We start from the raw sequence: 57,671 nt of genomic DNA, 5'->3' as shown, positions 1-57,671 counted from the left end.
GCTATACTCCATCTTCCAATTCAGAAAACAAATACAATTACGGACAATGGTTCCCATCTGCTTATGTTTCGTACAAAGAAGATAAAAATGTATTCAGCTTTTCCTATTCCAGAAGAATCAACCGCCCGAGTATGGGTAATCTTAACCCGTTTCGCTGGTACTCCAATCCCTATTCTTATTCATCAGGAAATCCTTTACTGACACCGGCTTACATCAATAACTGGGAATTGGGATATACCTTCAATAATAAATTCTCAACCAGTGTTTATTATTTGAGAATGAAAAATGCATTCGGTCAAATTTCTGCCATTGACGATATTTCACAGATTTCAACCTACCTTAACTATTATAACAATAATTTCTGGGGTCTTAATGCCTCTTATACGGATACTTTCTTCAAGTTCTGGGAAAGCAGCATCTCGATGAATGCATCGCTTCAGAATTCGTCGGTATTCAATGTGGATGCGGAAACCCAGAAAGGAAGTTCTTTCAGCTATTCCATCAACAATACATTTACTTTAAACAAAAATAAGACGCTTGTATTCTTTCTGAACTACAGCCACAGTTTGGCTTACAAAAATGTGAACTCTTATTTCCAGGCTTTTCCGGAACTGACTTCAGGATTAAAAGTTTCACTCATGGAAAAGAAACTTCAGATCAATGCGACGGTAACCAATATTTTTGCTCAGAGATACCGTGGAGAATTGTATTTCTCCGATAATACCCAGTACATGAATAACTATTGGGACGGTAGAAGCTTCCGTTTAAGTGTTAATTATACTTTTGGAAGCAACAAGAAGAAACTCAGTAAGAAGAATATCAATTTTGAGGAAAAAGAAAGAGCACAGTAATTGTTTTTGTTGCCTCAATTTCAAAACTTTAGGAGTAAGATAAATGCAATCAAACCTTATAGGTTTTAAAAACCTATAAGGTTTCGTTGTCTAAAATATACATTTTGATTTTCTAAAACTACAAAAGAGTCTTTATAATGATAGATCTGTCAGATGGAACAGATTCTTATTTCATGTTTTTCTAAACATTAAGATCAATGAAGGAGGTAAGGTCAGTTAAGAAAAAATCAAATGATTTTTTAAAGTTGTAGGTCTTAAAGCAAAGCTAAAAACTTAATATCCTTAAAAGCTTAACAGAATCTTAATGGTTTGAATTTTTTCTCTCCCTGATGAACGAGCAAAAGTAAAAATCTGCATCATCTGATTAATCTGCGTGAAATTTTAAAATAATGTGATCTCTATCCATTCCCAAGTTTTGCTATTGATCATTTTTGCTATTCACTTAAACAAAAAAAACAGAGAATGGTTCCCTGTTTTTTGCTTTTATCTTTATCTGTTTTTAAAATTTAAATTCTACTCTCGCGAAAACAAAACGTCCACCTATCCCGTATTGCGAAACCTGTCTGGAATACACAAACTGGTTATCCGCCGTCAATGAATTGATATTTGGACTTTTGGAAGGCATTACATTAAATATATTATTACTTCCCACCGTTGCTGAAATGTTTTTATTGAAATCATAGCCTACGGAAAGGTCTGTCACAAAGCGGTCATTTAAAATGAAATGTTCTCTGCTTTCGGTAACGCCGTCGAAATTGGCATCCAGGACATCCGCATCCGTCACTTTTCCAAAGTAGGAGTTTCTGAGAGCAACCGTAAGCGCTGAGAATTTCAGGGTATTGGCCAACGTCGCTTTGATGCGGGGAACAGCTTCTTCAAAATAGACTCTATTGGGCTCAGAAAAATAATTATTGATTTGGCTCACCAGTTTCGGTGAAGCATGAATCTCTCCCACTCTTCTGGTCTGATTCAGGTTAAGTCCTAAATTGTTTTCCAAAGCTATTCCCTCCGAAATTCTCGTGTTCTGGGAAACCGTAATATCCAGTCCTTTGGTTTGGGAATCTACTGCATTGGCAAAGAAATTCGCGGCACTGGCTCTCGCAAGATCAAAGGCTCCCTGAAGAACCGCCTGATCTGATCCCGGGGTAAAGCTTCCGGACGGACGGAAAAACAGATCCGTAAGAACCACTCTATCCTTAATCTTTATCAGATAAGCATCCGCTGTAAATACTAAACTTAAAGAAGGAATCTTCCAGGTAATTCCTGTACTGTAAGACTGTGAAGTTTCCTGTTTCAGTTTTGGGATTCCTAAGGCCTGAGCTGCTTCGGAATTGTTTCTGAAAGTTCCCACCTGCGTAGTTTGTCCCTGTTGGATTAGTGTAGAGGTAGAACTGTAGTAGATCTGTGCTAAAGAAGGCGCTCTGAATCCTGTGGAAACCGCTCCTCTCCAATTGAAATTTTTAGCCAGTTTGACATTGGTAGCCAATTTATAATTAAAGGTAGAACCGAAATCTGAATAATTTTCAAAACGTACCGCTCCTTCCAATAACCACCAATCCGTTGGTTCAATCTCAACGTCGGCATAGGCTGCTAAACTGTTCCGGCTTCCTGAAACGGCATTATCCGGGCTGAAACCTGGAAATACCTGAGAACCTGCGGGTCTTGTAGCTCCAAAGAAGTCGGTTACCTTTTCATTGTCAGGGGTAGCAGCAGTCACTACACGGCCAAAAATATCATAGGAGACGTAGGAGTTTTCATTTCCTGCATTCACTTTATAGTTTTCATAGCGGTATTCTCCTCCGAAAGCTACATTTAAGCCATGAAGCACATCATATTTTTTTGAGAAATCCAGATTCAGGGTATTTTGTGAAAACTCAGATCCTCCTGCTTTAAAAGTTCTTGGTGAATTGTCACCCAGAGAGGCATTAAATGTATTGACCACCCCAAAGTTAAAAGCATTCTTTCCGAAAGTATTACTCAAATCTACATTCCAGCCGTTCCATTTTCCTTTGATACCTCCGGCTAAGGAATAATCATTCACATTAGCTTCAATTTGAGGTAAATATCCATTGGGCGTAACGGCATTGATGTTTCTTTCTGTATTCGGCAGACGGAAAAATCCTCCGGCATTTCCCAAACGGTAGCTGTAACCTCCAAAAGAATATACTTTCCAGTCTTCATTCACAGGAATTTCAGAGTTGAAAAAAAGCTGTCCCGACTGAAGTTTTGACTGTCCCGCTCTCAGACTGTAATCTTTTCTTTCCAGACCTCTGTAGTTAAGTTCCTGATCTGTAAAATCTTTTCCTAATAAGCCCTGCAATGCGGTAATACTGTTGGCTTCCGATATTTGATTTTTAAAATCCTGTGAAAAATAATCAACCTGCGATGCATACTGCTTAACCGTATTGATAATTTGCTGGCTGTTGGACGTATTGGTAATATTTTTATACAGTCCGTCGATATTGACTCCGCTCTGCAATGCCCTGTAATTAATCGCATTATAGGCATTAAAAATATCCCCCTGACGTACACCCGCCCTTGAATACGGATCGCGGTATTGTACAGAACCTGTTACATTAATAAAGCCTTTCTCCCCAATTTTTGCTCCATAGTTCAGATCTGCAGAAATGGTCTGTCCATCTATCCCTCCGGAAAAATTTTTGGCAACGGATGAAGCGTATCCTCCCAGGAAAACCTGTCCTGATAGTCCTAATCTTTTTTTAAGTCCTAAATTCACAACTCCTGCAATAGCATCAGAACCATATTGAGCAGAAGCTCCATCCCTTAAAACTTCAATTTTTTCCAGTGCAAATGCTGGAATTGCATTAAGATCTGTTCCCACTGAACCTCTTCCGGGAGTTAGCGTAACATTGATAAGAGAAGACTGGTATCTCCTTTTTCCGTTAAGCAGGACCAGAACCTGATCCGGGCCAAGTCCTCTGAGAAGGGCCGGATCTACAAAATCGGTTCCGTCGTTTACCGTATGTGAAGTGGATGAGAATGAAGGCACCACATAGTTGAGGGCCTGACTGATACTGTTAACAGGACTTTGTCTTAGGATCTTTGAGATATTGATGATATCTACAGGTACCGGAGTATCTGTAAGAGATCTTCCTGATCCTCTTGATCCCAGGATCACTACGTCATCGATCTTTTTGGATGAGGTAGAATCCGACTGTCCAAAGTAAAATGCTGATATAAATGCTGCCGAAGCTATGATTGTTTTTTTCTCGAAATTGCGCATGTGTTTTCTATTTTTTTATTACTGATTGTTGATTTGATTTCAGCCCATAGTTTTCCTGCAACCCGTATTTCAGGTCGCTTTATAAAGCCTAAATATTTAAATTATTTTTTAGAGAAGTCTGGGATCATATGCAAAACTTGGGAAGAGAAAATGATTTTTAACGCAAAGCTTCATCTTGTTAACGTTTAGTTTTGAGGAAGGCAAAGAATTGTGACTGCGTCACTGATGAAGCTATCAGTTTACAACATTCGCTTAATCGAATCAATGAAATTGATTCCGCCTTTGCTTCCCTTTATCAATACAATAATTAATTTCTTTGTGTCAAAAAAAGCTTATCTCTTACACAGGTTTTGAAGTTGATCCAAAGTCTAGAAACAACAACACATACGCATGTGGAAATGGCATGAAAAGAGGTCAGAATAACGAAGCGGCACTTCATGATCTGAGAAACGAAAATTTAAATTGGTCTTGTGGTTTCCCTTGTCTTTAAACATTGATTTTAATTTTAAAACAAAAATGTCAAGATGGGGAGAAAATAGAGAATAAACATTTTTTCCGGGCATACCGGCTTATCTATTTTAGCACCTTGCTTGTTTTTGCAGGTTGCTATCCCATCTATGAGATTCTTGATAATTACCTGGCAAAGATATAATTATTTCGGAAATAAAAAAATAATTGCTTAAAAATTTAACTTTTCGCAAATTTTGCCGTAACAAATGAATCTTTTTTACGTCTAACTGGAGAGTAGAAAAAAAACATTATGAAAAAAACTATATTAACTTTATCTCTGTTGGGATCTTTTTTCGCCTATTCACAGGAGAAACCCAACAGCGGTACGGAGAAGGAGAAGCAAATTGAAGGTGTAGTAATCACCAAAACTAAAAAAGCCGTTGAACAGAAAGCAGACCGTACTATTTTTGATTTTTCTGAGCAGCCACAGCTGAATAACGGTAACGTTCTGGAAGGAATTAAAAAACTTCCTGGATTGGTGTCTACCGATATTGCTGGAATGATGTATCAGGGGAAAATCCTGGATGTATACCTGAACGGAAGACCTTTAAATATCACGTCCAATGAATTAAATTCTTTCCTTGAAGGAATGCCGGCCAACTCGGTAGACAGAATTGAAGTGATCACGCAACCGGGTGCTGAATATCCGGCCACTTCGGGAGGTGCCATCATGAATATCATTACGAATAAGAATGCCAATAAATATTTAACGGCAACGTATTCCGGAAACTACTCTTTTACGAATTACGATAAATTCAGAAGCAGAACCACCCATTCCCTGAACCTGAATGCCAGAAATAAACTGTTCGGATGGCAGCTGAATGTAGGCCAGAATTACCGTGAAAGCATGCTGAACACCATGCAGGATGTATTGTTGAACAGTAATACAGACCGAATCGGCCGCGGATATTTTGCCAAATCAGGAATGACTTTTGACCTTGGAAACGACAGGTTATTGCTAAACTACGATATCTATCACAATAATAATGACAATTATACTGCGAGTAATGGTCTTGCAGAAATTTTTGATAAAGAAAAAGATAAATACAGAGAAGCGGATTTTAACGCTTTTGATGCTGCCAGAACCAATAATCTAAGACAGGAAGCTGTTGCTACCTATCAAAAACGTTTTAGCGATAAGTCTCAAAAACTGGATTTCCAGTTTGGCTATACAAAGTCTGACAGTAAGTTTGCCCAGGATAATTTCTTCCAAAGAGGCAATTTCACAGATGATGGTCAAACGTTCAATAATCCTGGTGCCAATGATATCCTTAATAATAAATCGGATATGAGGGTGGCCAATTTCAAGATAGATTATTCACAGCCCATTAAACTTCTGGACGGCGGAAAAGTAAGTGCCGGCGGATTGTACGAAAGACAGGATTTTGAAACAGAAAGCAAAGGACTTAAAAACCTTGAATATCAAAGACAGACTGCTTCTACCTATCTTGAGCTTCAGGCTAAACTGAAAAAGTTTGATTTCACCTTAGGGGCACGTGCTGAAAATTATGATATTTCCGGAATAGCCAGAAAGGACAGTGCCGGTCTTGTAGTACAGAAAGATCTGAGAACGTTCAATAAGTTCAAAATTTTCCCTAATGCAAGTGTACAGTATAATCTGATGAATCAGGTATATATTGCCGCAAACTATAACAAAAAGATCAGCTTACCAAGCATCTCTGCCCTGAATCCAAATAACGTAACGTTTTCGGGTCCTAACACGCAAATAAACGGTAACCCCAATCTTCAGCCGACCATTTTTGACAATTACGAGTTAAAAATCTCTGCTTTTGATTATGCTTTCATCGGATACAGTGTAAGTTCTGCGAAGGATCAGGTAGCACAGATCATTATGAAGGATGGTAAAAATCTTTACAATCAACAGGTGAATATTTCCAATATGAGAATTCACAACTTCAATGTTGGACTTCCGGTTCCGTTTATGATCTTCAGCAAACCGATCAGTGAAATTATGAAGTTTGATTTCAATCCGGACAAAATTAACTTTATGTATCTGTATGCAGGCTATCAGAAGCATGAAATTGACAACCTCAACAATAAAGGTTTCTGGATTTTTAATGTAATGGCTCAGTTAATCCTTCCCAAAGGCATAAAAATGACGGCCAATTACAGTTATCTAACTCCTAAAGCCGGTTATTTCTATTTTACAGCAGAAAAGCCATTCAACAACAATGTCGATATCACTTTAACGAAGAAATTCCTGAACAACAAACTGACTCTTTCTGTTTTCGCTAATGATATCTTCAACGGACAAGTGATGCAGGTACGTTCTAACCCTCCAGCAGGCGATGCCGTAATATTGAGAAGTAAATATGATACAAGAAATTTCGGACTGTCTATTAACTACAAAATTCCGACAAAAAATAAACTGGCAAAAGAAGATGCCAGTATTTTAAACAGTACTAAAAAAGAAGATTCGGGTGTCATGCAGGCTCCCCAGTAACTTATCCAAATAAAATGAGGCAGTAAAATTTCTTTACTGCCTCATTTATTTAAAAACAATATAATTTAAAAATCTATAGTCTGGAATCTCCAGTGCAAAGTATCAACAAGGGTAAGCTGATCCGGATGTACGGGAAGTTCTGTGATGATCTTTAAAACCTGCATAGCCATCATACTTCCAATAATCCCCGGCAACGCTCCCAAAACTCCGAGACTGTCACAATCCGGGATATCTTCATCAAAAGGTGGCTCCGGAAAGAGATCTCTGAGATTTTTACTCCCTTTGTAGTTGAACAAAGCAGTCTGTCCTGTAAAACCCAGAATACTTCCGTAGACCAAAGGTTTCTCCAGTTTTACACAGGTATCATTGATCAGATATCTGGCAGTAAAATTATCGGACCCGTCTACAATAATATCGTACTGAGAAATGATTTCTTCTGCATTTGAACTGTCAATTTTCTTATTGATTCCTGTAAATTGTACCTGATGATTCAGTTTACTGACAAAGGCTTCCGCACTTTTGACCTTTGAAACCCCAACTTTATTTTCATTGTGAATGATCTGGCGGTTCAGGTTGTGAAGTTCCACACAATCAAAATCTGCAACCCCTAAAGTTCCGACTCCGGCCGCGGCCAGATACTGAATAACGGGACTTCCCAAGCCTCCTGCTCCAATGACAAGGACTTTGGACAACCTTATTTTCTTCTGTCCCTCCAGCCCGATTTCTTCTATGAATATCTGCCGGCTGTATCTCGCAAAAATATCTTCGCTTTTCATTCTAAATTATATACTTTGAACCATTAAGTTTTTTTAAGAGATTAAGAATTATTAAGATAAGCTCTGCTTTAAGATTTAAAATCTATTTGATTTTTTCTTAATTAAACTTAATGACTTCAATCTTCTTAATGGTTTAATTTTTTAAATCCACTGTATGCAGGATCCCAGTCTTTCATCACCGGATCATAGCCTGCTTTTCTGATGCTGGCTTTCACTTCTTCCATGCTTCTTTCATCGCTGGTTTCAAACTGTTCCAGAGATTCCACATCTACAGCATAACCTCCGGGATTTGTTTTAGAAGCGGCGCTCATGGCTGTTGCTCCTAGTGAGATGATATTATTTCTGAATTTCTCATTTTCTCTGGTAGATATGGAGATTTCAAGATCTTCATTCCATATTCTGTACGCACATATCAGTTGCAGCAGGTCTTTATCTTCCATGATAAAATTGGGTTCAATGATTCCTTCTGCCGGTCTGAGTCTTGGAAAGGAAACTGAAAAACGGCTCTTCCAGTATTGTTTTTGCAGATAATCAATGTGAAGGGCATTAAAGAAACTGTCTACACGCCAGTCCTCAAGTCCAAGCAGAACACCAAGCCCTATTTTATGGATTCCGGCTCTTCCTATTCTGTCAGGAGTGTCTAAGCGGAAATGAAAATTGGATTTTTTCCCTTTGGGATGGTATTCTTTATACACTTCCTGATGATAGGTTTCCTGATACACCAACACCGAATAAACGCCTTCCTGATGCAACTGCAGATATTCATTCTCTGATAAAGGCTGCACCTCAATCGAGATATTGGCAAAATGAGGTCTCATCAGACGAACTGCATTCAAAAAGTAGGAAATCCCAACTGTTTTATTGGCTTCTCCACTGACTAACAAAACGTGATTAACACCCATAGATTTCAGAACAGAAGCTTCTATCATCACTTCCGTATCAGAAAGAGTTTTCCTCCTGACATCATTATCCAGACTAAAACCGCAATACGTACAGATATTCTGACATTCATTGCTGAGGTACATCGGTGCATACAGCTGAATGGTTTTCCCAAAGCGTTTCTGGGTAAGCTGACGGGTCATTTTGGCCATCAGTTCCAGTTCCTGTGCGGCGACAGGAGAAAGCAGGTTGAGAAAATCATCCAATGTTTTGTTTTTCTTCTGAAGGCTGTTCAGTACATCCGAATGGGTTACTTTTCCGAGTCTGGCTTTTACCTCATCCCACTGATAGCGTTCAAAAACATCTTTAAAGCTGTTCATTATGTATCCGCTGTATTATTCAAATAAAAACGAGGTTAAAGGACTTGAAGCTTCAGCGTGATCTGCTATAGCTCCCAGCCCCGATTCAAAAGCTCTTCTCCCGGCAATAACGCCTTCCTTAAAGGCTAAAGCCATATTGACAGGATTTCTTGCCACGGCAATAGCCGTATTCACAAGAACTGCATCAGCTCCCATTTCCATTGCTTTTGCTGCGTCTGAAGGCGCCCCGATTCCGGCATCTACCACCACAGGAACATTGCTCTGACTGATGATGATCTCCAGGAAATCTAATGTTCTCAATCCTTTATTAGTCCCGATTGGAGCACCCAAAGGCATTACCACAGCGGTTCCGGCATCTTCCAGACGTTTACACAGAACAGGATCCGCATGAATGTAAGGCATCACGATAAATCCAAGCTTGGCCAGTTCTTCAGTGGCATATAGGGTTTCAATAGGATCCGGAAGAAGGTATTTCGGATCAGGATGGATTTCCAGTTTTACCCAGTTGGTTTCCAGGGCTTCTCTTGCAAGCTGGGCTGCCAGTACAGCTTCTTTCGCGGTTCTGGCTCCCGAAGTGTTGGGAAGAAGGTGAACATGGGTTTCTTTTAATGAATCCAGCAGGCCGTCTTCTGCCGCACCGGAATCTATTCTTTTCAGGGCCATAGTGACCATATCTGTTCCTGACGCGATAACGGAAGTTGCCATTTCATCGAGGTTTCCGAACTTTCCGGTTCCGAGGAACAGTCTTGACTCGAATATTCTGTCTGCTATTATTAATTTTTGATTATTCATATCATTGCTTTTTTAAATTCATTGATGGCAGCCGGCTGGTTGGTGATCTGTCCCGACACCGCCACTCCATAGATTCCGATCTGCTGCAAAAGTTCTATATCTTCAAACGTAACTCCTCCAATCGCAAAGATCCTCGGAATAGTGATTGATTTTTCTTTTAAACTGTTGATCATATGCTGATAACCTTCAAACCCCAAAATTGGGCTGAGCTTTTCTTTTGTAGCAGTAAATCTCAAGGGTCCGAGACCGATATAATCACACTGCTCTTCTATTCTTTGAATCACATCCGATACTGTGTTGGCCGTCCCTCCGATGATCTTATGAGCTCCTAAAACAGTTCTTGCCGTCTCGATTGATACATCATTTAAGCCTAAATGAACACCATTTGCATCAATTTCTTTTGCGATCTGAACATGATCATTGATGATACAGACCGCCTGATATTCTGAGCAGAGCTGTTTTGATATGGTGCAGAGTTCGGTTAATTCTTTCTCTGAAGCATTTTTCCAGCGAACCTGAACCCATTTTATACCATTGTCCAGCGCAGTACGGATATTGAGTTCCTGCTCCTGCCTTGTCTGTCCCTGTGATATGTATTGTAATTTTTCCATGATTAATTAAACTGAATGATCTATGATTTTCTCTCTGCACTTTTTGAATGAATGTACAGGTTCTCCACTTTCCCATATTCCTCCTAAAATCGCTGCTCCGTCTGCTCCGTTTTCAAAGACCTTACTGATATTATTTTCATTAATTCCTCCCAAAGCAATCAGTTTGACATCATGATTTGTCCTGTGTTTCAGGTCTTCCATCACAGCAGATTGCTCACCATATCCCTTTTTCGAAATACTTGGAAAAACCGGACTTGCAAATGCATATTCCCATTCTTTTCCCAGAGCATTAAAAGTCTCAATATCATGCACCGAGGTTGAAATAATATATTCGTTTGCATAAGATTTAAAACCTCCGGCCAAACGGTCTGCTTCCCTGAAATGAAACCTGGTGATAGGATATTCTTTTCCCATATCATAAAATCCATGCAATACCAATTGAGCATAAAATTTCTCATCAATATGATCCAGGAAGCTTTTCATTTCTTCCCGGATGAACATAGGTTTCCTGATATGCAGCAGATCCAATCCTTCCTGAAACAGCTGATTGATTATTTCAGCCTCATTTTGAAAAGAAACTTCAGGAGTGATGACAAGGATCATATATAGATTTCTTTTCCTTTTTCAATAAATTCCTGAGACTTGTCCAACATTCCTTTTTCTGCGGAATCCCGAATCTCCTGAGTAATTTTCATAGAACAGAATTTTGGACCACACATAGAACAGAAGTGGGCAATTTTAGCGCCTTCTGCCGGTAATGTTTCGTCATGATAAGCTCTTGCCGTATCCGGATCTAATGAAAGATTGAACTGATCTTCCCATCTGAATTCAAACCGGGCTTTACTTAATGCATTGTCTCTGTACTGAGCACCCGGATGACCTTTTGCCAGATCTGCAGCATGGGCCGCAAGCTTGTAAGTAATCACTCCCACCTTCACATCTTCTTTGTTGGGAAGGCCTAAATGTTCTTTCGGCGTTACATAGCACAGCATCGCACAACCAAACCAACCGATCATGGCAGCCCCGATTCCAGAAGTGATGTGATCATATCCCGGAGCAATATCCGTTGTCAATGGACCTAAAGTATAGAACGGAGCTTCCTGACAAACTTCCAGTTGCTTCTCCATATTTTCTTTGATCATATGCATCGGAACGTGACCTGGCCCTTCAATCATCACCTGCACGTTATGCTTCCATGCGATTTTGGTCAGTTCACCTAAAGTTTCCAGTTCTGCAAACTGGGCTGCATCATTCGCATCTGCGATAGACCCCGGACGCAGACCATCTCCCAGTGAGAAAGCCACATCATATTTCTTCATGATCTCGCAGATCTCTTCGAAATGGGTATACAAAAAGTTTTCTTTATGATGGTAAAGACACCATTTGGCCATAATAGAGCCACCTCTGGACACAATTCCCGTTACTCTTTTTGCGGTCAGATGAATATATCTCAATAAAACGCCGGCATGAATCGTAAAATAAGAAACTCCCTGTTCTGCCTGCTCGATCAAAGTGTCTTTAAAAACTTCCCAAGTCAGATCTTCAGGAACTCCTTTTACTTTTTCCAGCGCCTGATAAATGGGAACCGTCCCGATAGGAACCGGACTGTTTCTAATAATCCATTCTCTTGTTTCGTGGATGTTTTTTCCCGTGGAAAGATCCATAATGGTATCTGCTCCCCAACGACAGGCCCAAACAGCCTTTTCTACTTCCTCATCTATACTGGATGAAACGGCACTGTTTCCTATATTGGCATTAATTTTAACCAGGAAATTACGCCCGATGATCATCGGTTCACTTTCCGGATGGTTGATATTATTCGGGATGATTGCTCTTCCGGCTGCAATTTCGTCTCTTACAAATTCGGGAGTAATTTTGCTTTTTGGTGTATTTGCTCCAAAACTGTTTCCCGGATGCTGAAATGCCATTTCTTTGGAAACACTATCCAGCTGTTCAATTCGCTGGTTTTCCCTGATCGCTACATATTCCATTTCAGGAGTGATGATTCCCTGTTTTGCGTAGTAAAGCTGCGTAAGCTCCATTCCATCTTTGGCTACTTTTGGTTTGTGGTCGTACGCAAAACGCAATTCATCGAGACACGTGTCTGCTAAACGTGCTTTTCCATATTCTGAGGTGATCCCGTTCAGGATATCTACATCCTTTCTGTCCAGAATCCACTGTTCACGGATTCTTGGAAGTCCTTTCATAATATCGATGGATGCATTTTCGTCCGTATAAGGTCCCGAGGTATCATAAATGGTAACCGGGGGATTTTCTTCCAGACTGCCGTTCGTAAGCCTGGTAGGACTGAGATGAATTTCACGCATTGCCACGCTGATAGGATGTATTTTTCCTTCAACATAAATTTTCTTGGCGTTCGGAAATGGCGAACATGTGATTGAATGAGCCATAAATTTTTGTTTTATTAAATGAGAATTATCCGCCCTGAGTGGCAGTAATGATTAACACTGAATCTTTGTCTTTAAGGAGGGTTTCTGCCCAGGCGGACAGTGGAATAATACGGTTATTGACAGCTACAGCGATCCCTTTTTTCTTTCCGGGTATTTCCATAGCCATAAGCGCTTCCAGAGTATCGGGAAGTACTTCAAATGTTTTCGTTGTGTGGTTGATTGTAAGTTCCATTCCTAATTATTTTATATATACTTTAGGAATGGCCATTATTGTACAGCAGAATGTACAGCAAAAGTCATTTACTTTTCCCTACGCTGGTATCATCCAGATCAGGTTCAAAGGGTAAAGTCTCAGTCTGTATGTCTACAGACACCCCTAAAGTTGCAACGAAGGTAGGTATTTTTTCAGAACGTGCAAAATTTTGTTTTTTTGAAACAAAAAAGACCATCTCAAAATTGAAATGGTCTTATATTGATGTTAGTCTGATCATTTATTCTTCACAGGCTCTCCATATCGCATCATTCTGCGGTACAGGAGCAATAATTTCTACTTTTTCCTTGGTGACGGGATGAATAAACTCCAGCTTTCTCGCATGAAGATTGATTCCACCATCCGGATTCGAGCGGGGTGCTCCGTATTTTAAGTCTCCTTTAATAGGAATTCCTGTTTTAGAGAGCTGAGCACGGATCTGGTGATGCCTTCCGGTTTCCAGATCGATTTCCAGAAGCATATAATTATCTAATGTTTTAATCACATGATAAGTCAGGATAGCTTCTTTTGCACCTTCGGTTATCTTTGGAAAAACGCTCGCCTTATTATTCTTTTCATTTTTCTTTAAGTAGTGAACCAATCTCTGGCTCTGAGGAATCATTTCTTTTCCTACGACAGCCCAGTAGGTTTTCTTTACTTCCCTGTTTTTCACCATCTGGGTAAGACGGGTAAGTGCTTTGGAAGTTTTAGCATAAATAACCAGACCCGAAGTCGGGCGGTCTATACGATGAACCAAACCGAGAAAAACATTTCCCGGCTTGTCATCTCTTTTTTTTATAAAATGTTTGATGGACTCCAGCAAAGATTCATCGCCGGTTTTATCGCCCTGAACAAGCTGTCCTACTTTTTTGTTCACCACCAGAAGATGGTTGTCCTCATATGCAATCTGCTCTTCCATAATCCACTATTGACGTCTGCTGGATATCGAAAGTATAACACCTCCCAGAAGACCGATGGTTTTAAGTACCGAAAGTTGTGAATCTGACGGCAGAAAAGCTCCCAATACGCAAGCCCCAGCCGCCGCATACATACCGTACATGAAATTTTTATTAGTCAAGGTAGGAGCCTGAATAAAGAAACTTGCTCCTATCAATATATAAAATACTTTTCCTGAAAGCAGATGATTAACTTCAGGTGAAAACAGATTAAACCAGCCAATGGCCATACAGACCAGTGCTGCAATTGATAAAATTCCCTGGATAGATCTTTGTTGTTGGTCTCTCATCAATTAATAGCTTTCATTTTCGTTAGGAAACTCTACACTTTTCACGTCTTTCACGTACTGAGCTACGGCTCTGGTGATTTCTGTGTACAGGTCAAGGTATCTTCTTAAAAACTTCGGACTGAAACCTTTGTTCATTCCAACCATATCGTGGTATACAAGAACCTGTCCGTCGCAATCAGAACCTGCTCCGATTCCGATGGTAGGAATTGAAATGGCTTCAGTTACTTTTTTAGCCAAATCAGCAGGGATTTTCTCCAAAACAATGGCGAAACATCCCAGTTCTTCTAAAAGTTGTGCATCAGCAATTAATTTCTCCGCTTCTGCTTCATCTTTTGCTCTTACCTTATAGGTTCCGAATTTATAAATCGACTGTGGGGTCAATCCTAAATGTCCCATGACAGGAATTCCTGCATTGATGATTTTTTTGATAGATTTTGAGATCTCTTTTCCTCCTTCAATTTTTACGGCATGAGCACCTCCTTCTTTCATCATTCTTACTGCAGACTCCAATGCTTTCTCAGGATTACTCTGATAGGTTCCGAAAGGAAGATCCGCTACCACAAGAGCTCTGTCAGTTCCTCTTACTACACTTTGAGCATGATAGATCATCTGATCCAATGTGATAGGAAGGGTTGTTTCAAATCCTGCCATTACATTGGCTGCAGAATCTCCGATCAAAACTGCATCAACTCCTCCTGCGTCTACCATCTTAGCTGTGGTAAAATCGTAGGCGGTAAGCATTGTTATTTTTTCCTTGTCGAATTTCATTTTTCGCAAGGTTTCAGTCGTAACTTTTTTAATTTCAGAGTGAACAGACATAATTTATCTATTTTTTAAAAGTTAAAAAGTCGGCTTTCGCCGACTTAAGTTTTTGTATGATGGTTATAAAACTACGTGACCTAGTTTCATCAGTTTGTCGTGGTTGAGAATTTTGATATTTCTTCCGTCTACTTCTATGAGACTGTCCTGTTTGAATTCAGAGATCAAACGGATGGCACTTTCAGTAGCAGTACCAATGATGTTGGCAATTTCTTCTCTCGTAAGTGAGATCTTGATAAACCCTTCAGGATCTACCCCCAGTTTCTGTTCCAGAAGGATCAGAATTTCTGCCAGTCTTTCTCTTACTGTTTTCTGAGCAAGGAACGTGATGGTGTTGGATGATTCTCCTAATTCGTAAGAGATCTTCTGAAGCATTGCAAAAGAAAGCTGCGGATCTACTTCCAGAAGGTACATAAAGATATCTGCGGGAAGGAAAATGCATTCAATGTCTGTCATAGCCTCTGCCTTTGCCTGGAAATTTTCCCCGCAAAGCAATGAACGATAGCCGATGATGTCGCCCTCTTTGATAAATCTTAGGATCTGGTCTTTTCCAAACGCTCCCGATTTTGACAGCTTAGCTGCCCCTTTTTCTAAAACGAACACTCCTTTTGGTGTTTCTCCGTCCTCGAAAATGGTATCGTGCTTCTGAAAACTCAATCTTTTCTTGCCGTTAATATATTTTTCAAAATCAGCGCTAGAAAGTCTTTCCTTAAATGATTTATCATTAAAAACTCTGGCGAACCTCTCTTCAATTGCAATCTGTTGTTCCTGCGACATTTTATATGACATTTATCACAAAAATAGAACTTTTTAACACGATAAACAAAAAAAATTGTTATAATTTTGTCGTTCAATATATTATGTGGTGAGCGAGAACTGTTTTCATTGTGGTCAAGGTATAGAAAAAGAGAGAATTTTGTTTGATGAAAAGACTTTCTGTTGCAACGGATGTAAGTCTGTGTATGAAATTCTGAATATCAATAATTTAACTAATTTCTACGAGCTTAATAAAAGAGCCGGAATCCGTCCCAGCGATGAGAGCTCTTCGCAGTTCGAATATCTTGATACACCGGAGATCTTCGAAAAGGTCACCGATTTCTCAGAAGGAAAGACCAGTCTCGTCACTTTTAAAATACCTGTAATACACTGTTCTTCATGCATCTGGCTACTCGAAAGCCTTCATACTCTGCATGAACATATCAATTACTCTCAGGTGAATTTCACCAGAAAGACCTTACAGATTTCATTCAACCATAACGACCTCAAATTAAGCGAACTAGCCAATTTCTTAACTAATCTTGGTTACAAGCCTGTTATCAGCCTTGAAACTGCCGATAAAAATGTAGATCATCTTGACAAATCTCTTCTTATAAAATTTGCGATTGCAGGTTTTGCATTCGGAAACGGAATGTTCCTGGCTTTCCCGGAATATGTAGGAGGTGAAGATTTCTGGATGGAGCATTATAAAGGTCTTTTCAGAACACTGATGTTCTTACTGGCATGTCCGGTCGTATTTTATTCCGCTTCGGATTATTATAAATCGGCATGGTACGGGTTAAAAAATAAGATCGTGAATATTGATGTTCCGATCGTACTGGGGATATTTGTTCTTTTCGGACGAAGCATTTATGAAGTGGTTACCGATTACGGTCCCGGATACTTTGACACCCTGTGCGGATTGCTGTTCTTTATGCTAATGGGGAAAATCTTCCAGAAAAGAACGTACAGCGCATTATCTTACGACAGAGATTATAAATCATTCTACCCTATCGCCGTTACCAAAGTAGATTTCGAAGGTAAACAGGACAACATTCTTCTTTCTGAAATCAAAGTGGGCGACAGAATTCTGGTTAGAAACCAGGAAATCATTCCGGTGGATGCCATTCTAATCAACGGGGAAGGAAATATAGACAACAGTTTCATTACCGGAGAAAGCGAAAGCATCAGCAAGCAGCCTGGTGATAAAATCTTTGCCGGTGGAAAACAGATAGGATCTTCACTTGAGCTTGAGGTAATCAAAGATGTTGACCAGAGTTATTTGACACAGCTTTGGAATAAAGAAGCGTTCAAGAAACATGAAACAGGCCTTGACACACTGACCAACAACGTCAGCAAATATTTCACATTCATTATTTTAGGCATTGCAGTCGTTTCGGGAACTTACTGGGCGTTTATTGACCTGAATGTTATGTTCCAGGTAATTTCAGCCATTCTGATTATTGCATGTCCATGTGCACTGGCATTGTCTGCACCGTTTACTTTCGGGCACATAATGAGAATTTTGGGACGTAATAAATTTTACGTAAAAGATACCCTGACGATTGAAAAAATCGCCAAACTGGATACCATTGTTTTTGACAAAACTGGAACCATTACCCACAGAAAAAAATCAAACATCAGATATGAAGGTATTGAAATCAATGATTTTGACCAACTGAATATCAAAACGTTATTAAAGAATTCCAATCACCCGCTTTCCAAGTCATTATACGAATTCATTGAGGTGAATGACGACTATTATCCTGTTGAAAAATTCCAGGAAATTTCAGGAAAAGGATATGAAGCCAGCGTAAGGGGAAGCCTTTACAAGATTGGTTCTGCCCGTTACAACAACCAGGAACCTAAGAATCTGGAGACAGCGGTTTACATGAGCAAAAACGGTGAATTTGTAGGTAAATTCATTTTCAAAAACGAATACCGTCCGAAATTAAAAGAGCTGTTTACGAAGTTAAGCACCTACAAAATATTCATCCTGAGCGGTGATAATTCTTCTGAGGAAAATCAACTTAAAGAACTGATCCCGAACTACAAAGGAATGGCTTTCAACCAAAGCCCTGAAGACAAACTGAACTACATCAAAAACCTTCAGGACCAGCAGATGAAAGTAGCGATGCTGGGAGACGGACTGAATGACGCAGGAGCTCTTAAGCAGAGTAACGTAGGAATTGCTATTGCGGATGACACGAACAGCTTCACACCATCGTCTGATGTCATCATGAATGGGGATAAAGTAGTGACTCTGGACAAATACCTGAGTGTCTGCAAAGGCTCGATCACTATTGTAAAAATGACATTCATAATCAGTTTCTTGTACAATATTGTCGGTTTAAGTTACGCAGTTACAGGCCATATGCATCCGCTCTTCGCAGCAATCATCATGCCAATCAGTTCGATCACGGTGGTCACATTCACTACTCTTTCGACCTGGATTTTGGGCAGAAAACATTTCAAAAAGCAGGCGTAGAAGCCCTTATTTAGACTGATTTTAAATTAGCTGAAATCGGCATTTCGTGATGAATGTCATTATTTTTCACTAAATTTGAACCCCGAAAATAGGTTAATTTTGTTGTCCAATGGATATTCTATATTTAATGATCCTCTGCAGTGTTTCTTTGGCTGCGATTTTCTTGGTCGTATTTATAGTGTATGCCCGAAAAGGACAGTTTGAAGATGACGAATCTCCGGCTGTCAGAATCCTTTTTGATAGTGGAGAAATCAAGGAAAAGGACGAGGGCAACAAAGATAAAGACGAGAAAAAAATAGGAGAGAATAATAAAATTGAAGAAAAAAGTGAATAGTTGATATGGAAACACAAAAGTTTAGTTATGACAACAGTATTGTCCGTGCGTTCCTTTATGCGACCTTAGTTTTCGGTCTTATAGGATTTACGTTCGGGCTTACGGCGGCATTAATGCTTTTCTACCCTGAATTACCGGAATTTGTATTCGGTACTGATGATACAACCATCAAGAGTCTTGCATCAGGCAATATTCAAGGGTTAATAAACACTCATGGTGCATTTGGTTTTGGTAGAATTAGAATGCTTCATACCAATACCGTGATCTTTGCATTTGTATGTAATATCGTTTATACCGGTATTTATTACTCGTTACAGAGATTATTAAAAACAAGAATGTACAGTGATACATTATCCTGGTTACATTTCTGGACTTGGCAGTTTATGATCGTTGCTACGTTCGTTACCTTCTTTATGGGGATCAACACCTCAAAAGAATACGCTGAACACGAGTGGCCGATCGACATATTGATTGCGTTCTCATGGATCATCTTCGGGATCAACATGTTCCTGACGATTGCAAAAAGAAGAGTAAGACACCTTTATGTAGCCATCTGGTTCTATATCGGTACCTGGATTGCAGTAGCAATGCTTCACATCTTCAACAACCTTGAGGTTCCATTATCTTTCACAGGCTGGAAATCTTATTCAGCATATGCAGGGGTAAAAGATGCTATTGTACAGTGGTGGTACGGTCACAATGCGGTTGCATTCGTACTAACGACTCCGGTTCTTGGTCTAATGTATTACTTCCTTCCGAAGGCAGCAGACAGACCGGTTTTCTCTTATAAACTGTCTATTATTCACTTCTGGTCATTAATTTTCGTATATATCTGGGCTGGTCCTCACCACCTTCAGTATACAGCTCTTCCTGCATGGGCGCAGGCTGTGGGAACTGGTTTCTCTATCATGCTTATCGCACCGTCTTGGGGAGGAATGCTAAATGGACTTCTTACACTGAGAGGAGCATGGGATAAAGTAAGGGAAAACCCTATCCTAAAGTTCTTCGTAGTGGCTGTTACATGCTACGGTATGGCAACATTTGAAGGTCCGCTTTTAGCCACTAAAAACATTAACAAAATTGGTCACTTTACAGACTGGGTTATCGGTCACGTACACTTAGGAGCTCTTGGATGGAATGGTTTCATGGCGTTCGGGGTTATCTATTACCTGGTACCGATTATGTGGAGAACAAAAATGTGGTCTGTAAAATTAGCTAACTGGCATTTCTGGTTAGGGACATTAGGAATTATTTTCTATGCAGTACCTATGTATATTTCAGGATTTACACAGGGGTTAATGTGGAAGCAGTTCAACCCGGACGGAACTCTATTATGGAAAAACTGGTTGGATACAGTAACTGCTATCATTCCATATTTCAAAATGAGATTCGTAGGAGGTTTATTCTATATTTCAGGAATGATCTTAATGATTGTGAACGTAGTTGCTACGGTAAGACAAGGTTCATTCCAGAAAGAAGTTCCTGCTGAAGCACCTGCGCTGGCTAACATCGGAAACAAACGTAAAGAAGGTGAAGGAACTCACTTATGGCTTGAAAGAATGCCTGTATTATTAGGTATTCTATCTTTCATCACCATTTCAATAGGTAGTTCAATTGAAATCATCCCTACACTATCTTTAAAGAAAAGTGTACCTACGATTTCAGCTGTAAAACCATATTCACCGCTTGAATTAGAAGGTAGAGATCTTTATATCCGTGAAGGATGTAATGCTTGTCACTCTCAGATGATCAGACCGTTCAGGGATGAGATTACGAGATTCAACGGTAAGAACGGACAGTATTCCAAAGCGGGAGAATTCGTTTATGACAGACCATTCTTATGGGGTTCTAAAAGAACAGGACCGGATTTACATAGAGAAGGAGGGAAAAACCCAAGTTCTTGGCACTACAAACACATGTATAACCCAAGATCTACATCTGCCGGTTCTATCATGCCTCGTTACCCTTGGTTAATTGCTACCAACTTAGACAGATCTAAAATGGTAGACAAAATGAAGCTTATGAAGAATGCATTTGACGTTCCTTATACAAAAGCTCAGATAGATTCTGCCAACGCATGGGCAGACAACCAGGCAACGAAGATTGTAAAAGATATCTTCTCTGAAGCAAACGACCTTAAAGTGGCCTATGCTAAGAGACCTCAGGGAGAACTGGAGAAAAAAGAGATTGTAGCTCTAATCTCTTACCTTCAGAGATTAGGTACAGATATCAAGACAACAGAAATTAAAACAGCAAGTACTAACTAAACATTAAAAGGTTCACATGATTCCTCAGAACTTTAAAGATATATTATCCAATACAGAAAACGCTGGTCTATACCAGACGCTGGCTCTGATTTTCTTTATGCTATTCTTCGTAGCTCTGGTAATCTATGTTTTTAGCAGGCCTAAAAAATATTACAGAGAAGAAGAGCAAGCACCGCTTGGGGATGATGAGGATGACGATTTTAATTTAAAAAATTAAACTATTTATTATGAAACAAAGAACACCTGTTGTTGTAAACATCTTAATAATAACCGGACTTCTAATAGTTTTTTATTATTTGTTTGTACAAAGCTACTCGTTCCTAGCTTCACCTTATTTCTGGGGAACTGTGGTGATCAGTGCTATTTTGGCATACATCCACAGCTCTATCGGGGATTTGATTGAAAACAATAAATTCAAAAAATTATCTCCGGAAGAAAAGGCAGCTTATTTGGCAGAAAAGAAAGTGCCTTTCCTGAGAAGAATGTACGATGCTGCATTCAAGAAGCAATCTGAAACGGAAGAAAAGGATATCCTTATCGACCACGGTTTCGACGGGATTATGGAATTGGATAATCAGCTTCCGAAATGGTGGGTAGGATTATTCTATTTTGGGACTGCTTTTTGTATTGTATATATCGCAGCGTATTCTTTCACAGATTTCGCACACCCATTGAGCGAATATGAGCAGGAATATAAAGAGCAGATGGCCAGTATTGCAGAATACGAAAAATCTCAGCCTCCTGTAACGATAGAAACAGCAAAATACTCTGCTGATAATATCGCAGACGGAAAAGAACTGTTCAAAACCAACTGTGCATCTTGTCACAAAGAAGACGGTAGTGGTGGTATTGGTCCAAACCTTACGGATAACTATTGGATCAACCAGCCTGAGAAGACTTTATTTAAAACAGTTTTCCACATGGACTGGAATGGTTCCCCTACTAACCCTGCGATGAGAGCCTTCGGTAAAAACGGAGAGGTTTCCGGAGCAGAAATTGAGAAGATTGCAGCGTATGTATATCACATCAATCAGGAACAACCACCAGTGACACAGGCTCAGGGAGGAGCAGCTCCTCAGGGAACTGAAGCGCATTGGGAAAAAGAATAATTTTAAAAAATTAGAAACATATGAAAAAAACATAATTTGTTATTAACTAAAAATAGTAACGAATTATGTTTTTTCTTTTTTAAACCTATTACGAAATGTCAGATATAGAAGAAATAGAAGTACGCGGCGGACAGGGACAGGTTCTGGACCCTGAGACTTACAGAGATTCTATCGGGACAATGGAGCAATCCGGTAAGAGAAGATGGGTGTTCCCCCGAAAACCAAAAGGGAAATACACCAACTACAGAAACCTTGTAAGCTATGCTTTATTAATCATTTATTTTACGGTGCCATTCCTCAAGATCAATGGTAACCCTTTCTTTTTATTCAATGTTATCGATAGAGAGTTTTTCATTCTTGGACAGCCTTTCTATCCACAGGACTTTTTTATCCTTACTTTAGGTGCTATCGCGTCTTTAATTTTTATTATCATTTTTACGATTGCATTCGGAAGAATTTTCTGCGGGTGGATATGCCCTCAGACAATTTTTATGGAATCTATCTTCCGTAAAATTGAATATCTTATTGAAGGTGACCGAAACAAGCAAATGAAGCTGGACAGACAGGAGTGGAACAGCGAAAAGATCTGGAAAAGAAGCTTGAAATGGACGGTTTACATTATTATTTCCTTGATCATCACCCACTTTATGCTGATGTATATTGTAGGCTATGAGGAAATTTTAAGAATCATCTCAGAAGGACCGTTTGCCCATCCTACCAATTTTATCGTTATGGTGCTCTTCACCTCTGCATTCTACTTTGTATTTGCTTGGTTCAGAGAGCAGGTGTGTACACTGGTTTGCCCATACGGAAGATTACAGGGTGTTTTGATTGATAAAGATACCATCAACGTTTTCTACGATTTTAAAAGAGGAGAAAACAGATCAAAATGGAGAAAAGGGGAAGACCGTAAAGCTGCAGGAAAAGGAGACTGTATCGACTGTCACCAGTGTGTGGTGGTTTGTCCTACAGGAATTGATATCAGAGACGGCCAGCAGCTTGAATGTGTTAACTGTACTGCATGTATTGATGCCTGCGACGAGGTGATGGAAAAAGTAGGTCTTCCGAAAGGCCTGGTAAGATATGCTTCCGAGAATGAAATTGAGAATCAGACTCAGTTTAAATTTACAGGAAGAATGAAAGGTTTCGCGGTGGTTCTTGTGTTATTGGTAGGATTCTTAGGATTCCTTCTTTACAGCAGAGGTGAAATGGAAGCTAAATTCATTAAACCTGCAGGAAGTACCTTCTTTGTAAGAGATGGTAAAATCACCAACACGTACAACTATACGTTCCTGAACAAGACCAATGACAAGAAAATCGTTACGATAAAAGTATTGGAACCGGCTCATGGTGAGATCACATACAGTGCATCCAGCAAGATCCAGGTAGAAAGAGACAAAATCTCGAAAGGAACCATCAATATCAGCTTCCCTGAAGACGATATGAAACTTTCAAAACAAAATATAACCATCGGAGTCTATGATATGAAGGGCAAACTTGTCGATTCTTACCAGACGTACTTCGAGGGACCATTCAAACTGCAATTCTAATCATAAGGAGTCTTCAGGATGTAAAAATCGTGAGGCTCCTTATGACCATAAAAAATAAAAAATCCGGAAGAAATGAAAAACTTTAGTTGGGGACACGGTGTGGTAATCGCATTATTTGCATTCATTGTTTTTATATTATCCATGATGTTTCTTTTCCCGAACGGGCAGAAGAATTCTGAAATGGTAACCGATAATTATTACGAAGAGGAACTTAAGTATCAGGATGTGATTGATGCTAAAAAAAGAGCGGATGATTTACAGGAAAAGCCTGTATACAGCCAGGAAAAAAACGGAATCAAAATTGTTTTTCCAAAAGACTATAACAATAGCAATACTACGGTAAAATTTGTTTTAAACAGAACCGACGATCAGAATTTGGATATCAAAAAACCTGTTCAGCTTGATGCCGCACAGTCTTTCATGATCCCTGCACAGGTATTAAAAGTAGGAAACTACACGCTAAGACTGATGTGGACAAAAGACAAAGCAGACTACAGAATGGATTATGATGTGATATGGAAATAGGACTCATTTTATCGGCCATTGCATTAGGATTCGCTTCCGGTTTTCACTGTATCGGAATGTGCGGACCTATTGCTTTATCGATGGGATTGACGAAAAAACAAGCCACCAATTTTTATCTTCAAAATCTGACCTATCAGTTCGGCAGAATCTTCACCTATTCATTATTGGGAGCGATTCTTGGAATTATAGGCGAAGGTTTTGAAATGGCGGGATTTCAGCAGTATCTTACGATCGGTGCAGGAATTCTTCTGATCATCATGGCTCTGTTTTCGTTTGGCGGAAAAGATTTCGCCTCTAAAATTCCTTTTCTTTCCAAGTTCCTGTATTCTGTAAAACTGAATTTAGGAAAATTACTTCAGAAGGCAGATTACCGCTCAAGATTTTCAACAGGTGTTCTGAACGGCTTTCTTCCATGCGGAATGGTTTATATGGCTCTTACGGCAAGTCTTGCAAGCGGAGGAATATGGCAGGGAGCCTCATACATGGCTTTATTTGGCCTGGGAACCCTTCCATTCATGTTTGCGGTAGTTTTAGCCGGAAACCTCATGAATCAGGCTTTCAGAGTAAAGGTTTTAAAAGCGGTTCCGGTGATTATGATTATTCTGGGAGGATTATTTATTCTCAGAGGTCTTGAACTGGGAATCCCTTACATTTCTCCAAGATCTGAAGCCATGACGATTTCCAAAGATCATAATGGCGCTAACTGTCATATTGAGGGACACGACCACAGTTCGACGAACTGTCATTAATACAACTAACTAATTCCATGAAAAAAATACTCTTTTTATTCACGGCAGCACTTTTTGTGTTGCAGTCGTGTACCATCAATTCTGAAATTGTATACCACAAGGATGCCGCATCTACTTCGGTGACAGATATCGATATGAGACAGTTTATATCCGAAATGAAGGCTATGACCCCCGATTCTCTGAAACAGCAGAAGGAATTCGGAGATTTCGATAAGCTTCCAACGGTCTGGACAAGTTTTCTGGATATACAGCAGAAGGAAGGAAAACTGAAAACAAAAGACCCGGATTCTATCAGGATCATGAAAAAGATTTTCATGAAGACCAATAAAGAAAACAATGAACCGGCTGGTTTTTCTTTAAAAATGGATCACTTTACGCAAGCTGATTATCAATTGCTGAGCAACTATAACAAAAAGGAAAAACTTCCGCTGGATCAGAATATTTTCAACCACTGGGACGGAAAAACGCTGACGATCAGTACAGAAAATTTCAATCTTAAAAACATTGAAGAAACCCTTAAGAGCAAAACCTCAAAAGAGGAAGCCGAAAAAGTAGAAGGAATGATCTCTATGTTTTTCAAAAGCATCGGAACCACCCTGAAATTTGAAAACAAAATAAAATCCATCACCGGAAAACATGACTGGGTAAAGCAAATCGATAAGTATACCGTAAAAATAGAGTATGATCTTAAGGCGATGTATGACCCGGAAGCTCAATTAAAAAACGCAGACAAAAAAATCATTATTGTCACAGAATAACAATAAAAAACGGCTGAATATCAGCCGTTTTTTATTTATGTTTAAACCCATTCTTCATAACAGATTAACAAATTTTAGTTTTTGCTTAAAAATATTATCTTTGAATCTTAATTTATAAATAACCATGAGAAAATTTTTACTATCTCTTAGTGTAATTTCAGCACTCAGTGTACATGCGCAAAGCATTAATTCTGAAACGGTTGATTTTCGTGTTTTAAAAGCACCACAAACTTCCATTAGCGAAAACTCCCGAACTTATAATATTACAGTCAATTCTCCTTATAACCTGACTAAGGAAGATGTAATAAAACAAGCTAAAAAGGAACATCAAGAAGCTGTTGCCAACTTCAGCAATACCATTGCAGAAAGTCAAAGCGATTATCAGCAGTCTCTTAAAGACTACAATGAAGAAATTATAAAAGCAAAGGAGAAATTTGCGTTAGAATCGGCAGAATTTAAAAAGATGAGCCTTCTGGAGCGTCTGACTTTACAGGAAAAAGGACTAAAGCCACAGCTTCAGCTTCCTTCCAAGCCTGTTTATTCAAAGCCGTCTCCTCCTGTATACAGAGAGCCGAATCTGAATGACTATTTCATCGTAGACAATAATGTTCTGGCTTCTCAAATTGCCATTGACGGTTATAAAAAAGGAAATCCGAATGTAGATGTTTACGTAACGATGGAAAAAGTAAACTTTCAGGATAATGCGGGACAGACTTATGCCAACCAGCCTACAAAAATCGTTGTAAAAGAAAACGGAACTGAGAAGATCAACACAACCATTTCTCAGGATTTCACTTTTGTATCTTCCCAACCTTCTGATAACATTAACAAACCTACAGAAGAAAAGAAATATCTTGGAAACAACATTAAGGCGATCAATACTTTTCTGAATGATAATTACGGATACAAGACCCTTAACAAACAGGTAAAACTGGAATTTGTGAAAAACAAAGGGGAGTTTGATGATTTAGAAAAAGCACATATCTACGTAACCACTAATTTAAGAAAGCTTCAGGCCAATTCTGATCAGACCAACAATAATATTGCTTTTGCCAATATGAAAAAAGGAACGGATATCTGGGAGCAAACCCTTAAGAAAGTCAATTATAAAGACAAAAAAGCTCCTTACAACGCTAAAATTGGTAAATACATCAATTTCAATTTAATAAGACTGAATGTAGCCCTTGAAAACAAAAAGGATGCGGAAAAGTATCTTAATGAGATGCAGGAAAAACTTGTAGATCTGGATTTGTCATACAACGAGAAAGCAGAATTAAAACAATTGGAAAACCAGATTTATAAATAACCGATGAAACTAAAAACATTTACAGCATTAGCGATCTGCCTCTCTTCTATCACATGGGCGCAGAGCAATTATAAGTACGGAAATAAGTTTGATTTTGATGTTACTCAGGAAAAAGATGTAAAACTGATTGCCGGAGGAGCTGACACGTATTATATGCAAAGCAGCATTAACGAAAACAGTATTCGCAACAACAATAAAATACTCGTAAGGAAGTTTGATAATTCCAATAACCTGAAGCAGACTTATTCTTACGAGATGCCTCAAATAGAAAAATACGCCCCTATTAATTATCTGGGAAGCTTTGAATCTGGAAATAAAATTGTTTTTATCACAGAAACGTATGCAGGAAAGGTAAAAAAGAAGGACATCTATAAAATTATTTTCGATAAAACTACAGCCACATTTACCAGTGAACTGCTGGCTTCCTACCCTATCGAATCTACGATGAAATCGGGAACTGCTTATTTCGAGAAATCTGAAAACGGCAGATATGGGGCAGTGGTCTTCTATCAGCACGCTCCGAGAAAGGAACCTGTAAAAATAAGCATCAATGTGATTGACACCGGAAGCCTGAAATCTGCCTGGACCAAAGAAGTTACCGGAGAAGCAGGAAGTTCTGATACCGATTTTTTTGTGACCAATTCAGGAAATATCGGACTATTAAGATCGGCCAATCAAAATGCATCGCTTCTTTTTGTAACGCCTTCAGGGCAGGAAGAGAAATTCTTTACAGAGAAGATGAAGGTCATCAGTGAAACAGCTGTATCTATCGGTGATAAAGATTATTTAGTTGCCTTTAACAGTACACCTAAAACGGTAAAATTTAATGCCAGCAATTTCGAAAATTTAATGTTGTATGATATTAAAGAAGGAAAAATTATTGCAAACGAAGTGGTTAAAGAATACAATGACGGCAGTAAAATAACAGATGTATTTATTCCTTATTCTTATGTAAGCGGAGATAAAATCTATATTTTCACAGAAAGTAAACTTGATGCGGGAACAAAACAGGTAAAATCTCCAATGGGAACCATGATGATTAGTGAAACGTCTTATAAAACAGGTGACCCAAGGATTGTAGCAATAAACACCGCTACAGGTAAAATTGACGCCATAACAAAGCTAAACAGTGACAGACTTTCTGATCTGGAAATTCACTCTTTCGGACTTGTGAATATAAAAGGGAATTATATTTTTAAAGCCGGATCATTATTAAGTCTGTCGGCTATTAATTTTGACAGCAACAGTGGTAAAATGATTCCTTCACTTCCTAAAACATCGGGTAAAGACCCTTATTTTGGAGGTGGCGAGGCATACAGTCAGGCTTTACTTTACAGACCGGAGGTAAAGACATTAGCTTATCCCAGAGCAATGGACAATCAGGCCAGTATTATTTCAATAGAAAACTTTGAAGGGAAGTAGAGTTATGGGGTGCGTGTTTGAGAGTTGGAGTGTTTGAGAGTAAATGGGTTGGGGATTGTTCCAGCCCAGTCTGATGTCTGACTTCTTATATCTATCATCTCTTAACCTGATTAAAAATAACAAAACCACTGAAAAATTTCAGTGGTTTTTTATTGAGATTAAAGTCTGATAGCTCTTAGTTGATCAGATCGAATCTTGCATATTCAGCAATCTTCTTAGGAATTCTGATGCCTTCTTCTGTCTGGTTGTTTTCAAGCAATGCCGCCATAATTCTTGGAAGAGCCATTGCAGAACCATTTAAGGTATGTACCAGCTGAGATTTTCCGTCTGTTTTGAAACGGCATTTCAGACGGTTAGACTGGAACGTTTCAAAATTGGACACAGAACTTACTTCCAGCCACATTTCCTGAGCCGCACTCCATACTTCAAAGTCATAAGTCATTGCAGCTGCAAAACCTGTATCACCACCGCAAAGTCTCAATACTCTGAACGGAAGTTCAAGGTCGGTAAGAATTTCCTTAATGTGCTCTACCATTTCTTCTAAAGCAGCATAAGAGTTTTCAGGCTTTTCAAGTCTTACGATCTCTACCTTTTCAAACTGGTGAAGACGGTTCAGACCTCTTACATGTGCTCCGTAGCTTCCCGCTTCTCTTCTGTAACACTGAGAGAAAGCCGTATTTTTGATCGGAAGTTCTTTTTCTTCCAGCAATACATCACGGTAAAGGTTCGTTACCGGAACTTCTGCTGTAGGAATAAGGTATAAATCATCCAGACCAATGTGGTACATCTGCCCTTCTTTATCAGGAAGCTGTCCTGTTCCGTATCCTGAAGCTTCATTCACAACGTGAGGAGGATTCACCTCCATATAGCCTTTGTCAATGTTTTTATCCAGGAAATACTGAACCAATGCTCTCTGAAGTCTTGCTCCTTTACCCAGATAAACAGGGAAACCGGCACCGGCAATTTTCACGCCCAGTTCAAAATCAATCAGGTTATATTTTTTCGCAAGCTCCCAGTGAGGAATAGCACCTTCTCCAAGGCCCTCCACATCGTGAGACTGGTAAATGTTTTCGTTGTCTTCCGCAGAAACTCCGCTTTTTACCAGTTGGTAAGGAACGTTTGGAATCTGGTATAAAATATCCAGTAATTTTTTTTCCGTTACATCTAACTGGGACTGCAGTTCTTTACTCGATTCTTTGTACTGAAGTGTTTTAGATTTTGCAGATTCCGCTTCTTCTTTTTTACCTTCTTTCATCAAAAGCCCAATCTCTTTGGAGATTTTGTTCATTTCTGAAAGTTGGGAATCTAATTCAAACTGAATTCTTTTTCTTTCGTCGTCAGCAGCAACAGCGTCGTCTACCAACCCAAGATTCTTGAATTGTCTTTTTTTAAGACCTTCTAAAACGCGTTCTTTATCGTCGCGTAAAAAATTGACTTGTAACATTTTATTTAGATGTTAAATATTAGATGATTAACTTACATATTAAGCTAACCGTTTTACAAATTTAAATTATTTTGTGATAATAAAGGTATTAATCGCATTGGGTGCATCCACAGCCTTTGAAAATACCTCTTTATTATTGTAGAGTACCTGAGAAACTTGAAATACGGTCGGTGTCCAGCGGTAACGGATTTCCATCTGATCAGTAACACTAACCGTCTGATTATTTACAATTTTGCTCAGTGTAAAAGTCAGATTCGATTTGTAGGTTCTGTTTTCAGGGCTGATAGAATCCAGAGTAATCCTTTTGGCTCCTTTAATGTACTCAAAATAATATAAGGAATCTGTCGTCATTCTCAGGGAAATGGATACCGGTGCTACAGCCGTAGTTCCGTTAAAGTCATTCACAGAATAACTGGTGAATGAACCTGCCTTTTTAGGGTTCATCAGATCCTGTCCTGCCGCACTTTTGATGGAGAAATTCATGATCTGATCAATTCTCTGTAAAGAATCTTCATCACTTCCGCATGAAACCGTTAAAAAAAGGACGGCTATAAGTTTAAGTATGAAAATATGATTTAGCTTAGATTTCATCTTCCTTTAATTTTCAATAATCTTTTTTATGCAAATGTATAATTATATATTTGTTCTCGTAATATTTTACCATGTTTTTAAACAAACTCAAAAGATTAAACGGCAGCCACATCTCCACCATCTTTAAGGGGAACTTTATTTCCAAGTTTGTTCTGGTCATGGGCGGGCTTCTGCTTGCTAAATATTACGGCTCCTCAGAATACGGGATTTTCAGCATCTACCTCAGTATCATGAGTATATTTACGGTAGTGCTCAGTCTTGCTCAGGAACATCTGATCATGCTGGAAGGTGATGAAGTAGAAGTGAATAATAATTTCAGTACGGCAGGTATTATTTCAGCAGCTGTAATGATTCTGGCTTTTCTGCTGGTCTTCATTCCTTTTGGCATTCCTAAAAACATCATATTTCTTGGGATCTTTTCAGGGTTTCTATATTTATTCACCAATAATGCAAAGTTTCTTTTAGCCAAAAAGAAAATGTTCAAGCTGGTTTCAGTGCTTACGATTGTAGATTCTGTGGTGAGCTTTCTGTTTCAGGTGATATTTGTGTTTATTAAGATCGAAAACGGACTTGTGATCGGGAGTCTGATCGGGTATATTGCTGCTTTTCTCGCCGCTATTTATTGTGCCAGAACATATTTTGTAAAACCGGATTTGAAAAAATACATTGCCAATGCGAAAAAAAGGCCGGAACTTTTTAGATATTCCTATCCTTCTACGCTGATCAATGCTTTAGGGAATAATATTATGCCGATCCTGATTTCTCTTTATTTTGCTGATTCGCTGCTGGGAGAATATTCTTTAACCGTAAAAATCATGTCTGTCCCGCTTCTTCTGATCTCCTCTTCCATCGCTACGGTGTATTATCCTAGAGCTGCCGAGCTTGGCAACAGAGGCCGGAGCAAAAGTGAACTGTTTGCGTACACCAAAAAGATGAGCTTAATGAATTTTTACATTATTCTCGCTTTATACATCCTGGTGAATGTAGCCGGAATCCCTCTTCTGGAAGTGTTTTTCAATAAAAACTGGGAACATCTTGGACTGTTTATTTTCCTGATGTCTTTCGGATATCTTACCCGAAGTCTTATCAATCCTATTGCAGATATTCTTACCATCTTAAAGAGAAACAATGTAGCGCTGATTTTTAATATCTATTTATTCCTGGCCAATATTGCAGCGATCTTCATCGGAAAAGAGAAAGGAATCACTTATCTGGTGGGTATTTTTTCCCTGTTTTTATTTATAGGCTATGGATTTTTGTATTTTTACATCATGTTTATTCTGAAGAAAAATGAATCCGCTTAAAAAATTTATTGAATACCAGATTTTCCATAGAATTAATAACTTCTTCTATCCGGAATACTATCGACAAAAGTACGAGTATATGCTTCCTCATATTCTTTTTTTCCATTATCTGGTTCCTCAAAAAATACTGAGAATTAACGGGCAGGTTCCATGGCCGGTACATTTTACATCAGAAGTAAGAAATCACACGAAAATTAAGAAGGGAATTCTATGTGATCCGGGGGATAATCCTAATATTTATATTCAGGCGAACAACGGCATCATTATCGGGCACAATGTAGGTTTCGGAGCAGGAACGTCTTTAATTTCTGCCAACCATAACCATAATGACCACAGCATCCATGATGAGTGTGGCCCTATTGTCATCGGAAATAATGTTTTTGTGGGAACCAATTCTGTCATCCTTCCGGGCGTGCAGATTGGGGATAATGTAGTGATCGGTGCGGGTTCTATTGTTGCCAAAGACATTCCTTCCAACTCTATTGCTGTGGGAAATCCCTGCAAGGTCATCAAACAAAAAGAACCTTACATTGAAGACTTCACGAAGACTGTTTTTAACAGAAAACTTCCTGAAGGCGTCAATCTAAAGTTCTAATAGATTGTATTTTATATAGGATTAAACGATCCCGGCAGCCCAGCTTTTCTCCAAAGGCAGAACAAAGTGGCTTAAAAAGTCTAAGTATGTATTTTTAGAAAAATCAAATACCTGAATATCTTTCGGTAATTCTCCGCTTCTCACTTGAGCCTTAAATTCCTGAAGTTTCAGGGTCTTTACTTCTCCATTATGCACAAAGCTGGCTTTCATTCTGTCGAACAAACCAAGCTGGTACTGTTCGTCGATCTCGCGCATGATCTTCCCTAAGGCATCAATGCTGCATCCTGAAGCCATTTCTTTCTCTTCGTCTACACATACCACGATAAACTGATTTTTCTCGATTTTAAAGGATGAATCAAGCGGTTTTCCGTGTGCTGCCCAAGTTGCAAGGAAATCAAACAGTTTTTCTGTGATTGCTTTTGCTTCCTTTGTTTCAAAAGGTCTTGATGCAGGGTATATAATGACTCTGTAGTCGTTGGTTTCTACTATACTGGATTCTTCAATTTTCATTGTGATACAATTAAAAGATTTAAAAATTAAGAGATTTAAAGATTCTCAGCGTTGAATTTCTAAATTCTTAGTTTTCTTAATTCAAATTTTACAAATCGTCTGCTTCCGCAAGAAGTTCTACAATATCTTTTACGGCTACTTCTTCGTTTTTGTTGAAGTGCTTTACACCGTCTGTCATCATCGTGTTACAGAACGGACATCCTGTAGCAATGACTTTAGGCTCGAAAGACAATGCTTCTTCCGTTCTTTCAATATTAATGTCTTTGTTCCCTTTCTCCGGTTCCTTAAACATCTGTGCGCCTCCTGCTCCACAGCATAAACCGTTGGTTTTGCAACGTTTCATTTCTACAAGCTCGGCATCCAGTTTTTCAAGAAGAATTCTTGGCGCTTCGTACTCGTTATTGGCTCTTCCCAGATAACAAGGATCATGGAAAGTGATTTTTTTTCCTTTAAAGGCTCCTCCCTCTATCTTCAGTCTTCCTTCTTCCATTAAGGTTTTCAGAAACTGAGTGTGGTGAACTACTTCATAATGTCCTCCCAGACTCGGGTATTCATTTTTAAGCGTGTTGAAACAGTGAGGGCATGCGGTAACGATCTTTTTCACTTCGTACGCATTCAGGACCTCAATATTGGTAAGAGCCATCATCTGAAAAACGAATTCGTTTCCGGCTCTTTTTGCAGGATCTCCGGTACAACTTTCTTCCTGTCCCAGAACTGCAAATTCAACTTTTATCTTGTTTAATATCTTGCAAAATGCTTTCGTAATTTTTTTGGCGCGGTCGTCAAAACTTCCTGCACATCCCACCCAAAATAAAACTTCCGGGGATTTTCCTTCGGCAGCATATTCTGCCATTGTTTTTATATTGAAATCCATTTTTTCAAATTTACCAATATGTCAATGTACCAGTTTACCAATGATTGCTACATTGCTACATTATTTTACATTGTTACACTAATTAATCATTTGCCCAGTTCAAACGGTCTGCCTGGTTATACTGCCAAGGAGCGGCATTGTTTTCTACATTCGTCATCATCAGATTCAGTTCCTGAGGCGCAGCGGACTGTTCCATCACGAGGAATCTTCTCATTTCGAAAATAATAGAAAGCGGATCCAGCAATACCGGACAGGCTTCTGTACATGCATTACAGGTAGTACATGCCCAAAGCTCTTCTTTGGTAATATAATCATTCAGAAGCTTCTTACCATCGTCTTCGAATTTTCCGTTCTTGTCGATATTTCGGCCTACTTCTTCCAATCTGTCTCTTGTTTTCATCAGGATCAGTCTCGGAGAAAGTTTTTTCCCGGTAATGTTGGCAGGACATACCGAAGTACATCTACCACATTCTGTACAGGAATAGGCATTAAGCAACTGTACCTGATTCAGGTCAAAGATGTCTTCAGCTCCAAATTTAGACGGAACATCTGCAGCATCTCCTTCAGCCGGTGCGGCATACGGGTCAGCATTAGGATCCATCATGAGCTTAATCTCTTTGGTTACAGAATCAAGGTTATTGAATTTTCCTTTTTTATCAAGATTCGCAAACCAAGTGCTTGGAAACGCCAAAATGATATGAAGATGTTTTGAGTAATAAAGATAATTCATGAAGAAAAGAATCCCCACAAAGTGGAACCACCAGGCTCCTTTTTCTACAAACATCAGAAATCCGTTATCAAAACTGAAAATCTCTAAAAACGGAACCAATGTCATTTCACTGATCGGAAAGCTTCCATGTTCCGCAAGAACACCTCTCATCTGGAGAACGTAATCTGCAGAATTCATGCTAAAGAACGCCATCATCAAGGCAAATTCAATAATAAGGATCCAGTTGGCATCGTTTTTCGGCCATCCGAAAAGTTCTTTCATGGTGAGTCTTTTAACGCCATAAAAGTTTCTTCTGATGAAAAATACCACTACTCCGATTACTACAAGCAACGCCAGAACTTCTAAAGTCGCTGTAAAGAAATTGTAGAAACCGTGTCCGAAAACTGAAGCTAAGAATCTGTGGGTTCCAAAGATTCCATCAACGATAATTTCGATCAATTCGATATTGATAATCACAAAACCTACGTATACAAAAAGGTGGAGAATACCAGCTACAGGACGTTTTACCATTTTGCTCTGTCCCATCGCCACCCGTGCCATGGTTTCCCAGCGCTCAGATTTCCTGTCGCTTCTGTTGATTTCTCGTCCCAGCTTGATATTTCTGTAAATCTTGAGCAGGCTTTTTGCAAACAGCCCAAATCCAGCAACTAATAAGATCAGAAAAATAATGTTATCGATGTACTGCATAAGGTGATTAGTCTTTATTGTTCTTACCGAAAACTGAGAAATTAATATATCTCTTAGGATTGGCTTTCATATCTTCAATCAATGAATTCAGGTTTGTGGAGGCAGAATTCAGATTATTGTAAAGCTGCTCATCCTTCATTAGCTTACCTAAGCTTCCCTGTCCGTTATCAACTCCAGCGATTACCTGATTCAGTTTTCCTACGGTAGCATCTAAATTGGAGATGGCTGCATTCAATTTTTTAGTATCAATGCTTTCTGCAAGGTTACCATATTTATCCAATGTCACCTTTCCGCTCTGCATCGTCACTGCTGCATCATCAAGAACCTTCTGAAGTTTAGGATCGTTATGTCCTACAAGGCTGTTTACACTTCCTGCAGTAGTCTGCAAAGCACCTACAGTCTTGTTAAGGTTGGAAAGTAAAGCTTTGATCTCTGCTCTGTTCTGTCCGTCTACCAGTAGATTTGCATTAGCCATCAAAGAGTCTACACGATGTAAAACCGTCTGCAGCTGATCTTTCACCGGACCTACCTGAGAAGAAAGACTTCCCAAAGTTCCCAGTTTGAAAGCTCCCTGAAGCGTATCTCCATCTTTTGCAGTCTGACCGCCGTACATAAGGTTAACTCTCATCTCTTTTCCGGACATAAGACCCGGTTCAAAGATTTCAAGGGTTGAGTTTTTCGAAAACTCGAATTTGTCATCTACCGTAACTTTTACGATAAAACTGATCTTTCCGTCTTTTGCTGTTTTGGGGATAATCTTATCGACCTGCCCTACTTTCAGACCATTGATGGAAACCGCAGACGACTGTGCCAGTCCTTCTACGTTATCGTATTTTGCGTAAAATATATTATCGGTAGTAAAAAGGCTTCTGCCTTTCATGAATTGAAACAACACTACAAAACCTACAATAGCTAAAAGTGCGATCACACCAGCTTTTAATTCTTTACTGAACTTCACTTGCTAATTTTTTTCTAATAAGCAAATATAACACATTTTAAATTAATCTTTTTCTTTATTGTTCTGCGTTAAATACAAAAAAGCGGCAGAAAATTCTGCCGCTTTTATATCTGTAAAAATTAATTTCTTACTGTTGTTGGTTTCCGATCTTGTTCCAGATCTCGATTCTATAATCTTCGATGTCTGCATTATCCTGAAGGCTCTTCATCCAAGCCTGTCCGAACATTCCTGCACTTCTCTGGGTAATAGACTCAGTAAACTGCTTAAGGTCACCCGGCTGCTTGTTTACGGTTTCAGATTTTTTGATCAGAACATAAACTCCTGTTCCACCTTCGATAGGGTTAGAAAGTTTTCCTTTCGCCACACCGAATGCTGCACCGGCAACTTTAGGCTCCATAGAACCTGCTACTGAAGGGTTAAGCATATTAACCTGAGCAGCCTGTTTTGTAGAAGCAAATAATTTAGCGATCTGATCCAAGTTAGAAGCCTTAGCTCCTGCAATTTTATCAGAGATTTGTTTTGCTGCCAATTTATTTTTAACAATTACTTCGATCTGATCTCTTACTGACTCAGGATCTGCAAGACCTGCCTCCTGTTTTCCGTTAAGATATACTACAATCTTGTCTCCTGTACCTTCTACCGTAAAGAATTCTGTGTCTCCTTTTGTTCTTTTCTTATCGAAAGCCCAAGCTAAGATCTCTCCGTCTTTATCTGTACCAAGACCCTGAAGCTGGCCATCAAATCTTTTGGCTGCTTTAGGATTGGAGAACTGATAGTTTCCTTTTTTAGCAATATTCACGAAATCGTTGAAAGATTTCCCCTGAACCTGCTGAATGAATCTTCTCGCTTTTTTATCAGATTCTGCTTCTGTAGCATCTGAAGGCTTCACTTCTTTCACAAGGTTAGCTACTTTATAGCTCATAGACCCTGCTTTTTTATCTTCAATATTGATGATGTGATATCCGAACTGTGTTTCTACAACACCTGTAGCACCTTTAGGGTTATTAGCCAAATAAGTAAGGAACTCTGGAACAAAAGGTGTTTCCGGAGTAGTCCATCCTAAACTACCTGCCTGAGCTGCTGAACTTGGGTCGTTAGAAAGTTTCAGGAACTCTGTAAATCTAGCCGGAGATGCTTTAACAATAGCTCCGATAGAGTCTGCCAATTTCTTAGCCTGCTCTTTGGATCTTGTTACTCCTTCTCCTGCCGGGCTTCCTTTGAAAGCAATAAGGATGTGTCTTGACAATGTAGAATCAGAAGTCTTTTTATCCAAAAGTTTTGAAACTACATAGAAGTTCTGCTCCTTGTATGGTCCGAAAGTCTGTCCGATAGCTGCCGTAGCAATCTGTCCCTGGATGCTTTGAGGCAGCTGGTTTGGTTTTGCATACTGGTTATTATAAGGCATATCAGAATTCGCCATTACAAACATAGAGTCATTCTTCGTGTTCTGGAAGTTTTCTGCTCCACCGCTTGCATCTGTACCGCCTGAGAATAATTTATTGATTTCCTTCTGCGCTGCTGCATCATCTGCAGGGCTAGGTGTAGAAGGGAAATATACGATTCCAACATTTCTGCTAGGTTCTGCTTTAAACATTACAGGGTGTTGCTTGATGTAGTTTTCAAGGTCTGCCGTAGTAACGTTGATCTTCGTTTTCTGAAGATATGCTGCATAGTCGATCTTTACAAAATCGATGTCAGCTAACTGGTCTCTCTGCTTCATAAGCTCTTCAGCTTCTTTCTTGCCAGTAGTGATACCTGCTGAAATATTAGTAAACACCTGTCTAGCCATCAGTCTGTATTCAACAGTTTTTCTGGTTTTCAACCACTGGTTGTAGCCTTCCGGGTTGGTGCTTTTTAATGTTTCAATTTCTTTTTTAAGCTCTTGAGTTTTAAAATTACCTTTCTCATCAAAGAACTGCTGTTGCTGGGCAAACATCTGATCATACTGGATCTGATTCCAGAAATAGTCATCTGTCATCTCAAAGCCCAATTTCTCAAACTGCTGCTTGATAAGTTTAGATTGTACAAGTAACTGCCAAGCCTGCTCTTCAAGTCCCGTTTTTGGACGGCCCTGTTGTTCAGCCTGCTGCTGCAGTACGAAAAGCTGATCATTGAACTCTTCGCGGGTGACTTTCTCACCGTTTACTTTTCCTAAAACATCAGGATTTTTTCCAAAAACCTTGTCGATGCTGTCTGGGTTTACGAGAAACGCTAAAAGCGCCAATGCGATCACTCCCATCAAAAGCCAAGGCTTACTCCTAATCTGTCCTAAAATTGCCATTTTATATATTATAGTTTTTTATCAGTTTGCGAAAATACACATTTTTAAGAAATTAGAGAAGCAGAAGTCCTTTATTTTAATTTTTAAAATGAAAGATTATTGAAAAAAGGAAATTTTGACCATATTTTTTAGCAAAAAACAAATGGCATAGGTATTGTGCAATTTAGAGAACCATAATACGCTGCACGTTTTCAGCGCATATTGTAAAATATCATTTTAACGATTTAAAACGAAGATGACAATTTGTCATTTCATAAACTATGACAGAATTTGAAGATATCAGTTTAGAGGAAATGATCAGCGATGGGTTTGACATTGTAGCCGAGGAGATCAATCTTTCAGACTTTTCGGAGACTGATAAGAATTCCGAACAGAGAATATTCCCTATACTTCCCGTAAGAAATATGGTCATGTTTCCGAATGTAGTAATTCCTATTACTGCCGGAAGAAAAACATCGATACAACTACTTGAAGAAGCACAGAAAAATGGTGATTTTATCGGGATCGTGAGTCAGAAAAACTCAGATCTGGAGCAGCCTGCAGAGAAAGATATGTATCAGACCGGGACGCTTGCCAAGATTATTAAAATCATCAAGTTACCGGAAGGTAACATCACCGCGATTACTAAAGGTTTCCACAGATTTAAGATCAAAAAAATCGTGGAAAGCCAGCCTTATTTTAAAGCAGAAATCACCAAGCTAAAAGATTCAAAGCCAAAAAATAAGGAAGAATATGATGCTCTTCTTGAGAACATCAAGGATCTTGCATTAAAAATCATTGAACTGGATCCGAATATCCCGAATGCAGCCAATTTTGCGATCAAGAATATCAATAACAATGATGATCTGCTTAATTTCATCTGCACCAACTCAAGCTTCCCTTCCATCGAAAAGCAAAGACTTCTTGAAGAAAAAAGCCTGATGGAAAGAGCCAATAAGTGCTACGAAATGATGCATGAAGATTTCAGAAAACTGGAACTGAGAAATCAGATCCACCAGAAAACTTCAAAGGATCTAGATAAACAGCAGAGAGAATATTTCCTGAACCAGCAGATCAGAACCATCCAGGATGAATTGGGAGGCGGTCCTGAAAGCGATGTGGAAGACCTGATCATTAAGGCCAGAAAAAAGAAATGGAACCAGGAAGTGGAAGATCATTTCCAGAAGGAGATCAACAGACTACAGCGTCAGAACCCGAATTCTCCAGATTATAACGTTCAGAGAAATTATCTTGATTTCTTCACGGATCTTCCGTGGGAAACTTATACAAAAGATGTTTTCGACATTGCAAAAGCTGAAAAAACTTTAGACAAAGCGCACTTCGGACTGGAAGACATCAAGAAAAGAATTCTGGAGCACATGGCTGTTTTGAAACTGAAAAACAACATGAAATCCCCTATTCTATTGCTTGTAGGGCCTCCGGGAGTCGGAAAAACGTCTTTAGGAAAATCTGTTGCTGATGCTTTAGGCAGAAAATATGTAAGATTATCTTTGGGCGGACTTCATGACGAAAGTGAGATCCGTGGACACAGAAAAACATACATCGGAGCTATGGCGGGAAGAATTTTGCAATCTATCAAGAAATCAGGGACTTCCAACCCGGTAATCGTTCTTGATGAGATTGATAAAATTGCTCAGGGGCTTCACGGGGATCCAAGTTCTGCGCTTTTAGAAGTTCTTGATCCTGAACAGAATAAGGCATTCTATGATAATTTCTTAGAAATGGGCTACGATCTTTCTAAAGTAATGTTCATTGCTACAGCGAATTCACTTTCCACGATACAGACTCCTCTTCTGGACAGAACGGAAATTATTCAGATAGCCGGATATACGATGGAAGAGAAAACAGAGATCGCGAAAAGACATTTAATTAAGAAACAACAGGAAGAAAACGGTTTGGATGCGAAATCATTTAAACTTGGAAATCCTGAACTGAAACATATTATTGAAGCACACACTTCAGAAAGCGGAGTAAGAACCTTAGAGAAAAGAATTGCTTCCATTGCGAGATGGGTGGCTCTTCAAACGGCTCTGATAAAAGAATACGATCCAAAAATCACTATTGAAAAAATAGATGAGATCCTTGGCGTACCAAGACCTAAAAGTCTATCTGAAATCACAGGAGTACCTGGTGTAGTGACCGGTTTAGCCTGGACAAGTGTGGGTGGAGACATTTTATACATCGAAAGTATTTTAAGCAACGGGAAAGGAAGCCTTACCATGACCGGAAACTTAGGAACAGTGATGAAAGAATCTGCAACTATTGCTCTGGAATACATCAAAGCCAGACATGATGATCTGGGAATCCCACAGGAAGATCTGGATAAGAAAAACATCCACGTTCACGTTCCGGAAGGAGCAACCCCGAAAGATGGACCATCTGCAGGTATCGCGATGCTGACGTCTATGGTTTCTTCATTCAAAAATAAGAAAGTGAAACCTCATCTTGCAATGACAGGAGAAATAACATTAAGAGGAAAAGTACTTCCTGTAGGCGGAATCAAAGAAAAACTTCTGGCGGCTACAAGAGCCGGTATCAAAGAAGTGATCCTTTGTGAAGCCAACAGAAAAGATGTAGAAGAGATCAAAAAAGATTATCTTAAAAACCTGACTGTTCATTACGTCAACAGAATGGAAGATGTGATTGATTTTGCGATCGAAAAATAATTCAGAACATATCAACTCTCAATAAGGAAACGCATCTCAGATTTTGTCTGGGGTGCGTTTTTTATTTGACCACAAAAGATGCAAAAGTTTTATTTTATACTTAAGTGACTGTATGCTCAATACATTGCACATAGGAAGAGCACTTAAGTTGTATGAAAATCTAAGATTTTATTCAGCAAAACAAACAGATCTGTGCAATCTGAGAAATCTGCGCGAGATTTTTGAAATATACATAGGCCATTAATGATAAAAATAGCTGAGAACAATTTAAAGAAAGACATACCACACGGCGTTGTCGCGTATCTCCTCCATCAAAAAGAATTATGTTAATTAAACGAAAAGGGTATTTTAATTAGCTGTGTTTTCTTACTTTTATCCTACAGATTTGAAAAATTATGAACTTCCTCAAAATCCCGTTTCTTGTTAAGTTAACGCTTGTCATCATTTCCATTATAGGTCTTGGTTACCTTTTGGCGCTCGGACAGAGCATTTTAGCGCCTTTTTTCCTGGCCTTTTTAATGGCCATGCTGTTTCTTCCAGCCGCTACTTTTATGGAAAGAAGGCTAAGATTTCCAAGGTCTATCTCGACGATGACTTCGGTTTTCGTGATGCTCGCTATTTTAGCCGGAATTATTTACTTCTTCGGATCACAGCTTTCTGACTTCAGTAAAGATCTGCCGCATCTGAGAGATCAGGTGACTACGGTTTTCAATAATCTGCAACACTGGATTTCAAAAACATTCAATGTAAAGATCGATGAACAGCTTGATTACATTAATCAGGGATTGAATAAACTACTCTCCTCTTCCGGAGTGATTCTTGGTTTCACGTTCGGGATATTTTCAAGCGGGTTTGGGTTTATTGTATTTTTCACCCTGTTTTTCATCTTTATTTTAAACTACAGACGAATTCTTAATAATTTCATTGTCACAGTTTTTAACGAAAAGCATAAAGCCAGCGTACAGGAAGTGGTAACCGAAATCCGTGTGATGACGAAAAAATATATTTTCGGACTCTGTCTGCAGGTTTTGATCGTTTCTATTCTTTCTTCTATTGTTCTTACCATTTTAGGGGTAAAATATGCGATCCTTCTTGCTGTTCTGACAGGGTTACTCAATGTTATTCCTTATTTGGGAATCTGTATTTCCTTATTAATTTCATGCTTTATCGCCTTTGCTACCGGAACACCATCTACCTGTGTTTATGTAGCTATTGGATATATAGCCATTCATGTTATTGACGGAAATATCGTTCTCCCATTTGTAGTGGGTTCCAAAGTAAAGATCAATGCCCTTTTTTCCTTCATAGGAATTATTTTAGGAGAACATCTTTGGGGAATTGCAGGCATGTTTCTGTGTATTCCGGCTATAGCCATCATTAAAATCATCTTTGAAAGGGTAGAAGGTTTAAAACCTTGGGGCAAACTTCTCGGCGAGGAAGAAAAACCGAATAAAAAGAAAAAGAGCTACAAGATTTCCAAGAATATTACACTGAAGGAAATGGATTAATCATGAGTAATAAGCAATGGGTAATGAGCAATATATAACGACAAATAGTAGTCATTACTTATTGCTCATTACCCATTACTTATAAAAAAAGAAGGCTGCCTTACAAAAGACAGCCATTATTTTTAAACTCCTGCAGCACAGAATGGGCTCATTCCACTTGGACAGGTTTGGTCGCACGGAATATAAGACTGGTTGTCCGGACAGTACCCTAAATCCGTTCCCGGATTGGTACCACCACCTCCGCCACCTAAACAAGGGTGTCCTGGTGGAATTTTACAAGGACATCCTTCTAATCCGATATCACAGATAGGCTCTCTTCCTCCTCCATTAATTTTTTTTAAATTCTCGCGATCTAATTTTTGAAGTTTTTTCAACATAATACGATTGTTTAGTTTAATTTGAATCACAAATATATTAAATGGAAATCACAATTTAATCACAATGTCGAGAGAAATAAATAACATTAACAAATTTTAATAAAAATACATAAACGAATATCATTTTTGTTTTACATTTGATATAAAATCAACAATCATGAAAATCGTAAAATTTATCCTTTCGTTCATATTTGCATTAATGTTTATCAATGCAGGACTGAACAAATTCTTCCATTATTCACCTATGCCTAAAATGTCTGATGAGCAGATCAAGATCTTTGCTGCATTCGGCGAAATCGGCTGGCTATTACCCTTAGTGGGAATCGTAGAAATTGTTGGCGGAGTACTATTTATCTTCCAAAAGACCAAAGCTTTGGGCGCTATTATCCTCCTTCCGGTCATGGTAGGAATCGTTATTCACAATATATACAGAGACCCAAACCAGATGGGAATCATCACGGCTATCGTTATGTTCCTGATTAATATTTGGGCAATTATTGATGACAGAGAGAAATATAAAGCTTTAGTTAGGTAATAGATGATAGGTTGCAGGTAGCAGGTAACATTGCGCAGATTCACCTGCAACCTATTACCTGCTACCTACGATCTGCCACCTGACCTACATACCTTTTATCTATACAAACGCACTGAATCCGGTGATAGATCTTCCCACAATCAGTGAATTAATTTCTTTGGTTCCTTCATAAGAGTAGATGGCTTCAGCATCGGCAACGAATCTCGCCACATCATATTCGAGGAGAATACCATTTCCTCCCAGCACTTCTCTTGCTCTGGAAACGATATCTCTGGTCCTCAGGGTACAGAAAACCTTGGCCAGTGAAGCATGCTCGTCTTTTAAAATTCCTTCATCCTGCATTTCCGATAACCTGAAAACCATGGTCTGCATGGCCGTAAGATTGGAAAGCATTTCCACCAGATGCCCCTGAATCATCTGGAATGAAGCAATCGGTTTCCCGAACTGTTCTCTGGTTCTGGTATATTGTAATGCACTTTCGTAGGCTCCTCTTGCACAGCCTGTGGCCATCCATGCTACTCCGGCTCTGGTCATACGCAGAACTTTTCCGGTATCTTTAAATGAATTGGCATTTTGCAGGCGGTTTTCTTCAGTTACAAGACAATCTGTTAAAGTGATCAATCCATTTTGTACAATCCTCAGTGCCATTTTTCCTTTGATTTTCTCAACGGAATAACCAGGATTATCTTTTTCCACGATAAATCCTTTCACTTCTCCACTATCCAGATCTCTTGCCCAGATAATGATCAGGTCAGCAAATGTTGCATTTCCTATCCATTTTTTCTGCCCGTTAAGGATCCAGCCTTCCTCTGTTTTTTTACAGGTTACCGTAAGACCACCCGCAGCTCCGGACCCTACTTCAGGTTCCGTAAGGCCAAAAGCACCTATTTTTTCAAACTTCTGCATTTGGGGAAGCCACTTTTGTTTCTGTTCTTCTGATCCACAGATATAAATAGATCCCATCGCCAATCCGGACTGAACACCAAAGAATGTGGCAATAGAAGCATCTATCCTCGCCATTTCCATCGCAATAACCCCTTCCATCAAGAAAGGCATACCCGGACAGCCGTATCCTTCATAGGTTACCCCGCAGATATTCAGTTTCTGGAATTTTGGAATCAATTCAAAAGGAAACTCGTCTCTTAGCCAGTAATGATTCACGAGAGGTTTCACTTCTTTTTCCATGAACGCTCTTACTTTAAGCTGAATCTCGCGTTGCTCCGGAGTCAGTGTATGGTAGATATCGTAGAAATCACCATCAATAGGCGGAAGCTCCCGCTTTTTCTTATTAGGATCAAGCATTTTCATCATTCCGTTCAGCTGTTTATCGTCCAGTTTGGAGAAATTCTGCATCAGCTTGGGCAGATCAACTTTTTGAGAAATAGCACTCAACTGTTCAAAATCTATGGATCTGAATAATTCTATAGTGTTTCTGATTTTGGAAAAAGTATTTGACATAGTAATGTTTTGTGGGATTGATTTGTAAAAGTTAAGCAAAAACTGCTCCGAAAACAAGCTGTCCCATGATAACCTATTTTACAAAACACTCATTTACAACAAATTAAAATAGAAATATTTCTTTACAAACTTTTTGCAGTTGATTTTCAAATATTACAAAGGATCCTGGCAGAACTTTGACCTAAGAAAACCCACAAAAATCAACGCTATGAAAACGACTTACATTAAATTATCCCTGTCAGCAGTTCTTTTATTAGGAATTTATTCGTGTAAAAAAGGAGAAGTGGCCGCCACAGAAGTTTCTGGTTTAGATTCTACTGTTGCCATAGTTACAGACAGCGTTTCTTCTGCCGCCACTATGGAAGTAAAGGACAGACAGTTCATTAAAACCGCTGATGTGAACATGGAAGTCAAAGACGTGTACGAAGCAACCGTTTCCATTGAAAAGACCGTTCAGGATCTTGGAGGATTTGTGACCCACAGCAATCTACAGAGCAGCATCCTTTCAGAGGACACGTACAATACTTCCGATAATGAAGCTATGCTGATCAAAAAATACCAGACTGAAAACAAAATGCAGGTACGTGTTCCGACAGAAAAACTAGGGGAATTGCTTACAAAAATTAATGACAAAAAAGTATTCCTCAATTACAGAACCATCAATGCGGAAGATGTAACCTCCAACATCAAGTATGCTGAAATGGAAGGCAAAAGAATTAAAAAGACAGGTGAAAACATCGATCAGCTGAAAACGAATAAAGACAAAGTGAAGCTGGACAACGACAATATGGCGGAAGGAAACCTGCAGCAGCTGGCCACTATGGATACTACCGACAACATCAAATACAGCACAATAGACATTTACATCAAAGAGCCTAAACTTCGTATTGCTGAAATTGCAGTAAGCAATACCCGCAACATAGACAATCAATATAAATTCAATTTTATCTATGACACTAAAAATGCTTTCGTAGAAGGGTTTTACCTGATTCAGAAGATCGCTGTAGGACTTATCACTATTTGGCCTTTAGTCTTAATCCTAGGTGCAATTCTTTACTTTTTAAGAAAAAGAAAATTGACAAAGTCTGAACACACAAAAGTTCAAGAATAACAAAAGCAATCCTAACCAGCTGGTTATCATCATAATTTTAGATTTCACAGACCTCCTTTCCGGGAGGTTTTTTATTTTTTTCAAAAAAACTGTAACGTTCATTGTACTCCCCTTACCTACTGATTAAAAGAATGAATAATTAAAAACTTTAATCATATGAAAAATTTAGTAAAACTTGGGTTCGCAGTAGTATTATCGGCAACCTTTATGACCGCAAAAGCTCAGAACACGAATACAGAAAACAGTACACTATGGGAAATTTCTGGAAACGGCCTCACCCAACCTTCTTACATTGCAGGAACCTTTCATATCATGTGCAGCAAGGATTTTGAGATTAAGCCTAAAGTAATGAAAGCTCTCGAAAAGTCTGATCAATTTGTAATGGAGATCAATTACACAGATGCCGCTGAAATGGCAGCCATGCAGAAAATGTATCAGACGGATAAAAAACTTTCAGACCAACTTACTCCTGAAGAAGCAAAGGAGCTGGATAAAGTCCTTGCTGACTATGGAACAGATTTAAAGAAAATGGACAATTTCAGTTCACAGGCATTATATGCATTGATTTCGACGAAAGCCATACCGTGCCCGCAGACTGACCTAAAAATGTATGAAATAGAACTTCTCAAAAATGCAATGAAAAGCAAAAAGAGAGTTTACGGACTTGAAAAAGTAGAGGAACAGATGACCTCCATTAATAAAGCTTATGATCTGAAAGCAGTTATTCAACAGTTAAAAATGGGAAAGGAATATGAAACCCTGCTTAATAAAATGGTCGCTGCCTTTAAAAAAGAAGATGTACAGTCTCTTTATACCCTCTTTAAAGATAAAAAACTGATGAATACCGCACAGGAAAAAGCGATGCTTACGGACAGAAATAAAAACTGGGCAGAAAAAATGCCTGAGATGATGAAAAAAGAAAGTGCTTTCTTTGCCGTGGGAGGCGCACATCTTATGGGTGACAACGGCGTGATCCGTCTCCTGAAAGCGAAAGGATACACCGTAAAACCGGTCTCAAGCTTATAATGTATAACCATACCATGAAATCATCGTGAGCAGTCAAACTGAAACCGCTTTTTTAAAGCTCGTCAACCAGCACAAAGGCATTCTGTACAAGGCCTCCCGTATCTACGCGGATTCTTTGGAAGACCGGGAAGACCTGCAGCAGGAAATCCTTATTCAGCTGTGGAAATCTTACCAGAACTTCAAAGGGAACAGTGAATTTTCGACCTGGATGTACCGTGTGGCCATCAACACCGCGATCACTTATTTAAAAAAAGAAAAGCAGCGAACGCATAATCAAACCGAGGTACCACATCATTTTGAGGTCCAGAATGAAGACTACAATCCCGCAAAGGACAAGCAATTAGAAGTTTTTTACGCTGCAGTCCAGGAACTAAAGGCACTGGAAAAAGCCGTCATCTTTTATTTCATGGAAGGAATGTCTCACAAAGAAATCGGAGACAACCTGGGGCTGAGCGAAGGCAACGCCCGTGTAAAACTTAACAGAACCAAAGAAAAAATACAGCAAATCATAAAAAAATCAGGCTATGAATTTTGATCAATTAAAAGAACAGTGGAATAACGAAGACGGCGACAGCGTCAACATTCCCAACACCATAGAACAGCTAAAGAAAAGCAAACACCCTATCGAAAAGATCCAGAAAAGTATGAAAGCGGAATTTCCAATGCAGGTCATTGCCGTCATTCTTATCGCCTTCTTTCCGCAGCAGCTCCGTTTTCCGGAATCTCAATATATTATTTATTACACTTCATATGCGATGCTGGTTGTGATCTCTTCTTACTATCTGTTCGGATTCTATAAATTTTATAAGCAGACCGAACTTTATGACGGAAACACCAAGAACAGTCTCTGGAAAATATACCACGAACTGAAACTGAATATGGAAAGATACCAGTCTTTCGGATTCCTGCTTCTTCCGCACTTTATGATCACATTAGGATTGGAGTTCTATAATATACTGGAGAAAAAAGGAGAATCTTTAGGGGATATGTCAAGTACTTATCAGCAGGCTTTAATCATCAGCGTTCTGATCGGAACGGTAGCCATCGTCACCAGCATTGTGCTATGGACAAAATACATCTACGGAAGAAATGCCAAACGTCTGGAAAATATTCTGAACGAAATGGATGAATAACTTCCCTAGCTATCTTTCACAAAACAATAACATGAAACCCCGGACCTGATCTGGGGTTTGTTTTTTAAAAAAATGTTATTTATCGTGCTCAAATTTATCTGAGGTTTTATTTTTCCTTAAATTTGCACATCAGAAATAAAATGATATGGATTTTAAACATTTTGATCCTGCCCATCATTTTCTGAATCTACTAAATTCCAAAAGTATGCTATCAAAAATAAATCCTATACAAACCAACAGCTGGAAGGCTCTTGACGAACATTTTGCAGGAAATGACTTTGATTTGAGAAGTCTTTTTCAGTACAATCCTGAGCGTTTTAATGAATTTTCTATACAAAAGGATAACTTCCTTTTTGACTATTCTAAAAACCTGATCGATTCAAGAACGAAGGAACTTCTGCTTCATCTGGCAGAAGAATGCCAGTTGAAAGACGCTATTTCCAAAATGTTTTCAGGTGACAAGATCAATGAAACAGAAGGAAGAGCAGTCCTGCATACGGCTTTGAGGGATTTTTCAGATAAAGAAATCATCGTAGACGGTGAAAACATAAAACCTCAGATCAGAAGAGTTCTTGACCACATGAAAACGTTCTCTGAAAAAATCATTTCAGGAGAGCACAAAGGATTCAGCGGAAAAGAAATCACTGATGTCGTGAATATCGGAATCGGAGGTTCAGATCTTGGACCGGTGATGGTTTGTTCCGCTTTAAAACATTTTAAAACAAGATTAAACGTTCACTTCGTTTCAAACGTTGACGGGAATCACATTGCTGAAACCGTTAAAAAACTGAATCCTGAAACTACTTTATTCATTATTGCTTCCAAGACCTTTACGACTCAGGAAACGATGACGAATGCCAATTCTGCGAAAGACTGGTTCCTGAAAGCAGGAAAAGAGGAAGATGTGGCGAAACATTTTGTGGCTTTGTCCACTAACGTTGAAGCCGTTAAAAAATTCGGAATTGCAGAAGAAAATATATTTGAGTTCTGGGACTGGGTAGGCGGAAGATATTCTCTTTGGAGTGCTATCGGCCTAAGCATTGTTCTGGCAGTAGGGTATGAGAATTTTGAAGAGCTTCTGAAAGGGGCTTCTTACACAGACCACCATTTCCAGACTGCAGATTTCTCAGAAAACATCCCGGTTTTAATGGGACTTCTAGGCATCTGGTACCGTAATTTCTATGCTGCCACTACTTACGCGATCCTTCCTTATTCTCAATATCTGGACAGATTTGCAGCTTATCTTCAGCAGGGAGATATGGAAAGTAACGGAAAATGCGTAGACAGAAACGGTGAATTCGTGGAATACGAAACAGGACCGATTATCTGGGGTGAGCCGGGAACAAACGGACAACATGCCTTTTACCAGCTGATCCACCAGGGAACGGAACTTATTCCTGCCGATTTTATTGCTTATGCGAAAAGCAGCAATGCCGTTTCTGATCATCAACCTAAACTTTTAGCGAACTTTTTTGCTCAGACTGAAGCACTTGCTTTCGGAAAATCTGAAGAGGAAGTAGAACAGGAATTAAGAAATGAAGGGAAAAGTGATGAAGAAATTGACAGACTTTTAAACTACAAAGTCTTCCACGGAAATACACCAACCAACTCTATATTATTCAAGGAATTAACTCCTTTTTCACTGGGACAACTGATTGCCTTATACGAGCATAAAATCTTTGTTCAGGGTGTCATCTGGAATATTTTCAGCTTCGACCAGTTCGGAGTGGAATTAGGAAAAGTATTAGCCAATAAGATCCTTCCTGAGCTTGAAAACAATGAGGCGGTAAGTTCTCATGACAGTTCTACCAACGGATTGATCAATTATTATAAAGGAAATAAATAGCAGATGTCTGCATTACGGTCATATTATTATAAACTTCCTCCGGGCCTTAGGCTTTTGGGGAGAAAGATCTATTACTTCCCGATAGACCTCTATGACGGGTTTACCGGAAAAAGATCTAAAAACGAGCCTAAAAAGGGAGATATTTATGTAGGAGGCAGCGACTTTATTCCTCACGGCATTCGTCAGGCCAATGCGTTGAAAAAATACATTGGCTTACAAAATACCGACCGTGTGCTGGATGTAGGATGCGGAATCGGAAGAACCGCTGTAGCCCTTACCGGAATCATTGATAAAGGTACTTACGACGGTTTTGATGCTGTAGAAAAAGGAATCAACTGGTGCAATAAAAATATCGGTCAAAAACATCCGAATTTTACATTCAAGTTTACCCCGATTTATAATGATCTGTACAATACGTTCAGCCAAAAAGCGGAAGATTTTACATTTCCTTATGATGATGCTCAGTTTGACAAAGCATTTTTGTTCTCGGTATTCACTCATATGCAGATTCCTGAGATCAAAAGATATCTGAGCGAGATCAGCAGAGTTTTGAACAGCGGCGGGCAATGTCTGGCCACATTCTTCCTGTATGATGAATCTAAAAAGGAATTTGGAACGATGCCATTTCCCCATCAGTATGATGGGTACAGACTTATGGATGATAAAGTGACCGCAGCCAATATCGCGGTAAGCATTCCATTGCTGAACCAGATGGCAGCAGAAGCCGGATTAAAAGTAACGACCGTAAAAGGAGGATTCTGGAGAACTGATGTAGAAAAGGAAGGTGCCGATGAGTTCCAGGATATTGTTGTATTCAATAAAATCTAAATAAAAGTAAAAAAAGTAAAAATGGCAGAAATTCTTGACGGACTTAAAGTATCCAAAGAAATAAAAGCGGAGATCAAGGTTGAAGTGGAAAAGATCCTTGAAAGCAAGAAAAGAGCACCGCACCTGGTAGCGATTCTTGTAGGAAACAACGGAGCGAGCAAGGCGTATGTAAACAGTAAAGTAAAAGACTGTGAGGAAGTTGGATTCCGTTCTACGCTTGTCAAATTCCCAAGTACAGTTTCTGAATCTGAATTATTGGAAAAAATCGATGAGCTGAATAAATCTAAATCGGTGGATGGTTTTATCGTACAGCTTCCTTTACCGGACCAGATCGATCAGGAAAAAATCATTCTGGCTATTGATCCAAGAAAAGATGTAGATGGTTTCCACCCTGAAAACTTCGGAAAAATGGCGTTGGAAATGGATACGTTCCTTCCCGCTACACCATTCGGGATTCTGACATTATTGGAAAGATACAATATTGAAACAAAAGGAAAAGACTGTGTAATTATCGGAAGAAGTAAAATTGTAGGAAGACCTATGAGCATCCTGATGGGAAGAAAAGATTTCCCGGGTAACTCTACCGTGACTTTAACACACTCTTACACAAAAGACATCGAAGAATATACAAAAAAAGCAGACATTGTTATTACCGCTTTAGGTGATCCTCATTTCCTGAAAGGAGATATGATCAAGGACGGCGCAGTAATCGTGGATGTGGGTATCACAAGAGTAGATGATGATTCTCCAAAAGGATATTACCTTGCGGGTGACGTAGATTTTGACAGCTGTGCAGCCAAAGCAAGCTGGATCACGCCGGTACCGGGAGGTGTAGGCCCAATGACCAGAGCCATGCTGATGAAGAACACCATCATCGCATACAAAACTTCGGTCTATAACGACTAATTTTAAAATGAATAAAGAAGAAGATATTTTATTAAAAGAAGGTAAAATGCTCCCTGTGATGGAGCATTTTTACACTATTCAAGGGGAAGGTGCACATACCGGAAAAGCAGCTTACTTTATCAGACTGGGAGGTTGCGATGTTGGCTGCCACTGGTGTGATGTGAAAGAAAGCTGGGATCCTACGCTGCATCCCTTGATGAATGCTGAAGAAATTGCAGAAACTGCAGCAAAACACTGTAAAATTGTTGTGTTGACCGGTGGCGAACCATTAATGTGGAATTTAGATATTTTGACTTCTAAATTAAAAGAATTAGGCTGCACCATACATATTGAAACTTCAGGAGCGTATCCTTTGAGCGGACAAATCGACTGGATTACTCTTTCACCTAAGAAAACTGGACTTCCGAAAGAGGAAATTTATGCTAAAGCTCACGAACTTAAAATGATTATTTTTAACAATAATGATTTTAAATTTGCCGGCGAACAGGCTGCAAAAGTTTCTGAAAACTGCAGGTTATATCTTCAGAGCGAATGGAGCAAACGTGATGAAATGTACCCAAAGATCACAGATTTTATTCTGGCTCACCCGGAATGGCAGGCTTCGGTTCAGACTCATAAGTACCTGAATATTCCATAAAGTTTATCTTTCCTGGATTCTACAGAGGAAATTCGAATCAGTTTGCTGTATTCACAGAACTGTTTTTTCCAGCCTGAAGTATCCAAGTAGTAGTACGAAAATTTATAATATTCCTCTAAGAAGAGATATACCATAAAAAATATGTACCTTAGCTCTTCGTATCCGTTTAAACACTGATAGATGCAGAGAATTCGATACTCCAGATACCTGAAATCGATTATTATTTTGCTTGACCTTATGGTTATTGCATCTATTTTTGTATTCTTTTTTATAAGCAGGAATGAAAGCTTAAGATACCATAGAGAAACGTGGTATGAAAATATTTTTTCACTGATATTGCTCTTTTTGTTCTGGATGCTTCTGAGCGGCAGGACAAAAATTTATAATATTCAAAGGAATCTTACGTATACTTTGTTTTTGGAACGTCTTCTGATTCATTTCCTGTTTTTTATACTGGGAGTTCTCCTTATCGGAAGGGTCAGTAAAAACGTTTTTTTCAATTCAGATATTTACTGGCTTTCGTTTTACCTGTTTTTCTTTATTTTCCTTGCGAAATCAGTGATTTATTTTACCATAAAATATTTTCGCTCACTGGGGATCAACTACAGAAACGTTATGTTTTTGGGAGAAACAAGTTCTACTGAGATCTTAAGGAATATCTTTAAAGACAGAAAAGATTACGGATACAGAATATTCGAGTATGAAAGTCAGGCTATCAATGCCAATGAGCTTGTCGGTTTCTGGAAAAAGAACGGAATTCATACCCTGTTTTTATCTACTGAAAATCTGGTGAATGAAGATATCGAAAAAGAGATCTTCAAGCTGGCAGAAGACAATAAGGTTCATGTCTCCCTGATTCCGAGTATTACACAGAGTGATTTTTTCCTGTATGATCTTGGGTATATCCAAACACAGCCGGTTCTGAGCCAGGCCAAATATCCACTGGACTTTTATTCCAATTTTCTGGTAAAAAGAACTTTTGACATCCTGTTTTCAATATCCATCCTCCTGTTTCTCTGCTCCTGGTTATTTCCCATTATTGCTATTCTTATCAAAACAACTTCTAAAGGCCCTGTTTTTTTTATCCAGAAAAGATACGGTTTTCATGAGGAGGTATTTTCATGCCTGAAATTCAGGACAATGATCGTGAATGATGAATCTGCAACCAAAACCACAGAAGAAAATGACTCAAGGATCACAAAAATCGGAAAGTTTCTCAGAAAAACCAGCCTTGATGAGCTTCCCCAGTTCGTCAATGTACTGAAAGGGGAAATGTCTATCGTAGGACCCCGCCCTCATATGCTGGCCGTAGACAATTACTATAAACCCAAGATCGGAAGATACAGCTTGAGAAGCATGGTTTCTCCCGGTATTACGGGACTTGCACAGGTAAGCGGACTTCGCGGAGATTATGGAGATGTGGAAGTGGAGATGAAAAAAAGAATCCTTGCAGATACTTTCTATGTAAGGAACTGGAGTTTCGTTCTGGATCTGGTCATCGTTTTAAAGACCGTTCTATTGGTGATCACAGGAGATAAAAACGCAAAATAAATCAAACAAAAGGCTAAGATTACAATTGAGGAATCATATTTGCTACTAAGGTTAAATAAACTTTAGGCCTTCAACTGAGCCTTACTTAATTAAATAAAAAAAGTCTAATTTAGCAGCATGTTAAAAAAGTTTTTCACAGCAGTAGGAGAATACATTATCCTTCTAGGTAAATCCTTGCAGAAACCCCAGAAAATGAGGGTTTTTTGGAAGCTGTTCATGAGAGAAATTAATGATCTCGGCGTCAATTCTTTTGGGCTTGTGATCTTCACTTCTATATTTGTGGGAGCGGTAGTCGCTATCCAGATGTTCAACAACTTTGATTCTTCCTCTTTCCCGATCCCGCCATCATTCGTGGGATATGCTACGAAAGCCGTTTTGGTTCTGGAATTTTCCCCGACCATCATCAGTCTTATCCTGGCCGGTAAAGTAGGATCATATATCGCATCCAGTATAGGAACTATGAGAGTTTCCGAACAGATCGATGCCCTGGACATCATGGGGGTGAACTCTCCAAACTTCCTGATATTACCCAAAATTTGTGCCTGCGTTATTTTCAACCCTCTTTTGATTGCCATCAGTATCGTTTTCGGTATCGGCGGCGGACATCTGGCAGGTATGCTGACCGGAAACTGGACTGAAAATGACTATATCGTAGGGATTCAGATGTATATGCCCAATTTATTTGTGTATTATGCATTTGTAAAAACTACCGTATTTGCCTTTATCATCGCTACCGTTCCTTCCTATTTCGGATATAACGTAAAAGGAGGATCGCTGGAAGTAGGTAGAGCCAGTACACAGGCCGTAGTATGGACAATGGTATTTATTATCATTTCTGAATTAATTTTAACCCAATTAATATTAAGCTGATGATTGAGGTAAAAGATCTTAAGAAGAGTTTTGGTGATGTTGAAGTACTTAAGGGAATTTCAACTTCCTTCGACAAAGGAAAGGTGAACCTGATCATCGGGCAGAGTGGCTCGGGGAAAACTGTTTTCCTGAAAAGCTTACTGAATGTATACCAACCTTCATCGGGAGAAATCCTTTTTGACGGTACGGATATCAATACAATGACGAGAGACCAGAAACAGCACCTGCGTTCAGAAATCGGAACGGTATTCCAGGGCAGTGCGCTTTTTGACTCGTTAACCGTGGAAGAAAATATCATGTTTCCCCTGGATATGTTTACGAACCTTACCTTCCGCGAAAAAAAGAAAAGGGTTTTTGAAGTAATCGGAAGAGTGCATCTTGACAAAGCCGGCAGAAAGTTCCCATCCGAGATCTCGGGAGGAATGCAGAAACGTGTGGCCATTGCAAGAGCCATCGTCAACAACCCGAAGTACCTGTTCTGTGATGAGCCGAACTCCGGACTTGACCCTTACACTTCCAATATTATTGATGACCTTCTTCTTGAAATCACCAAAGAATACAACACGACAACCATCATCAACACCCACGATATGAACTCTGTGATGACGATCGGGGAGAAAATTGTATACCTGAGATTGGGAATCAAAGAATGGGAAGGAAACAAAGACGTTCTGATCACCGCAGGCAATAAAAATCTTATTGACTTCGTTTATTCTTCAGAACTGTTTAAAGAACTGAGAGAATATTTACTTGAAAATAATAAAACGATTGAAAATACAATCACTAAAATAGACGATAATGAAAAAGGTACTTAGTATAGCGTTAATCGGGTTTTCAATGTTCGCTTCTGCACAGATTTCACTGGCAGCAAAAGCTAACTTAATATTCCCAACGGGCTCTCCTTCATGGAAAAACATCAAAGGAACAGTGAATGACGCCATTGAGGGAACAGGAAAGAACAATGCAGGTTTCAACGCGGGTCTTTCATTAAAAGTTAAACTTCCGGGTTCATTTTATGTGATGCCGGAATTATTCTACACGCACTTCAAAAATGAATTCACTACGGAGAATACTACTTTTGATGTGAAAAGCAACCGTTTAGATATGCCTGTTCTTTTAGGACACAATGTTCTGGGAGATATGCTTGGGGTGTTCATAGGACCTGTGGCCAGCTATAATTTAAGCAAAGAAAATACCTACAACGATTTTAAGGAAAATGTTAAAAACAACTTCACTGTAGGCTATCAGTTCGGAGCACAGCTTGAAATCAAGAAACTGCTTATCAACGCAAGATATGAAGGTTCATTCAGTAAAGACGAAAGAAACTTCATCAATAAGGTTTCCGGTTCGGAGATCAGATACGACAACAGACCTAACCTGTTCTTAGTAGGTGTAGGCTACAAGTTTAAATAATTCGAAAATAACATCTATAAAAAACCCTCAAATATTTAAATTTGAGGGTTTTGATTTTGTCGCTGAAGTTCTGCTTCACGTTGGGCAATTTCTGCCGCCTGCTTTTCCAGTTCTTCTTTGTCTTTTTGTAACTGTTTGAATTCTTTTCTTTTTTCTTCCGCTTTCAGCGCGCTTCCTTTGCTTACATATCCTACCATTCCGCCGATAATAAGACCGATTCCTACCCCTGCCATTACACCCATCATATGGGAAATGGTAATTCCGCCTACCGTAAAATCAGTGGTCAGATAAAAAAGCAGTGCCGAAACGGCCAGCAGGATAAGTCCTGTAATTGATAAACTTTTCATAAATATTGTGTTAGTGGTTGGTGTTAAAAAAAAAGCCTTACCCAATTTAGTGAAAATTAAATAAGGCTCTATACAAGATTAAAAATTCTAACGTTATATTTTCCCTCCGGCAGCTTTATAATATTCCAAAGCTTTGGGAAGGTCTCTATTGATGTCTGAAATCCTTGTTTCAGGATTCGGGTGAGTAGACAGGAATTCCGGCTGTCTCGCCCCAGAAGATGCTCCTTCCATTCTATTCCAGAAAGGGATCGCTTCTCTTGGGTCATATCCTGCCATAGACATCAGATACAGTCCCATCTGATCTGCTTCTGACTCCTGATTTCTTCCGTATTTCAATAATGCTACCTGAGATCCTATCGGGTATACTTTCTGGAAAATCCCGGCCCATTGTGAGTTTGAAATTGTTCCACCCAAAATAGATCCGCCGTATTGTGCTACCATCGCCTGAGAAATTCTCTCATTTCCGTGTCCTGCTAAGGCATGTGAAACTTCATGTCCCATCACAACCGCAAGACCGTTGTCATTCTTCGTAACCGGAAGAATTCCTGTGTATACTGCAACTTTCCCGCCAGGCATACACCAGGCATTCAGTTCATTGCTCTGAATAAGATTAAATTCCCAGCTATAATTCGCCAGATCTGCCGATCTTCCTATGCTTTGATAGTATCTTTCTGCTGCACTTTTGATTCTGCTTCCTACACTTACTATTTTTTTAGCGTCTGCAGTTCCTGAAATAATCTTAGATTTAGACAGTGTCGTTTTATATTCCTGTGCAGACATCGTCAGTATTTCAGAGTTATTTGCAATCTGTAATGAAGATCTTCCCGTGATCGGGTTAGTCGTACAAGCTGCAATTGACAGGGCAACTGCTCCTATTCCTAATAGATGTGTAAATTTCATAGTTCGTGTATTAATAATTCAACATTTACAATTTTTATTCCAAAACGGTTGAGAAGGAATATATTTGCATACATTTTGCTATTTAAAT

53 protein-coding genes and 2 riboswitches (1 of these 55 cut by a window edge) are annotated in these 57,671 nt (G+C 39.1%); of the genes, 30 read left to right on the top strand and 23 right to left on the bottom strand.

Translation table 11 applies throughout. The features are described 5' to 3' along the window. Positions 1-851 carry the final stretch of an outer membrane beta-barrel family protein gene (locus IW22_RS12545; protein WP_034726948.1) on the top strand. The gene continues 1,270 nt to the left of window position 1, outside the view, so only the last 851 of its 2,121 coding nucleotides appear in the window; the start codon falls outside the window, past its left edge; its stop codon occupies positions 849-851. A 499-nt stretch (positions 852-1,350) separates the two neighbouring features. Here the strand turns inward: IW22_RS12545 and IW22_RS12540 are convergent, their stop codons facing one another. Beyond that, complete coding sequence (locus IW22_RS12540; RefSeq protein WP_034726947.1) at positions 1,351-4,095, bottom strand: TonB-dependent receptor plug domain-containing protein; 2,745 nt, start codon at positions 4,093-4,095, stop codon at positions 1,351-1,353. Between the two features lie 539 nt (positions 4,096-4,634). After that, positions 4,635-4,733: riboswitch (SAM-I-IV-variant riboswitch) on the bottom strand. Positions 4,734-4,855: 122 nt separating this feature from the next. Here IW22_RS12540 and IW22_RS12535 point away from each other — a divergent pair. Next, complete coding sequence (locus IW22_RS12535) at positions 4,856-7,069, top strand: outer membrane beta-barrel protein (RefSeq protein ID WP_034726946.1); 2,214 nt, start codon at positions 4,856-4,858, stop codon at positions 7,067-7,069. 65 nt (positions 7,070-7,134) lie between these two features. On the opposite strand, the gene IW22_RS12530 is transcribed toward IW22_RS12535, so the two are convergent. The 11 genes from IW22_RS12530 to IW22_RS12480 form a co-directional block, all read right to left on the bottom strand. Then, complete coding sequence (locus IW22_RS12530) at positions 7,135-7,845, bottom strand: HesA/MoeB/ThiF family protein (RefSeq protein WP_034726945.1); 711 nt, start codon at positions 7,843-7,845, stop codon at positions 7,135-7,137. Between the two features lie 125 nt (positions 7,846-7,970). Next, positions 7,971-9,104 carry a 2-iminoacetate synthase ThiH gene (gene thiH / locus IW22_RS12525; protein ID WP_034726944.1) on the bottom strand — a complete coding sequence of 378 codons (1,134 nt, stop codon included), beginning with the start codon at positions 9,102-9,104 and terminating at the stop codon, positions 7,971-7,973. A gap of 15 nt (positions 9,105-9,119) precedes the next feature. Continuing rightward, positions 9,120-9,896: a thiazole synthase gene (locus IW22_RS12520; RefSeq protein WP_034726943.1), complete on the bottom strand. Its 777-nt coding sequence runs from the start codon at positions 9,894-9,896 to the stop codon at positions 9,120-9,122. Beyond that, positions 9,893-10,507, bottom strand: a complete 615-nt coding sequence (locus IW22_RS12515) for a thiamine phosphate synthase (protein WP_034726942.1) — start codon at positions 10,505-10,507, stop codon at positions 9,893-9,895. Before IW22_RS12515 ends, IW22_RS12520 begins: the two co-directional genes overlap by 4 nt. A gap of 6 nt (positions 10,508-10,513) precedes the next feature. Next, on the bottom strand, positions 10,514-11,110 hold the full coding sequence (locus tag IW22_RS12510; RefSeq protein ID WP_034726941.1) for a thiamine phosphate synthase: 597 nt from the start codon (positions 11,108-11,110) through the stop codon (positions 10,514-10,516). Next, positions 11,107-12,918 (bottom strand): phosphomethylpyrimidine synthase ThiC, encoded by a 1,812-nt coding sequence (thiC, locus tag IW22_RS12505; RefSeq protein ID WP_034726940.1) that lies wholly within the window; start codon positions 12,916-12,918, stop codon positions 11,107-11,109. Before thiC ends, IW22_RS12510 begins: the two co-directional genes overlap by 4 nt. A 25-nt stretch (positions 12,919-12,943) precedes the next feature. Beyond that, entirely contained in the window at positions 12,944-13,150 is a 207-nt protein-coding gene (thiS, locus tag IW22_RS12500; protein WP_034726939.1) for a sulfur carrier protein ThiS, read from the bottom strand. Positions 13,151-13,208: 58 nt separating this feature from the next. Then, positions 13,209-13,306: riboswitch (TPP riboswitch) on the bottom strand. A 103-nt stretch (positions 13,307-13,409) separates the two neighbouring features. Then, a complete protein-coding gene (locus IW22_RS12495) occupies positions 13,410-14,087 on the bottom strand; it encodes an RluA family pseudouridine synthase (RefSeq protein WP_410492851.1) in 678 nt (225 codons plus the stop codon). A 6-nt stretch (positions 14,088-14,093) separates the two neighbouring features. Next, the gene (locus IW22_RS12490) at positions 14,094-14,414 is read right to left on the bottom strand and encodes a hypothetical protein (protein WP_034726937.1); all 321 of its coding nucleotides are present in this window, start codon (positions 14,412-14,414) and stop codon (positions 14,094-14,096) included. A 3-nt stretch (positions 14,415-14,417) separates the two neighbouring features. Further along, positions 14,418-15,233 (bottom strand): 3-methyl-2-oxobutanoate hydroxymethyltransferase, encoded by an 816-nt coding sequence (gene panB, locus IW22_RS12485; protein ID WP_034726936.1) that lies wholly within the window; start codon positions 15,231-15,233, stop codon positions 14,418-14,420. A 63-nt stretch (positions 15,234-15,296) separates the two neighbouring features. Next, on the bottom strand, positions 15,297-16,010 hold the full coding sequence (locus tag IW22_RS12480; RefSeq protein ID WP_034726935.1) for a Crp/Fnr family transcriptional regulator: 714 nt from the start codon (positions 16,008-16,010) through the stop codon (positions 15,297-15,299). Between the two features lie 88 nt (positions 16,011-16,098). On the opposite strand from IW22_RS12480, the gene IW22_RS12475 reads away from it, so the two are divergent. The 11 genes from IW22_RS12475 (at position 16,099) to IW22_RS12425 (ending at position 28,497) form a co-directional block, all read left to right on the top strand. Next, positions 16,099-18,477 carry a heavy metal translocating P-type ATPase gene (locus IW22_RS12475; protein ID WP_034726934.1) on the top strand — a complete coding sequence of 793 codons (2,379 nt, stop codon included), beginning with the start codon at positions 16,099-16,101 and terminating at the stop codon, positions 18,475-18,477. Positions 18,478-18,586: 109 nt separating this feature from the next. Next, positions 18,587-18,811 carry a cbb3-type cytochrome oxidase assembly protein CcoS gene (gene ccoS / locus IW22_RS12470; RefSeq protein ID WP_034726933.1) on the top strand — a complete coding sequence of 75 codons (225 nt, stop codon included), beginning with the start codon at positions 18,587-18,589 and terminating at the stop codon, positions 18,809-18,811. A gap of 5 nt (positions 18,812-18,816) precedes the next feature. Then, positions 18,817-21,078: a cytochrome-c oxidase, cbb3-type subunit I gene (gene ccoN, locus IW22_RS12465; protein WP_034726932.1), complete on the top strand. Its 2,262-nt coding sequence runs from the start codon at positions 18,817-18,819 to the stop codon at positions 21,076-21,078. A 16-nt stretch (positions 21,079-21,094) separates the two neighbouring features. Further along, the gene (locus IW22_RS12460) at positions 21,095-21,295 is read left to right on the top strand and encodes a cbb3-type cytochrome oxidase subunit 3 (RefSeq protein WP_034726931.1); all 201 of its coding nucleotides are present in this window, start codon (positions 21,095-21,097) and stop codon (positions 21,293-21,295) included. A gap of 10 nt (positions 21,296-21,305) precedes the next feature. Next, the gene (locus tag IW22_RS12455; protein ID WP_034726930.1) at positions 21,306-22,187 is read left to right on the top strand and encodes a cbb3-type cytochrome c oxidase N-terminal domain-containing protein; all 882 of its coding nucleotides are present in this window, start codon (positions 21,306-21,308) and stop codon (positions 22,185-22,187) included. Between the two features lie 95 nt (positions 22,188-22,282). Then, positions 22,283-23,737 carry a cytochrome c oxidase accessory protein CcoG gene (gene ccoG, locus IW22_RS12450; RefSeq protein WP_034726929.1) on the top strand — a complete coding sequence of 485 codons (1,455 nt, stop codon included), beginning with the start codon at positions 22,283-22,285 and terminating at the stop codon, positions 23,735-23,737. 72 nt (positions 23,738-23,809) lie between these two features. Next, positions 23,810-24,262, top strand: coding sequence for a FixH family protein (locus tag IW22_RS12445; protein ID WP_034726928.1), 453 nt, complete (start codon positions 23,810-23,812; stop codon positions 24,260-24,262). Then, positions 24,253-25,011: a sulfite exporter TauE/SafE family protein gene (locus IW22_RS12440; protein ID WP_034726927.1), complete on the top strand. Its 759-nt coding sequence runs from the start codon at positions 24,253-24,255 to the stop codon at positions 25,009-25,011. Before IW22_RS12445 ends, IW22_RS12440 begins: the two co-directional genes overlap by 10 nt. Before the next feature lie 17 nt (positions 25,012-25,028). Beyond that, on the top strand, positions 25,029-25,769 hold the full coding sequence (locus IW22_RS12435; RefSeq protein WP_034726926.1) for a hypothetical protein: 741 nt from the start codon (positions 25,029-25,031) through the stop codon (positions 25,767-25,769). 124 nt (positions 25,770-25,893) lie between these two features. Beyond that, complete coding sequence (locus tag IW22_RS12430; RefSeq protein WP_034726925.1) at positions 25,894-27,075, top strand: hypothetical protein; 1,182 nt, start codon at positions 25,894-25,896, stop codon at positions 27,073-27,075. Between the two features lie 3 nt (positions 27,076-27,078). Beyond that, complete coding sequence (locus IW22_RS12425; RefSeq protein ID WP_034726924.1) at positions 27,079-28,497, top strand: hypothetical protein; 1,419 nt, start codon at positions 27,079-27,081, stop codon at positions 28,495-28,497. A 175-nt stretch (positions 28,498-28,672) separates the two neighbouring features. Here IW22_RS12425 and serS read toward each other — a convergent pair whose 3' ends face one another. Next, positions 28,673-29,941, bottom strand: coding sequence for a serine--tRNA ligase (gene serS, locus IW22_RS12420; protein ID WP_034726923.1), 1,269 nt, complete (start codon positions 29,939-29,941; stop codon positions 28,673-28,675). Positions 29,942-30,007: 66 nt separating this feature from the next. After that, positions 30,008-30,532 (bottom strand): hypothetical protein, encoded by a 525-nt coding sequence (locus IW22_RS12415; protein ID WP_051891218.1) that lies wholly within the window; start codon positions 30,530-30,532, stop codon positions 30,008-30,010. A gap of 71 nt (positions 30,533-30,603) precedes the next feature. On the opposite strand from IW22_RS12415, the gene IW22_RS12410 reads away from it, so the two are divergent. Then, positions 30,604-31,836: an oligosaccharide flippase family protein gene (locus tag IW22_RS12410; RefSeq protein WP_034726922.1), complete on the top strand. Its 1,233-nt coding sequence runs from the start codon at positions 30,604-30,606 to the stop codon at positions 31,834-31,836. Further along, the gene (locus IW22_RS12405; protein WP_051891217.1) at positions 31,823-32,431 is read left to right on the top strand and encodes an acyltransferase; all 609 of its coding nucleotides are present in this window, start codon (positions 31,823-31,825) and stop codon (positions 32,429-32,431) included. The genes IW22_RS12410 and IW22_RS12405 overlap by 14 nt, the downstream gene beginning before the upstream one ends. Before the next feature lie 21 nt (positions 32,432-32,452). On the opposite strand, the gene IW22_RS12400 is transcribed toward IW22_RS12405, so the two are convergent. From IW22_RS12400 to IW22_RS12380, 5 genes are all read right to left on the bottom strand, one after another. Further along, positions 32,453-32,941, bottom strand: coding sequence for a hypothetical protein (locus IW22_RS12400; protein ID WP_034726921.1), 489 nt, complete (start codon positions 32,939-32,941; stop codon positions 32,453-32,455). Between the two features lie 88 nt (positions 32,942-33,029). Continuing rightward, positions 33,030-33,815 (bottom strand): (Fe-S)-binding protein, encoded by a 786-nt coding sequence (locus IW22_RS12395; protein WP_034726920.1) that lies wholly within the window; start codon positions 33,813-33,815, stop codon positions 33,030-33,032. Between the two features lie 82 nt (positions 33,816-33,897). Next, positions 33,898-35,232, bottom strand: coding sequence for a 4Fe-4S dicluster domain-containing protein (locus IW22_RS12390; RefSeq protein ID WP_034726919.1), 1,335 nt, complete (start codon positions 35,230-35,232; stop codon positions 33,898-33,900). A gap of 7 nt (positions 35,233-35,239) precedes the next feature. After that, positions 35,240-36,190 (bottom strand): MlaD family protein, encoded by a 951-nt coding sequence (locus IW22_RS12385; protein ID WP_034726918.1) that lies wholly within the window; start codon positions 36,188-36,190, stop codon positions 35,240-35,242. 127 nt (positions 36,191-36,317) lie between these two features. Further along, positions 36,318-38,471, bottom strand: a complete 2,154-nt coding sequence (locus IW22_RS12380) for a SurA N-terminal domain-containing protein (protein ID WP_034726917.1) — start codon at positions 38,469-38,471, stop codon at positions 36,318-36,320. Positions 38,472-38,731: 260 nt separating this feature from the next. Between IW22_RS12380 and lon the strand changes: the two genes are divergently transcribed. Both lon and IW22_RS12370 read left to right on the top strand, forming a co-directional pair. Further along, positions 38,732-41,137 carry an endopeptidase La gene (lon, locus tag IW22_RS12375; protein ID WP_034726916.1) on the top strand — a complete coding sequence of 802 codons (2,406 nt, stop codon included), beginning with the start codon at positions 38,732-38,734 and terminating at the stop codon, positions 41,135-41,137. A gap of 395 nt (positions 41,138-41,532) precedes the next feature. Beyond that, positions 41,533-42,645 carry an AI-2E family transporter gene (locus IW22_RS12370; protein ID WP_034726915.1) on the top strand — a complete coding sequence of 371 codons (1,113 nt, stop codon included), beginning with the start codon at positions 41,533-41,535 and terminating at the stop codon, positions 42,643-42,645. A 122-nt stretch (positions 42,646-42,767) separates the two neighbouring features. Here the strand turns inward: IW22_RS12370 and IW22_RS12365 are convergent, their stop codons facing one another. Next, a complete protein-coding gene (locus IW22_RS12365) occupies positions 42,768-43,022 on the bottom strand; it encodes a hypothetical protein (RefSeq protein WP_034726914.1) in 255 nt (84 codons plus the stop codon). A gap of 157 nt (positions 43,023-43,179) precedes the next feature. On the opposite strand from IW22_RS12365, the gene IW22_RS12360 reads away from it, so the two are divergent. Further along, positions 43,180-43,557: a DoxX family protein gene (locus IW22_RS12360; protein WP_034726913.1), complete on the top strand. Its 378-nt coding sequence runs from the start codon at positions 43,180-43,182 to the stop codon at positions 43,555-43,557. Between the two features lie 99 nt (positions 43,558-43,656). Here IW22_RS12360 and IW22_RS12355 read toward each other — a convergent pair whose 3' ends face one another. After that, complete coding sequence (locus IW22_RS12355) at positions 43,657-45,015, bottom strand: acyl-CoA dehydrogenase family protein (protein ID WP_034726912.1); 1,359 nt, start codon at positions 45,013-45,015, stop codon at positions 43,657-43,659. A gap of 208 nt (positions 45,016-45,223) precedes the next feature. Here IW22_RS12355 and IW22_RS12350 point away from each other — a divergent pair, with 208 nt between their 5' ends. The 12 genes from IW22_RS12350 (at position 45,224) to IW22_RS12295 (ending at position 56,336) form a co-directional block, all read left to right on the top strand. Further along, complete coding sequence (locus tag IW22_RS12350) at positions 45,224-46,126, top strand: DUF4349 domain-containing protein (protein ID WP_034727044.1); 903 nt, start codon at positions 45,224-45,226, stop codon at positions 46,124-46,126. 156 nt (positions 46,127-46,282) lie between these two features. Further along, a complete protein-coding gene (locus tag IW22_RS12345) occupies positions 46,283-47,152 on the top strand; it encodes a TraB/GumN family protein (RefSeq protein WP_034726911.1) in 870 nt (289 codons plus the stop codon). A 25-nt stretch (positions 47,153-47,177) separates the two neighbouring features. Next, positions 47,178-47,687, top strand: coding sequence for an RNA polymerase sigma factor (locus IW22_RS12340; protein WP_034726910.1), 510 nt, complete (start codon positions 47,178-47,180; stop codon positions 47,685-47,687). Further along, the gene (locus IW22_RS12335; RefSeq protein WP_034726909.1) at positions 47,677-48,285 is read left to right on the top strand and encodes a hypothetical protein; all 609 of its coding nucleotides are present in this window, start codon (positions 47,677-47,679) and stop codon (positions 48,283-48,285) included. Before IW22_RS12340 ends, IW22_RS12335 begins: the two co-directional genes overlap by 11 nt. Before the next feature lie 205 nt (positions 48,286-48,490). Beyond that, positions 48,491-50,131 carry a glucose-6-phosphate isomerase gene (pgi, locus tag IW22_RS12330; protein WP_034727043.1) on the top strand — a complete coding sequence of 547 codons (1,641 nt, stop codon included), beginning with the start codon at positions 48,491-48,493 and terminating at the stop codon, positions 50,129-50,131. 3 nt (positions 50,132-50,134) lie between these two features. Then, positions 50,135-50,959: a class I SAM-dependent methyltransferase gene (locus IW22_RS23660; protein WP_051891216.1), complete on the top strand. Its 825-nt coding sequence runs from the start codon at positions 50,135-50,137 to the stop codon at positions 50,957-50,959. Positions 50,960-50,980: 21 nt separating this feature from the next. Then, a complete protein-coding gene (locus tag IW22_RS12320; RefSeq protein ID WP_034726908.1) occupies positions 50,981-51,865 on the top strand; it encodes a bifunctional 5,10-methylenetetrahydrofolate dehydrogenase/5,10-methenyltetrahydrofolate cyclohydrolase in 885 nt (294 codons plus the stop codon). A 7-nt stretch (positions 51,866-51,872) separates the two neighbouring features. After that, entirely contained in the window at positions 51,873-52,502 is a 630-nt protein-coding gene (locus IW22_RS12315) for a 7-carboxy-7-deazaguanine synthase QueE (protein ID WP_034726907.1), read from the top strand. 180 nt (positions 52,503-52,682) lie between these two features. Then, entirely contained in the window at positions 52,683-54,053 is a 1,371-nt protein-coding gene (locus IW22_RS12310; protein WP_034726906.1) for an exopolysaccharide biosynthesis polyprenyl glycosylphosphotransferase, read from the top strand. A gap of 117 nt (positions 54,054-54,170) precedes the next feature. Next, positions 54,171-54,923 (top strand): MlaE family ABC transporter permease, encoded by a 753-nt coding sequence (locus IW22_RS12305; protein ID WP_034726905.1) that lies wholly within the window; start codon positions 54,171-54,173, stop codon positions 54,921-54,923. Then, on the top strand, positions 54,923-55,738 hold the full coding sequence (locus IW22_RS12300) for an ABC transporter ATP-binding protein (protein ID WP_034726904.1): 816 nt from the start codon (positions 54,923-54,925) through the stop codon (positions 55,736-55,738). Before IW22_RS12305 ends, IW22_RS12300 begins: the two co-directional genes overlap by 1 nt. Continuing rightward, a complete protein-coding gene (locus tag IW22_RS12295; protein WP_034726903.1) occupies positions 55,722-56,336 on the top strand; it encodes an outer membrane beta-barrel protein in 615 nt (204 codons plus the stop codon). Before IW22_RS12300 ends, IW22_RS12295 begins: the two co-directional genes overlap by 17 nt. 35 nt (positions 56,337-56,371) lie before the next feature. On the opposite strand, the gene IW22_RS12290 is transcribed toward IW22_RS12295, so the two are convergent. Both IW22_RS12290 and IW22_RS12285 read right to left on the bottom strand, forming a co-directional pair. Continuing rightward, positions 56,372-56,683 carry a hypothetical protein gene (locus IW22_RS12290; protein WP_034726902.1) on the bottom strand — a complete coding sequence of 104 codons (312 nt, stop codon included), beginning with the start codon at positions 56,681-56,683 and terminating at the stop codon, positions 56,372-56,374. A gap of 93 nt (positions 56,684-56,776) precedes the next feature. After that, positions 56,777-57,583: a M48 family metallopeptidase gene (locus IW22_RS12285; protein WP_034726901.1), complete on the bottom strand. Its 807-nt coding sequence runs from the start codon at positions 57,581-57,583 to the stop codon at positions 56,777-56,779. Between the last annotated feature and the right edge of the window lie 88 nt (positions 57,584-57,671).

The organism is Chryseobacterium sp. JM1 (assembly GCF_000737715.1).
Classification (GTDB): domain Bacteria; phylum Bacteroidota; class Bacteroidia; order Flavobacteriales; family Weeksellaceae; genus Chryseobacterium.
Note: the sequence above shows the minus strand (reverse complement) of the source record. Positions and strands in the feature narration are given on the sequence as shown.

Bases quoted from the DNA above. Each gene is read 5' to 3' on its own strand.
- IW22_RS12540 (WP_034726947.1), bottom strand. From the start codon at position 4,095: ATGCGCAATTTCGAGAAAAAAACAATCATAGCTTCGGCAGCATTTATA.
- IW22_RS12535 (WP_034726946.1), top strand. From the start codon at position 4,856: ATGAAAAAAACTATATTAACTTTATCTCTGTTGGGATCTTTTTTCGCC.
- IW22_RS12530 (WP_034726945.1), bottom strand. From the start codon at position 7,845: ATGAAAAGCGAAGATATTTTTGCGAGATACAGCCGGCAGATATTCATA.
- thiH (WP_034726944.1), bottom strand. From the start codon at position 9,104: ATGAACAGCTTTAAAGATGTTTTTGAACGCTATCAGTGGGATGAGGTA.
- IW22_RS12520 (WP_034726943.1), bottom strand. From the start codon at position 9,896: ATGAATAATCAAAAATTAATAATAGCAGACAGAATATTCGAGTCAAGA.
- IW22_RS12515 (WP_034726942.1), bottom strand. From the start codon at position 10,507: ATGGAAAAATTACAATACATATCACAGGGACAGACAAGGCAGGAGCAG.
- IW22_RS12510 (WP_034726941.1), bottom strand. From the start codon at position 11,110: ATGATCCTTGTCATCACTCCTGAAGTTTCTTTTCAAAATGAGGCTGAA.
- thiC (WP_034726940.1), bottom strand. From the start codon at position 12,918: ATGGCTCATTCAATCACATGTTCGCCATTTCCGAACGCCAAGAAAATT.
- thiS (WP_034726939.1), bottom strand. From the start codon at position 13,150: ATGGAACTTACAATCAACCACACAACGAAAACATTTGAAGTACTTCCC.
- IW22_RS12495 (WP_410492851.1), bottom strand. From the start codon at position 14,087: ATGGAAGAGCAGATTGCATATGAGGACAACCATCTTCTGGTGGTGAAC.
- IW22_RS12490 (WP_034726937.1), bottom strand. From the start codon at position 14,414: ATGAGAGACCAACAACAAAGATCTATCCAGGGAATTTTATCAATTGCA.
- panB (WP_034726936.1), bottom strand. From the start codon at position 15,233: ATGTCTGTTCACTCTGAAATTAAAAAAGTTACGACTGAAACCTTGCGA.
- IW22_RS12480 (WP_034726935.1), bottom strand. From the start codon at position 16,010: ATGTCGCAGGAACAACAGATTGCAATTGAAGAGAGGTTCGCCAGAGTT.
- ccoS (WP_034726933.1), top strand. From the start codon at position 18,587: ATGGATATTCTATATTTAATGATCCTCTGCAGTGTTTCTTTGGCTGCG.
- ccoN (WP_034726932.1), top strand. From the start codon at position 18,817: ATGGAAACACAAAAGTTTAGTTATGACAACAGTATTGTCCGTGCGTTC.
- IW22_RS12460 (WP_034726931.1), top strand. From the start codon at position 21,095: ATGATTCCTCAGAACTTTAAAGATATATTATCCAATACAGAAAACGCT.
- IW22_RS12455 (WP_034726930.1), top strand. From the start codon at position 21,306: ATGAAACAAAGAACACCTGTTGTTGTAAACATCTTAATAATAACCGGA.
- ccoG (WP_034726929.1), top strand. From the start codon at position 22,283: ATGTCAGATATAGAAGAAATAGAAGTACGCGGCGGACAGGGACAGGTT.
- IW22_RS12445 (WP_034726928.1), top strand. From the start codon at position 23,810: ATGAAAAACTTTAGTTGGGGACACGGTGTGGTAATCGCATTATTTGCA.
- IW22_RS12440 (WP_034726927.1), top strand. From the start codon at position 24,253: ATGGAAATAGGACTCATTTTATCGGCCATTGCATTAGGATTCGCTTCC.
- IW22_RS12435 (WP_034726926.1), top strand. From the start codon at position 25,029: ATGAAAAAAATACTCTTTTTATTCACGGCAGCACTTTTTGTGTTGCAG.
- IW22_RS12430 (WP_034726925.1), top strand. From the start codon at position 25,894: ATGAGAAAATTTTTACTATCTCTTAGTGTAATTTCAGCACTCAGTGTA.
- IW22_RS12425 (WP_034726924.1), top strand. From the start codon at position 27,079: ATGAAACTAAAAACATTTACAGCATTAGCGATCTGCCTCTCTTCTATC.
- serS (WP_034726923.1), bottom strand. From the start codon at position 29,941: ATGTTACAAGTCAATTTTTTACGCGACGATAAAGAACGCGTTTTAGAA.
- IW22_RS12415 (WP_051891218.1), bottom strand. From the start codon at position 30,532: ATGAAATCTAAGCTAAATCATATTTTCATACTTAAACTTATAGCCGTC.
- IW22_RS12410 (WP_034726922.1), top strand. From the start codon at position 30,604: ATGTTTTTAAACAAACTCAAAAGATTAAACGGCAGCCACATCTCCACC.
- IW22_RS12405 (WP_051891217.1), top strand. From the start codon at position 31,823: ATGAATCCGCTTAAAAAATTTATTGAATACCAGATTTTCCATAGAATT.
- IW22_RS12400 (WP_034726921.1), bottom strand. From the start codon at position 32,941: ATGAAAATTGAAGAATCCAGTATAGTAGAAACCAACGACTACAGAGTC.
- IW22_RS12395 (WP_034726920.1), bottom strand. From the start codon at position 33,815: ATGGATTTCAATATAAAAACAATGGCAGAATATGCTGCCGAAGGAAAA.
- IW22_RS12390 (WP_034726919.1), bottom strand. From the start codon at position 35,232: ATGCAGTACATCGATAACATTATTTTTCTGATCTTATTAGTTGCTGGA.
- IW22_RS12380 (WP_034726917.1), bottom strand. From the start codon at position 38,471: ATGGCAATTTTAGGACAGATTAGGAGTAAGCCTTGGCTTTTGATGGGA.
- lon (WP_034726916.1), top strand. From the start codon at position 38,732: ATGACAGAATTTGAAGATATCAGTTTAGAGGAAATGATCAGCGATGGG.
- IW22_RS12370 (WP_034726915.1), top strand. From the start codon at position 41,533: ATGAACTTCCTCAAAATCCCGTTTCTTGTTAAGTTAACGCTTGTCATC.
- IW22_RS12365 (WP_034726914.1), bottom strand. From the start codon at position 43,022: ATGTTGAAAAAACTTCAAAAATTAGATCGCGAGAATTTAAAAAAAATT.
- IW22_RS12360 (WP_034726913.1), top strand. From the start codon at position 43,180: ATGAAAATCGTAAAATTTATCCTTTCGTTCATATTTGCATTAATGTTT.
- IW22_RS12355 (WP_034726912.1), bottom strand. From the start codon at position 45,015: ATGTCAAATACTTTTTCCAAAATCAGAAACACTATAGAATTATTCAGA.
- IW22_RS12350 (WP_034727044.1), top strand. From the start codon at position 45,224: ATGAAAACGACTTACATTAAATTATCCCTGTCAGCAGTTCTTTTATTA.
- IW22_RS12345 (WP_034726911.1), top strand. From the start codon at position 46,283: ATGAAAAATTTAGTAAAACTTGGGTTCGCAGTAGTATTATCGGCAACC.
- IW22_RS12335 (WP_034726909.1), top strand. From the start codon at position 47,677: ATGAATTTTGATCAATTAAAAGAACAGTGGAATAACGAAGACGGCGAC.
- pgi (WP_034727043.1), top strand. From the start codon at position 48,491: ATGCTATCAAAAATAAATCCTATACAAACCAACAGCTGGAAGGCTCTT.
- IW22_RS23660 (WP_051891216.1), top strand. From the start codon at position 50,135: ATGTCTGCATTACGGTCATATTATTATAAACTTCCTCCGGGCCTTAGG.
- IW22_RS12320 (WP_034726908.1), top strand. From the start codon at position 50,981: ATGGCAGAAATTCTTGACGGACTTAAAGTATCCAAAGAAATAAAAGCG.
- IW22_RS12315 (WP_034726907.1), top strand. From the start codon at position 51,873: ATGAATAAAGAAGAAGATATTTTATTAAAAGAAGGTAAAATGCTCCCT.
- IW22_RS12310 (WP_034726906.1), top strand. From the start codon at position 52,683: ATGCAGAGAATTCGATACTCCAGATACCTGAAATCGATTATTATTTTG.
- IW22_RS12305 (WP_034726905.1), top strand. From the start codon at position 54,171: ATGTTAAAAAAGTTTTTCACAGCAGTAGGAGAATACATTATCCTTCTA.
- IW22_RS12300 (WP_034726904.1), top strand. From the start codon at position 54,923: ATGATTGAGGTAAAAGATCTTAAGAAGAGTTTTGGTGATGTTGAAGTA.
- IW22_RS12295 (WP_034726903.1), top strand. From the start codon at position 55,722: ATGAAAAAGGTACTTAGTATAGCGTTAATCGGGTTTTCAATGTTCGCT.
- IW22_RS12290 (WP_034726902.1), bottom strand. From the start codon at position 56,683: ATGAAAAGTTTATCAATTACAGGACTTATCCTGCTGGCCGTTTCGGCA.
- IW22_RS12285 (WP_034726901.1), bottom strand. From the start codon at position 57,583: ATGAAATTTACACATCTATTAGGAATAGGAGCAGTTGCCCTGTCAATT.